67 protein-coding genes (2 of these 67 only partly in view) are annotated in these 56,082 nt (G+C 40.4%); 13 read left to right on the plus strand and 54 right to left on the minus strand.

All coding sequences use genetic code 11. From position 1 onward, the window contains the following. The 3 genes in view from ACULLH_RS10540 to ACULLH_RS10550 are tightly spaced (at most 1 nt apart) and all read right to left on the minus strand, a layout consistent with a single transcriptional unit that may run on beyond the window. Positions 1–334, minus strand: the start of a protein-coding gene (locus tag ACULLH_RS10540) for an AGE family epimerase/isomerase (protein ID WP_454088709.1). Its footprint begins 821 nt before the window's first position; the window shows 334 of its 1,155 coding nt (coding positions 1–334); the start codon lies at positions 332–334; its stop codon lies beyond the left edge, outside the window. Next, entirely contained in the window at positions 331–1,305 is a 975-nt protein-coding gene (locus tag ACULLH_RS10545) for a DUF4434 domain-containing protein (protein ID WP_454088710.1), read from the minus strand. The genes ACULLH_RS10540 and ACULLH_RS10545 overlap by 4 nt, the downstream gene beginning before the upstream one ends. Position 1,306: 1 nt before the next feature. Then, on the minus strand, positions 1,307–3,136 hold the full coding sequence (locus tag ACULLH_RS10550) for a sodium:solute symporter family protein (RefSeq protein WP_454088711.1): 1,830 nt from the start codon (positions 3,134–3,136) through the stop codon (positions 1,307–1,309). A gap of 331 nt (positions 3,137–3,467) precedes the next feature. Here ACULLH_RS10550 and ACULLH_RS10555 point away from each other — a divergent pair, with 331 nt between their 5' ends. Continuing rightward, positions 3,468–4,499, plus strand: a complete 1,032-nt coding sequence (locus tag ACULLH_RS10555) for a substrate-binding domain-containing protein (RefSeq protein WP_454088712.1) — start codon at positions 3,468–3,470, stop codon at positions 4,497–4,499. Positions 4,500–4,510: 11 nt separating this feature from the next. Here ACULLH_RS10555 and ACULLH_RS10560 read toward each other — a convergent pair whose 3' ends face one another. After that, on the minus strand, positions 4,511–5,425 hold the full coding sequence (locus ACULLH_RS10560; protein ID WP_454088713.1) for a dimethylarginine dimethylaminohydrolase family protein: 915 nt from the start codon (positions 5,423–5,425) through the stop codon (positions 4,511–4,513). Between the two features lie 281 nt (positions 5,426–5,706). Here ACULLH_RS10560 and ACULLH_RS10565 point away from each other — a divergent pair, with 281 nt between their 5' ends. Continuing rightward, on the plus strand, positions 5,707–6,174 hold the full coding sequence (locus ACULLH_RS10565; protein WP_454088714.1) for a hypothetical protein: 468 nt from the start codon (positions 5,707–5,709) through the stop codon (positions 6,172–6,174). Positions 6,175–6,230: 56 nt separating this feature from the next. Here ACULLH_RS10565 and ACULLH_RS10570 read toward each other — a convergent pair whose 3' ends face one another. From ACULLH_RS10570 to ACULLH_RS10750, 37 genes are all read right to left on the minus strand, one after another. Beyond that, positions 6,231–7,514 carry a citrate synthase gene (locus ACULLH_RS10570; protein ID WP_454088715.1) on the minus strand — a complete coding sequence of 428 codons (1,284 nt, stop codon included), beginning with the start codon at positions 7,512–7,514 and terminating at the stop codon, positions 6,231–6,233. 130 nt (positions 7,515–7,644) lie between these two features. Further along, a complete protein-coding gene (locus ACULLH_RS10575; protein ID WP_454088716.1) occupies positions 7,645–9,183 on the minus strand; it encodes a glycogen synthase in 1,539 nt (512 codons plus the stop codon). A 123-nt stretch (positions 9,184–9,306) separates the two neighbouring features. Beyond that, complete coding sequence (eno, locus tag ACULLH_RS10580; protein WP_454088717.1) at positions 9,307–10,599, minus strand: phosphopyruvate hydratase; 1,293 nt, start codon at positions 10,597–10,599, stop codon at positions 9,307–9,309. A gap of 115 nt (positions 10,600–10,714) precedes the next feature. Then, a complete protein-coding gene (gene carA / locus ACULLH_RS10585) occupies positions 10,715–11,827 on the minus strand; it encodes a glutamine-hydrolyzing carbamoyl-phosphate synthase small subunit (protein ID WP_454088718.1) in 1,113 nt (370 codons plus the stop codon). Between the two features lie 95 nt (positions 11,828–11,922). Then, on the minus strand, positions 11,923–12,426 hold the full coding sequence (rplQ, locus tag ACULLH_RS10590; RefSeq protein WP_454088719.1) for a 50S ribosomal protein L17: 504 nt from the start codon (positions 12,424–12,426) through the stop codon (positions 11,923–11,925). Between the two features lie 73 nt (positions 12,427–12,499). Beyond that, complete coding sequence (locus ACULLH_RS10595) at positions 12,500–13,492, minus strand: DNA-directed RNA polymerase subunit alpha (protein WP_097047045.1); 993 nt, start codon at positions 13,490–13,492, stop codon at positions 12,500–12,502. Positions 13,493–13,511: 19 nt separating this feature from the next. Continuing rightward, positions 13,512–14,117: a 30S ribosomal protein S4 gene (rpsD, locus tag ACULLH_RS10600; protein WP_454088720.1), complete on the minus strand. Its 606-nt coding sequence runs from the start codon at positions 14,115–14,117 to the stop codon at positions 13,512–13,514. A 102-nt stretch (positions 14,118–14,219) separates the two neighbouring features. Then, on the minus strand, positions 14,220–14,612 hold the full coding sequence (gene rpsK, locus ACULLH_RS10605) for a 30S ribosomal protein S11 (RefSeq protein WP_454088721.1): 393 nt from the start codon (positions 14,610–14,612) through the stop codon (positions 14,220–14,222). A 96-nt stretch (positions 14,613–14,708) separates the two neighbouring features. Further along, positions 14,709–15,083, minus strand: a complete 375-nt coding sequence (gene rpsM, locus ACULLH_RS10610) for a 30S ribosomal protein S13 (protein ID WP_454088722.1) — start codon at positions 15,081–15,083, stop codon at positions 14,709–14,711. Positions 15,084–15,085: 2 nt separating this feature from the next. Then, on the minus strand, positions 15,086–15,202 hold the full coding sequence (ykgO, locus tag ACULLH_RS10615) for a type B 50S ribosomal protein L36 (RefSeq protein WP_013621733.1): 117 nt from the start codon (positions 15,200–15,202) through the stop codon (positions 15,086–15,088). A gap of 5 nt (positions 15,203–15,207) precedes the next feature. Further along, positions 15,208–15,423: a translation initiation factor IF-1 gene (infA, locus tag ACULLH_RS10620; RefSeq protein WP_014031991.1), complete on the minus strand. Its 216-nt coding sequence runs from the start codon at positions 15,421–15,423 to the stop codon at positions 15,208–15,210. Between the two features lie 3 nt (positions 15,424–15,426). Then, the gene (gene secY / locus ACULLH_RS10625) at positions 15,427–16,770 is read right to left on the minus strand and encodes a preprotein translocase subunit SecY (RefSeq protein ID WP_454088723.1); all 1,344 of its coding nucleotides are present in this window, start codon (positions 16,768–16,770) and stop codon (positions 15,427–15,429) included. A 13-nt stretch (positions 16,771–16,783) separates the two neighbouring features. Further along, positions 16,784–17,236, minus strand: coding sequence for a 50S ribosomal protein L15 (gene rplO, locus ACULLH_RS10630; protein WP_454088724.1), 453 nt, complete (start codon positions 17,234–17,236; stop codon positions 16,784–16,786). A 13-nt stretch (positions 17,237–17,249) separates the two neighbouring features. After that, positions 17,250–17,429, minus strand: coding sequence for a 50S ribosomal protein L30 (gene rpmD / locus ACULLH_RS10635; protein WP_055397075.1), 180 nt, complete (start codon positions 17,427–17,429; stop codon positions 17,250–17,252). 12 nt (positions 17,430–17,441) lie between these two features. Beyond that, positions 17,442–17,966, minus strand: a complete 525-nt coding sequence (gene rpsE / locus ACULLH_RS10640; RefSeq protein ID WP_454088725.1) for a 30S ribosomal protein S5 — start codon at positions 17,964–17,966, stop codon at positions 17,442–17,444. 7 nt (positions 17,967–17,973) lie between these two features. Then, on the minus strand, positions 17,974–18,327 hold the full coding sequence (gene rplR, locus ACULLH_RS10645) for a 50S ribosomal protein L18 (protein ID WP_454088726.1): 354 nt from the start codon (positions 18,325–18,327) through the stop codon (positions 17,974–17,976). Positions 18,328–18,338: 11 nt separating this feature from the next. After that, the gene (rplF, locus tag ACULLH_RS10650) at positions 18,339–18,881 is read right to left on the minus strand and encodes a 50S ribosomal protein L6 (RefSeq protein ID WP_454088727.1); all 543 of its coding nucleotides are present in this window, start codon (positions 18,879–18,881) and stop codon (positions 18,339–18,341) included. A gap of 18 nt (positions 18,882–18,899) precedes the next feature. Next, positions 18,900–19,298 carry a 30S ribosomal protein S8 gene (gene rpsH / locus ACULLH_RS10655; RefSeq protein WP_420320189.1) on the minus strand — a complete coding sequence of 133 codons (399 nt, stop codon included), beginning with the start codon at positions 19,296–19,298 and terminating at the stop codon, positions 18,900–18,902. A gap of 17 nt (positions 19,299–19,315) precedes the next feature. Then, positions 19,316–19,585, minus strand: coding sequence for a 30S ribosomal protein S14 (rpsN, locus tag ACULLH_RS10660; RefSeq protein WP_116218582.1), 270 nt, complete (start codon positions 19,583–19,585; stop codon positions 19,316–19,318). A gap of 1 nt (position 19,586) precedes the next feature. Further along, complete coding sequence (rplE, locus tag ACULLH_RS10665) at positions 19,587–20,138, minus strand: 50S ribosomal protein L5 (RefSeq protein ID WP_454088728.1); 552 nt, start codon at positions 20,136–20,138, stop codon at positions 19,587–19,589. Between the two features lie 2 nt (positions 20,139–20,140). Then, a complete protein-coding gene (gene rplX, locus ACULLH_RS10670) occupies positions 20,141–20,452 on the minus strand; it encodes a 50S ribosomal protein L24 (protein ID WP_454088729.1) in 312 nt (103 codons plus the stop codon). Between the two features lie 16 nt (positions 20,453–20,468). Continuing rightward, positions 20,469–20,837, minus strand: coding sequence for a 50S ribosomal protein L14 (gene rplN, locus ACULLH_RS10675; protein ID WP_298791435.1), 369 nt, complete (start codon positions 20,835–20,837; stop codon positions 20,469–20,471). Between the two features lie 2 nt (positions 20,838–20,839). Continuing rightward, positions 20,840–21,100 carry a 30S ribosomal protein S17 gene (gene rpsQ / locus ACULLH_RS10680; RefSeq protein WP_136465042.1) on the minus strand — a complete coding sequence of 87 codons (261 nt, stop codon included), beginning with the start codon at positions 21,098–21,100 and terminating at the stop codon, positions 20,840–20,842. Positions 21,101–21,113: 13 nt separating this feature from the next. Then, positions 21,114–21,305, minus strand: coding sequence for a 50S ribosomal protein L29 (gene rpmC / locus ACULLH_RS10685; protein WP_454088730.1), 192 nt, complete (start codon positions 21,303–21,305; stop codon positions 21,114–21,116). Between the two features lie 18 nt (positions 21,306–21,323). Next, entirely contained in the window at positions 21,324–21,743 is a 420-nt protein-coding gene (gene rplP / locus ACULLH_RS10690; protein WP_055397052.1) for a 50S ribosomal protein L16, read from the minus strand. 20 nt (positions 21,744–21,763) lie between these two features. Next, positions 21,764–22,480 (minus strand): 30S ribosomal protein S3, encoded by a 717-nt coding sequence (rpsC, locus tag ACULLH_RS10695; protein ID WP_454088731.1) that lies wholly within the window; start codon positions 22,478–22,480, stop codon positions 21,764–21,766. Positions 22,481–22,489: 9 nt separating this feature from the next. Beyond that, positions 22,490–22,897, minus strand: a complete 408-nt coding sequence (rplV, locus tag ACULLH_RS10700) for a 50S ribosomal protein L22 (RefSeq protein ID WP_073181014.1) — start codon at positions 22,895–22,897, stop codon at positions 22,490–22,492. 7 nt (positions 22,898–22,904) lie between these two features. After that, positions 22,905–23,183 (minus strand): 30S ribosomal protein S19, encoded by a 279-nt coding sequence (gene rpsS / locus ACULLH_RS10705; protein WP_106145055.1) that lies wholly within the window; start codon positions 23,181–23,183, stop codon positions 22,905–22,907. 11 nt (positions 23,184–23,194) lie between these two features. Continuing rightward, entirely contained in the window at positions 23,195–24,019 is an 825-nt protein-coding gene (rplB, locus tag ACULLH_RS10710) for a 50S ribosomal protein L2 (RefSeq protein WP_452127881.1), read from the minus strand. Positions 24,020–24,028: 9 nt separating this feature from the next. Continuing rightward, positions 24,029–24,319 (minus strand): 50S ribosomal protein L23, encoded by a 291-nt coding sequence (gene rplW / locus ACULLH_RS10715; protein ID WP_420320194.1) that lies wholly within the window; start codon positions 24,317–24,319, stop codon positions 24,029–24,031. 7 nt (positions 24,320–24,326) lie between these two features. Further along, positions 24,327–24,956: a 50S ribosomal protein L4 gene (rplD, locus tag ACULLH_RS10720; protein ID WP_454088732.1), complete on the minus strand. Its 630-nt coding sequence runs from the start codon at positions 24,954–24,956 to the stop codon at positions 24,327–24,329. Continuing rightward, positions 24,956–25,573 carry a 50S ribosomal protein L3 gene (gene rplC, locus ACULLH_RS10725; RefSeq protein WP_454088733.1) on the minus strand — a complete coding sequence of 206 codons (618 nt, stop codon included), beginning with the start codon at positions 25,571–25,573 and terminating at the stop codon, positions 24,956–24,958. The genes rplD and rplC overlap by 1 nt, the downstream gene beginning before the upstream one ends. A gap of 160 nt (positions 25,574–25,733) precedes the next feature. Next, positions 25,734–26,039 carry a 30S ribosomal protein S10 gene (gene rpsJ / locus ACULLH_RS10730; RefSeq protein ID WP_007094989.1) on the minus strand — a complete coding sequence of 102 codons (306 nt, stop codon included), beginning with the start codon at positions 26,037–26,039 and terminating at the stop codon, positions 25,734–25,736. Between the two features lie 13 nt (positions 26,040–26,052). Then, positions 26,053–28,182 carry an elongation factor G gene (gene fusA, locus ACULLH_RS10735; RefSeq protein WP_454088734.1) on the minus strand — a complete coding sequence of 710 codons (2,130 nt, stop codon included), beginning with the start codon at positions 28,180–28,182 and terminating at the stop codon, positions 26,053–26,055. Positions 28,183–28,190: 8 nt separating this feature from the next. Further along, positions 28,191–28,667, minus strand: a complete 477-nt coding sequence (rpsG, locus tag ACULLH_RS10740) for a 30S ribosomal protein S7 (RefSeq protein WP_454088735.1) — start codon at positions 28,665–28,667, stop codon at positions 28,191–28,193. Positions 28,668–28,688: 21 nt separating this feature from the next. Continuing rightward, positions 28,689–29,063, minus strand: a complete 375-nt coding sequence (gene rpsL / locus ACULLH_RS10745) for a 30S ribosomal protein S12 (RefSeq protein ID WP_031445118.1) — start codon at positions 29,061–29,063, stop codon at positions 28,689–28,691. A gap of 289 nt (positions 29,064–29,352) precedes the next feature. Next, positions 29,353–30,111 carry a hypothetical protein gene (locus tag ACULLH_RS10750; RefSeq protein ID WP_454088736.1) on the minus strand — a complete coding sequence of 253 codons (759 nt, stop codon included), beginning with the start codon at positions 30,109–30,111 and terminating at the stop codon, positions 29,353–29,355. A gap of 422 nt (positions 30,112–30,533) precedes the next feature. On the opposite strand from ACULLH_RS10750, the gene ACULLH_RS10755 reads away from it, so the two are divergent. The 5 genes from ACULLH_RS10755 (at position 30,534) to rlmB (ending at position 40,711) form a co-directional block, all read left to right on the plus strand. After that, positions 30,534–33,779, plus strand: coding sequence for a SusC/RagA family TonB-linked outer membrane protein (locus ACULLH_RS10755; protein ID WP_454088737.1), 3,246 nt, complete (start codon positions 30,534–30,536; stop codon positions 33,777–33,779). Between the two features lie 19 nt (positions 33,780–33,798). Then, a complete protein-coding gene (locus tag ACULLH_RS10760) occupies positions 33,799–35,502 on the plus strand; it encodes a SusD/RagB family nutrient-binding outer membrane lipoprotein (RefSeq protein WP_454088738.1) in 1,704 nt (567 codons plus the stop codon). Positions 35,503–35,524: 22 nt separating this feature from the next. Next, complete coding sequence (locus ACULLH_RS10765) at positions 35,525–36,475, plus strand: hypothetical protein (protein ID WP_454088739.1); 951 nt, start codon at positions 35,525–35,527, stop codon at positions 36,473–36,475. 115 nt (positions 36,476–36,590) lie between these two features. Continuing rightward, complete coding sequence (locus ACULLH_RS10770) at positions 36,591–39,941, plus strand: VCBS repeat-containing protein (RefSeq protein ID WP_454088740.1); 3,351 nt, start codon at positions 36,591–36,593, stop codon at positions 39,939–39,941. A gap of 38 nt (positions 39,942–39,979) precedes the next feature. Then, positions 39,980–40,711, plus strand: a complete 732-nt coding sequence (gene rlmB / locus ACULLH_RS10775) for a 23S rRNA (guanosine(2251)-2'-O)-methyltransferase RlmB (protein ID WP_454088741.1) — start codon at positions 39,980–39,982, stop codon at positions 40,709–40,711. Between the two features lie 2 nt (positions 40,712–40,713). On the opposite strand, the gene ACULLH_RS10780 is transcribed toward rlmB, so the two are convergent. Next, positions 40,714–41,439, minus strand: coding sequence for a rhomboid family intramembrane serine protease (locus tag ACULLH_RS10780; protein ID WP_454088742.1), 726 nt, complete (start codon positions 41,437–41,439; stop codon positions 40,714–40,716). A 119-nt stretch (positions 41,440–41,558) separates the two neighbouring features. On the opposite strand from ACULLH_RS10780, the gene ACULLH_RS10785 reads away from it, so the two are divergent. Then, the gene (locus tag ACULLH_RS10785; RefSeq protein WP_454088743.1) at positions 41,559–42,836 is read left to right on the plus strand and encodes a replication-associated recombination protein A; all 1,278 of its coding nucleotides are present in this window, start codon (positions 41,559–41,561) and stop codon (positions 42,834–42,836) included. Here ACULLH_RS10785 and ACULLH_RS10790 read toward each other — a convergent pair. The 6 genes from ACULLH_RS10790 to radC are packed head-to-tail and all read right to left on the minus strand — an operon-like array spanning position 42,833 to position 48,424. After that, the gene (locus tag ACULLH_RS10790; protein WP_454088744.1) at positions 42,833–43,672 is read right to left on the minus strand and encodes a hypothetical protein; all 840 of its coding nucleotides are present in this window, start codon (positions 43,670–43,672) and stop codon (positions 42,833–42,835) included. The genes ACULLH_RS10785 and ACULLH_RS10790 overlap by 4 nt on opposite strands. 13 nt (positions 43,673–43,685) lie before the next feature. Further along, the gene (locus tag ACULLH_RS10795; protein ID WP_454088745.1) at positions 43,686–45,098 is read right to left on the minus strand and encodes a DUF5723 family protein; all 1,413 of its coding nucleotides are present in this window, start codon (positions 45,096–45,098) and stop codon (positions 43,686–43,688) included. 38 nt (positions 45,099–45,136) lie between these two features. Further along, the gene (locus ACULLH_RS10800) at positions 45,137–45,688 is read right to left on the minus strand and encodes a hypothetical protein (protein ID WP_454088746.1); all 552 of its coding nucleotides are present in this window, start codon (positions 45,686–45,688) and stop codon (positions 45,137–45,139) included. 57 nt (positions 45,689–45,745) lie between these two features. Continuing rightward, positions 45,746–46,432 (minus strand): YjjG family noncanonical pyrimidine nucleotidase, encoded by a 687-nt coding sequence (locus ACULLH_RS10805; protein WP_454088747.1) that lies wholly within the window; start codon positions 46,430–46,432, stop codon positions 45,746–45,748. Next, the gene (locus ACULLH_RS10810) at positions 46,425–47,720 is read right to left on the minus strand and encodes a polysaccharide deacetylase family protein (RefSeq protein WP_454088748.1); all 1,296 of its coding nucleotides are present in this window, start codon (positions 47,718–47,720) and stop codon (positions 46,425–46,427) included. The genes ACULLH_RS10805 and ACULLH_RS10810 overlap by 8 nt, the downstream gene beginning before the upstream one ends. 5 nt (positions 47,721–47,725) lie before the next feature. Next, entirely contained in the window at positions 47,726–48,424 is a 699-nt protein-coding gene (gene radC / locus ACULLH_RS10815; protein ID WP_454088749.1) for a RadC family protein, read from the minus strand. 51 nt (positions 48,425–48,475) lie between these two features. On the opposite strand from radC, the gene ACULLH_RS10820 reads away from it, so the two are divergent. Further along, positions 48,476–48,925, plus strand: coding sequence for a DUF1569 domain-containing protein (locus tag ACULLH_RS10820; RefSeq protein WP_454088750.1), 450 nt, complete (start codon positions 48,476–48,478; stop codon positions 48,923–48,925). 12 nt (positions 48,926–48,937) lie between these two features. Here ACULLH_RS10820 and ACULLH_RS10825 read toward each other — a convergent pair whose 3' ends face one another. Together ACULLH_RS10825 and ACULLH_RS10830 are read right to left on the minus strand one after the other, a co-directional pair. Further along, entirely contained in the window at positions 48,938–49,123 is a 186-nt protein-coding gene (locus ACULLH_RS10825; protein ID WP_454088751.1) for a hypothetical protein, read from the minus strand. A 65-nt stretch (positions 49,124–49,188) separates the two neighbouring features. After that, a complete protein-coding gene (locus ACULLH_RS10830; protein ID WP_454088752.1) occupies positions 49,189–50,544 on the minus strand; it encodes a UDP-N-acetylmuramate--L-alanine ligase in 1,356 nt (451 codons plus the stop codon). 96 nt (positions 50,545–50,640) lie between these two features. On the opposite strand from ACULLH_RS10830, the gene ACULLH_RS10835 reads away from it, so the two are divergent. From ACULLH_RS10835 to ACULLH_RS10850, 4 genes are all read left to right on the plus strand, one after another. Then, positions 50,641–51,114, plus strand: a complete 474-nt coding sequence (locus ACULLH_RS10835) for a cupin domain-containing protein (protein WP_454088753.1) — start codon at positions 50,641–50,643, stop codon at positions 51,112–51,114. Positions 51,115–51,136: 22 nt separating this feature from the next. After that, positions 51,137–51,448, plus strand: coding sequence for a cupin domain-containing protein (locus tag ACULLH_RS10840; protein ID WP_454088754.1), 312 nt, complete (start codon positions 51,137–51,139; stop codon positions 51,446–51,448). A gap of 1 nt (position 51,449) precedes the next feature. Continuing rightward, positions 51,450–52,235, plus strand: coding sequence for an SDR family oxidoreductase (locus ACULLH_RS10845; protein ID WP_454088755.1), 786 nt, complete (start codon positions 51,450–51,452; stop codon positions 52,233–52,235). Between the two features lie 93 nt (positions 52,236–52,328). Further along, on the plus strand, positions 52,329–52,703 hold the full coding sequence (locus ACULLH_RS10850) for a DoxX family membrane protein (RefSeq protein WP_454088756.1): 375 nt from the start codon (positions 52,329–52,331) through the stop codon (positions 52,701–52,703). Positions 52,704–52,767: 64 nt separating this feature from the next. Here the strand turns inward: ACULLH_RS10850 and ACULLH_RS10855 are convergent, their stop codons facing one another. The 4 genes from ACULLH_RS10855 to ACULLH_RS10870 all read right to left on the minus strand — a co-directional run. Beyond that, the gene (locus ACULLH_RS10855; protein WP_454088757.1) at positions 52,768–53,490 is read right to left on the minus strand and encodes a LytR/AlgR family response regulator transcription factor; all 723 of its coding nucleotides are present in this window, start codon (positions 53,488–53,490) and stop codon (positions 52,768–52,770) included. Then, on the minus strand, positions 53,487–54,332 hold the full coding sequence (locus ACULLH_RS10860; protein ID WP_454088758.1) for a sensor histidine kinase: 846 nt from the start codon (positions 54,330–54,332) through the stop codon (positions 53,487–53,489). The genes ACULLH_RS10855 and ACULLH_RS10860 overlap by 4 nt, the downstream gene beginning before the upstream one ends. A 266-nt stretch (positions 54,333–54,598) precedes the next feature. Beyond that, a complete protein-coding gene (locus tag ACULLH_RS10865) occupies positions 54,599–54,808 on the minus strand; it encodes a hypothetical protein (protein ID WP_454088759.1) in 210 nt (69 codons plus the stop codon). Between the two features lie 243 nt (positions 54,809–55,051). Beyond that, positions 55,052–56,082, minus strand: partial view of a S9 family peptidase gene (locus ACULLH_RS10870; protein ID WP_454088760.1) — the 3' portion only. Its footprint extends 1,027 nt past the window's final position; the window shows 1,031 of its 2,058 coding nt (coding positions 1,028–2,058); the start codon falls outside the window, past its right edge — the gene reads right to left on this strand; its stop codon occupies positions 55,052–55,054.

Here is a 56,082-nt window from a genome sequence, read left to right on the forward strand (position 1 = left end):
ATATATTATAGGGTTGAACCAATGGGTTTCCTTTTTGATCTAGGGAGAAGTACCAATTTCCCTCCGTATCCCTACCATATTTTTCGAGAAAGTCTATCCCATTTTTGGCCATTGCCTTCCAATTGGGTCTAGGGTCAAGAACATTGTACAATTTTGAGAATGTCCAAATCTGTCTTGCCTGCAACCACACAAACTTGTCCGTATCGTACGCTTTCCCTTCGGTGGTTAGGCAGGAAAAGTACCCGCCGTGTACCTCATCCCTAGAAAATTGTTCCCAAAAAGGAATAACCTCCTCCAAAAGCTCTGACCGGTACAAACTGGCATACTTTTTCAAAACCGACGGTGTTTTATGGGTTCCGGATTCTCTATGTTGAAATATTCCATATATCGATTGTACAAATGCCCTGCTTGCAAGTAGGCAGATTGTGGGCTCATAAAGTGTGAAAACTCGAACGTAATGGCTTTTTGGCACCCGGCTCTTTGAGCAGCCTGCATTTTCAACAATAACTTTTCAAATTTGATAGGCATAAATTTTATAGGCATATCGCGGTCAAAGGATTCGACATTGGTCCATGATTGCATTCCATAGGTATCCGCCAGTTTTTTATTGATGACCAAATATTCCTCCAACTCATCATAGTCTACATGTCCATCTTGAAAGGCCACTATATCGACAGCACCTTGAATCCCTCTAAAAATTTCATTCCATTCTTGAAAATGCTCTTCCAGCGAAATAGCATTGTCCCGGGTTACTAAACTACCCAAGCCCATTACGGCCTTCTTCCCATCGATCCAAGGAGAAATCAAAACCGGAAGATCGTTGCTTACCACCTTGCAGTGTTTGCCCAATTTGGCAATTGCGGTGATGGCTCCCTTGGTCTTTCTACTGAGCTCCAGACTCAAATACCAGCCTTTGAAGCTTTTATGGTGTCCATATTTCTCGAAAACTTCTTCAATAACTCGGAGATTTACGGCTATCTCGTGGGTCATATCCCCTGTTTTCCAATATTCCCCACTATCGTATGTTCCAAAATAGAAATCCATTCCATACTCCTCAGATAACTCCAAAAATTGTTGGACCAAATCCACAGGCGGCCTAAAACAACCCTTTTCTTGCATCAGATATTCCGAGGGGTAGGTAAGAAACTTTTCATAACCACAACGAATTAAAACCACCGTATTGATTCCCATCTTTTTCATGTGCTGGAAATCTTGGCTCCATTCCTTTCTGCCCCAATTTTGATGGGGAATGTCATGGCTTATTTCATCCAAAAAAGTTGCGCTGATCAAGAGACTCTTTTCCATACTACTCAACATTTTTTAAGTTATCCCACCAGAATTTCTTTAGCAAGTAACTTGTCAAAATCAATATGGCCGACCATATGACCATTTCAGTGTTCTCGCGAAGCATAAAGTAAATTGGAATGACCACCTGAGCCATTTGCCAAACAATACCCACGATCACATTAAAGGTATCCCGCTTAAAATCCATATTCGGAACAAATGAAGGGTCTTCCTTCATGACTTCCTTTTTTATGGGTCCCCATATGCCCCACGGCTTTGTTTGTTTGTAGAACTGTTTCACCTTTTCCCGATTCGGCAGGGGCTCCACATAGGTTCCGATAATGCATCCCAAGAAAGAAAACAGGAAAATAATGGGGAACACAAAAATGTCGACGTACTCTGGGAAGAAGAAAAGCTTGACCGTGGAGGCAATCAAGCCAAAGAGCATGCCCCAGAAATACCCGTTCCCACTAAAACGCCACCAAATCCATTTGAGCACGTTGGCGGCCACATACCCTCCATAAAGAGCAGAACTTAGCCATAAGATCAGTTCGTTTAAAGAGCTTGCATTCAATCCGAAAACGATTCCGACCATCACCATTCCCAAGGAGGCAAGTATACTCAACCGCACCAACTTCTTATCCGATGCTCCAGGATTAATGTATTTTTTGTAGATATCGTTTACAAGGTAAGCCGGTGCGGCATTTACAAAAGCTGCGAAGGTTCCCATAAACGCTGCTAAGAATCCCGCCAACATCAATCCCTTTAACCCTACTGGGAGGAACTTATTTATGGCCATGGGCAAAACCTGTTCAAAATCGATATTTTCTCCCATAGCCAACAGTTCGGGGCCTAAATACACCAAGGAAAGTACCGTAAAACCTACAATCATGAAATAGCGGGGGATATAAAGGACGCAAATGGTCAAAAAACTCATTTTGGCAGCTTCCCCTGCATTTCTTGTTGCTAAAATTCGTTGCATGTCGTATGAAGGTACCGGACCTGCAATAGAAGCAAAAATTCCTTTGAGCACCATTAACACGAACAACAGACCAAAGAGATCAAATCCATCATTGGCTATTTTGGTATTTACCTGCGGAAAGGCCGCATTGCTCCAATCCAAGTTTAGATTCCAACCGAACATCACATCTTTCCAACCTGAGGGAACAACCTCATCTATTTGACCGGCATCAACCATGGTATAGGCAATTACTCCTACCCCAATACATGCAATGGTCATTATCACGAACTGCATGACCTCAGTGGCCACAACACTGTGCATTCCTCCTTTAACGGTATACAGTGATGTAAGTCCGCAAACCAATAACGCATAGCTTTTCGCCGAAGACACATGATAGCCTAAAAAGTCAAAGGCCAGATCCCACGGTAAAATGGAGGTACAGTATTTTCCTATCCCTTCAAAAAAGTACGCGATAAAACCAAGAACACTGATGACCGCAAATATGACGATAATGATGTGGGAAAGTTTGGCTCCCTTTCCATCCCCAAAGCGGAAAGTAATCCATTCGGCTCCGGTCATAACATTGGATCTGCGCATCCAAATCGCTAGGTAAACAAAAACAAATACTTGATTCCATACCGGCCAGAGCCAAGGCAACCAGGCGCTTTTAAGACCATAGACAAAAAGAATACCAACCGTCCACATGGTCCCTGAAATATCGAACATACCAGAGGCGTTGCTCAACCCCAAATAATACCATGGAAGTTGGTTTCCGCCCAAAAAATATGATTCAAGATTTTTGGAAGCTCTTTTGGACAAATAGAATCCGAGCACAAGAACCCCGATCACATAGGCGAGGACAATTGCGATATCAATAGTTGAAATTTCCATGCTACCCGATATAGGTACGATTTATTGTGAGTATCTCTATTGGTTTATGATGCATCCTGTAGAAAAACCAATTAGAGCAAATCTACATTATTGTGATGAATTTCAATTTGTTCACGAGCACATTTATTGATTATTCAACAAAAATCATATTTTAATGAATTATTATTAATGTTTGATGAGGATTTTATCTTTTATTTATTGCTATTCCACCCCAACTTCACTACTTTGGTCCTTGATTAGGCTAATGGTGGATTTTGTTCCAAATATTTAATCAATCCCTTTACGCTCTTATATAGTCAGCGGTTTGCATTACGCTTAGAACTTAGATCCTATGAATCCCAAAAAGTACACACTTGAAGATATAGCCAAACTCGCCCAGGTCTCTAGGGGAACTGTGGATCGTGTGGTCAATAATAGAGGTAAGGTTTCAGCCAAGGCCAAAACAAAAGTGGAACATGTACTCAAGGAGATAGATTATAAGCCAAATCTGATTGCTCGATCATTAAAAAGACATAAGGATCTTACTATAGCGGTAATCATACCCGAACATAATGAACAAGATATTTATTGGGACCAATGCGCCCAGGGCATTGAGGAAGCTGGCAAAAGATTGACCCAATTTGGGATCATGCTTCATTATTTTCGCTATCAGAAAAGCAAAGAGAGCATTACAAACATGCTATCCGAAGCAATACAGTTAAATCCCAGTGCAATTTTGATTGCGCCTATATACTTTGAGGAATTAAAGTCATTGTTCTCAAAAGCTGAGATGCAGAACATTCCGATTGGACTAATCAATACTCCCATTGAGGAGATCAACTATATGACATTTGTCGGACAAGACTACAAAATGAGCGGACGACTCGCCGCACAACTTATGGATAATCTTATTGGAAATACTTCCAAGTCAAAAATCCTAGTTGCACATCTTGGCGTTGATAACGATCAAGCCGTACACTTACAAGACAAAGAACGTGGTTTCAAGTCCTATTTCAATGAGCGAATGCCTGATGTGCAAATTGAGACGGTTTCGTTCGCTTCGGATAACTTCTCCGAAAATTTAGATGCTCTTTTCTCAGAAATCGAGGGAATTTATGTGACCACTTCAAAGGCTCATTTACTATCGGACTATCTGAACAAAAATCCAAAAATTAAAGTGATCGGCTATGATTTGGTACCCAAGAACATTTCACAATTAAAAAAGGGAAACATCAACATCCTTCTCAACCAAAATCCTAAAATGCAGGGTGATGCCTGTATCAATTCGCTTTCCGAGTATTTGCTATATAACCATGTTGTCACCAAGAAGAAACTGTTCCCTATCGATATTGTATTGACAGAGAATCTGGAGAGCTATGTTTGATTCAATGTTGCTTAGCTCCTTATCATGGGCATTGTACTACAACGCAACAACCCTTCTTGCTTTGCAATCTCGGCATATGGAATCTCTTCAACGGTAAATCCCTGTTCCCGAAGCCAATTGTTTAATCGCGTGAACCCCCTTTCTGAAACTACTACCTCAGGGGAAATGGAAAATACATTGCTGAACATCTGGTACATTTCATCTTTATCAATCTCAAAGATGTTTTCCCTTCCAAAATAGTCCACTAGCCATTGGTACTCCTCCTCAACCAAAAAACCATTTTTATGCAGAATCGCCTTGTTCTTCCCAACAGGTTGAAAACAACAATCCAAATGCAATGCATTGTCCTTGGCATTTGTATTGGACTTTCGCAGCTCAAAAGCTTTTACAGTTTTGTGCGGAAATTGTTCTCTTAGAAACTCAACAGCCTCCTCGTTCGTGCGAGCGGTGATATAATCAGGATAGTCAGGTCCTGTATAGGTACCCACAAAAATGTAATCGTTCCAAGGCATTACATCACCACCTTCAATATGGACTTCTTCTGGAGGTCTAATTATCTTGTTCGGGTCGATTTTATCCAAAACATGTTGAATGGCCTCAAACTCCCGCTCCCTATCCGGCAGAATATTGGAATGAAACAATTTATCCTCAATCACAAAGGCGATGTCCCTTGAAAATATCTGATTACAATCTTGCAAAACCGAAGGTCTAAAAACCTCTACGCCATGCTTTTCGAATACCTTGGCGAATGCATCCATCTCTTTGATCATATCCTCTTCTTTTGGATAGGTTCCAGCTAAAATATGTTCCAAGGATTTGGGATCGTAAGCCTCTTCCGGCTTTGGTGTTGGACCACAACTTTCTGCGGTTCCCAATATCACCGCTTTGAGCGGGTTTGTTTCATTTTCAATATGCAATTGCATCATATAACCGTCATTTATAAATCCGTAAGGGATCCAAAAACAGGAAAACCTTAAAAATTCTGTGGCAAAACTAGTGCTTTGTTATTGATTTTCCATTGGCAGAAACAGAAAAAAATACAAAGCTTCCTAAGTTTTTCCCCAGAAGTCTTATACTTAATTCTTATTGATGTAATTAATTGATTTTTAACTAGTTAAAATTCAATAAGTTCTAAAAAAACTGCCTTAAAACCGTGCGAATTTAGTCCATATTCCTTACATTTAAACAAGGAAAAAGCTTTTTTGGGATGAAGAAAATTGTCCTTCCATTCTGTTTCATTGCACTGATCAGTATCGGTCTGTTGTCCATGAACAAATTTCCTCCTAAAATTGACTTTTCGGAGACATTAAGCTCGGAAAAAAGTAAGACCCCAGAACATCAGATAAAGTATTCGGACTGTATTAACATCGACGATGTTTCAAATTTGGATTTTGGGAATATCGATATGCAAACGTTGCAAAATGATGTCCTTTTTGAAGATATCAATCAGTGCTTGGAAAAATATGAACTTTCGTTGGACTCAACCATTAAGAACCTAAATACCATTGACGCCCATGAATTTTTGCACAACGAATTCTTGAGATGCAAAAAACTAATGGATACGGACTCCTTATCGGCAATCAAAAAGTACTACAACAAGGGAATCATGAACATATGCTATGACCGAGACAAGAAGCTCAACTCAGGTTCTTTTGGAAGGGTTGCCAAGAGGTGACGAAAAAGGGCAATCATCTCTGATTGCCCTTTTTTAAATTATCTATTATTTCTAAACTATCTTTTATCCACACCCACAAATGGTCTATGGTTTTCGCCTACATAAATTTGACGAGGTCTTCCTATGGGTTCGCCGCGTAATCTCATCTCTCTCCATTGGGCAATCCAACCGGGCAGCCTACCCAAGGCAAACATTACGGTAAACATCTCTGTAGGGATCCCCAGTGCGCGATATATGATTCCTGAATAGAAATCAACATTAGGGTATAATTTTCTTTTTACGAAGTATTCGTCTTCCAACGCTTCTTTTTCCAATCCTTTGGCTATGTCCAAAATGGGGTCTTCAATTCCTAAACTGCCCAATACTTCGTCAGCAGATTTTTTAATAATCCTCGCTCTAGGGTCGAAATTCTTGTATACTCTATGCCCAAAGCCCATTAATCTAAATGGGTCATTTTTGTCTTTGGCCTTGGCCATATATTTTTTGGTATCCCCTCCATCTGCCTGAATAGCCTCCAACATCTCCAAAACCGCTTGATTGGCTCCACCATGCAGAGGTCCCCATAATGCGGAAATACCAGCTGAAAGAGAAGCAAAAAGCCCTGCATGCGAAGATCCCACAATACGTACCGTGGAAGTCGAGCAATTTTGCTCATGATCTGCGTGCAAAATCAATAACTTGTCCAAAGCATCAATGGCAATGGTATCTTTTTTATATTCTTGATTTGGCTTTTTGAACATCATTTTATGGATGTTCTCTACATAGCCGAGGTTATCATCACCATAATCTAATGGAAGCCCTTTTTTCTTTCTTTGCGCCCAAGCAACCAACACTGGAAACTTGGCCAGGATGCGAACGATGGAGTGGTACATGGCCGCTTCCGAAGAAACATCAACCGAAGTAGGGTTAAAAGCTACTAAAGCACTAGTAAGTGAAGACAAAACACCCATTGGATGGGCAGATTTCGGAAAGCCATCCAATATCTTTTTCATTTCCTCATCTACGTGTGATTCTTCCTTAATATCATTATGAAATGCTGTAAGCTGTTCCTTGTTTGGTAGTTCACCAAAAATTAGAAGGTAGGCAACTTCAAGAAAATCAGCTTTTTCTGCCAGATCTTCTATGGAATACCCGCGATAACGTAAAATCCCTTTTTCACCGTCCAAAAAAGTAATGGCACTCTCACACGAGCCAGTATTTTTATACCCTGGATCTATGGTTACCATTCCACTGGCTGCCCTCAGGGCTTTTATATCAATCGCCAATTCATCCTCAGTACCTTTTATAACTGGGAGCTCGTATTTTTCACCTTCATATTCAAGTATTGCTTTGTCAGACATTTTATGGTTTAAAAGATTAGTAAAAATAGAACCGGAAATTTACGAAAAAGCATAGGCATTAACAATTTACCGGCCGCATTTATGGTATTGTTAACTATACTATTTGTAGGTCGAAAATTTTAAGGGCAGTTTACTGCAAATTGTATAAATATTTATAATAATTATCTACTGATTTTTTCCAGGTAAAGCGCTTTTTCTTGGCCGCCGATTGAATTTTTTTCCAAGCAGGTTTATCGTTCTTATAAATATCCAAGGCAAGGTCAAAGACATCGAGCATGTTCTTTATTTTTTCATCATAGGTAGCTCCATCAAAACTGAATCCGGTCTTCATATGGGTCACGGTATCCTTAAGTCCCCCTGTATGATGGACCAAACATGGATTTCCGTTTCGCATGGACAGCATCTGACTGATTCCACAGGGTTCAAAAAGGCTTGGCATGAAATACAAGTCAGACTCCAGATAAATGGAGTCAATCAGATTTTCCGATTGACCGTTGGTAAAAACAAAGTTTTTATGCTCATAACTGAGTTTTCTGAAGAGTTCCTCATACTCCGGCGCCCCAGTTCCCAACAACATGAAAATCCCATCCACCTTTTCCAATTTCTTCAGAATTTGAACAAAGGCTTCAGGCGATCGTTTAAAAAAGTAAAACTTTTGCTCTGTTAATCTTGCCACACTAGAAACAATGAATTTTGGCCTATTATCCACGAATTCCATGATCTTCTCTCCAGTATGGGCCAAAAAGTCGGCCTTATATTTTTTGGATTCCTCTTGCAACCATCTGAAAATAGCCTTTACCGTATTTCGATAGATAAAGCCTTTTTCCTCCTTGTTGATGTTTTTATAATTGCACCCATTGAGGATCCCGAACAATCTCTCTTCATTATCGGCTTTCAACAGGTCTTTTTCCAGGCCTTCGCCACCGATAAATTCCGGTGGAGAGCTCGGTAGCATCACATCCTCTTTGTAGGATGGGGAAACGGTGTGAACCGCGTCGGCAAAACGAATTCCCACAGCCATCAGATTGATACAATCTTGATAACGGTAATCCATCAATGCCTTATAATCGAAAACAACATCAGGGAACCAGTTTTTTAAGGAAGAGTAGTTGTCATCAAATGGCCGAATTCCTTGAATGGCCAAATTGTGGATGCTGTAAACAATTCTAATATCCTTTAGGTTTTGGTATTCCTTGTGATATTCCCTTAAAAACAGCAGTAAACTTGAGTGCCAATCATGTAAATGGATAATATCTATATTTCCAAATGAGCCCTTTTTGATAGCTTCAGCCACAGCCGCGCAAAAAATGAAATACTTTATAGCATCGGTATAAAAAGGTTCTTCAGGATCGTTGTGATAAATATGTGCGATATCACCTGCTTCGATCTCCGGATGGTGCAACACATAATGCACAATATTTGGGAATTCCTTCTTAGGTTTTACCTCGTAAAGCTCTGCGGTGTATTTAAGTCCTCTGAGGTTGAAGCTCAAATTGGTCTTAAAGAGGCCTTCTTGGTGTAAGCGTCCATAAGAAGGTACCACAACATGTACCTTATCACCATGTTCGGAAATTTGACGGGGGACGTCCCTTACTACATCACCCATTCCACCTGCCTTGCAATTGGCCAAAGCATCATTTTCCGCAGCAACGAAAAGAAAATTGTTCATAGGTTAGTTTTGCTTGGTTCTATTTGGTTTACTGAATTAAATTAACCAAAGTTTATTGTAGAAGCAAAAAAAAGCCTTTCACGTTTCGGAAAGGCTTTTTATATACTATCAAATCATTATCAATTAATTTACCTTGAATGCTTTTTCCTGGGGATAATATGCTGTACTACCCAACTCTTCTTCGATTCTTAGTAATTGATTGTATTTAGCCATTCTATCACTTCGAGAAGCTGAACCTGTTTTAATCTGTCCAGTATTCAAGGCTACCGCCAAATCGGCGATGGTATTATCTTCGGTTTCTCCCGACCTATGGGACATTACAGAGGTATATCCGGCATTTTTGGCCATGTTCACTGCAGCAATGGTTTCTGAAAGTGTTCCAATCTGATTCACTTTGATAAGAATTGAATTTGCAATCCCATTTTCAATTCCTCTTGACAATCTTTCCACATTGGTCACAAACAAATCATCACCTACCAATTGTACTTTATCCCCAACTTTATCGGTCAACATTTTCCAACCGTCCCAATCGTTCTCATCCATTCCATCCTCTATTGAGATGATCGGATATTTTTCACATAGGTCCGCCAAATATTGCGCCTGCTCTTCCGAAGTCCTTACTTTTCCTTTATCACCTTCAAACTTGGTGTAGTCATACTTTCCATCAACATAGAACTCCGCAGAAGCACAATCCAATGCAATCATTACATCATCACCCAATGTATATCCGGCTTTCTCCACGGCTTTGGCTATAGTATCCAAAGCATCTTCAGTTCCTCCTTCCAAGGTTGGGGCAAATCCTCCTTCGTCGCCAACCGCTGTGCTCAAACCTCTATCGTGTAATACCTTTTTAAGGTTGTGGAAGATTTCTGTTCCCATTTGCATGGAATGACTAAAATCTTTTGCCTTCACGGGCATCACCATAAATTCTTGAAAAGCAATTGGAGCATCTGAATGCGATCCACCGTTGATGATGTTCATCATAGGCACGGGAAGTGTGTTTGCGCTAACACCTCCAACGTAGCGATATAATGGCATACCCAACTCGTTGGCGGCAGCTTTCGCCACTGCCAGGGAAACACCCAAAATAGCGTTTGCACCAAGTTTTGATTTATTTGGAGTGCCATCCAAGGCAATCATTGTGTCATCAATATGGTTTTGCTCAAAAACCGATGTTCCTACCAATTCCTCAGCAATGGTGGTGTTGACATTGTTTACGGCCTGGCCTACTCCTTTCCCCATAAACGAATCTCCACCATCTCTTAGCTCAACAGCCTCATGCTCTCCAGTAGAAGCGCCAGAAGGGACAGCAGCCCTGCCGAGAACTCCATTTTCGGTAACTACATCTACCTCAACAGTTGGATTACCTCTTGAGTCTAAAATTTGTCTTGCATGAATGTTGATAATAATGCTCATTTGCTATTATTTATGGTTGAAATTTAATTCGGCAAAGATACGAAAGGAGCGCGTTAGAATTTCATGAAAATCAGCATGAAACATTAACAATAACGTAAAAATAACCTACAACGATTTAGTTTCTGCTAGTTTTGATAGCCTCAAAAAACTGGTCGAACAAATAGTCGGCATCATGCGGTCCAGGACTGGCTTCTGGGTGGTACTGTACTGAGAATACTTCCTTTCCTTTCATTTTAATTCCAGCCACCGTATCATCGTTCAAATGCACGTGTGTAATCTCCAAATCTGGATTTGCCTCAGTGTCTTCACGGTTCACGGCAAAACCGTGATTTTGAGAGGTTATCTCACCTTTGCCCGTAACCAAGTTTAGGATTGGATGGTTGATTCCTCTATGTCCGTTGTGCATCTTATAGGTGGATACGCCATTTGCCAGAGCTAATACTTGGTGCCCAAGACAAATTCCGAATAGTGGCTTATCCGAATCTATCATTTGTTTTGTAGCTGCAATTGCGTCTTTCAAGGGTTCTGGATCCCCAGGGCCGTTGGATACAAAATACCCATCAGGATTCCATTTTTTCATTTCCTCAAATGGGGTGTTGTACGGAAACACCTTGATATAGGCACCTCTTTTGGCAAGATTCCTTAGGATGTTCTTTTTTATTCCAATATCCAAGGCCGAAATTTTAATCTCAGCATTTTCCTCCCCAAAATAATACGGTTCCTTGGTAGAAACTTTGGAAGCAAGTTCCAAACCTTCCATGCTTGGTACTTTTTTCAGTTCTTCCTTTAAAGCATCTATTTCATCCACACGTGTGGATATCAAAGCGTTCATGGCGCCGTTATCCCGAATGTAGCTCACCAATGCCCTTGTATCTACATCAGATATGGCAAAAAGGTTGTTTTTATCCAAGAACTCCAGAAGGCCCATATCCGCATTGGGTCTTGAATATTCGTAGCTAAAATTTTTAACAATAAGTCCAGCGATTTTAATGGAATCGGATTCGACCTCATCGACATTGGTGCCATAATTGCCAATATGGGCGTTGGTGGCCACCATTATTTGTCCAAAGTAAGATGGGTCGGTGAAGATTTCTTGATAACCGGTCATCCCAGTATTGAAACATACCTCTCCTACTGCAGTGCCTTCTTTATCACCCACAGCCTTTCCATAAAAAATAGTGCCATCGGCCAAAAGTACTAGTGCCCTTTTCTTTGATTGATACTTCATTGCGCTTTTTTAATTTCGGTTTGACAAAAAAACATAAAAAAAGGATAAGTTTTCACTTATCCTTTTATCAGTAATTCAATAGTAATTAACATCCTTTATTCTTCTGAATCGTCTGTTTTGACTGTTTCAGCTACAGGTGCTGCTGCTGCGGCTTTTTTACCACCTCCTCTTCTACTTCTTCGAGTAGATTTCTTAGCTGGCTTACCTGCGTTGTACAATTCGTTGAAATCGACCAATTCTATCATTGCCATGTCAGCGTTGTCCCCAAGACGATTCCCCAACTTGATGATTCGGGTGTATCCTCCTGGTCTGTCACCTACCTTCTCAGCTACTGTGCTGAAAAGTTCGGTTACAGCGTGCTTATTTCTAAGGCTACTAAAAACAATCCTTCTATTGTGCGTACCTTTTTCGGTAGTCTGGTTGTTTTCAGTTTTTGCTTTGGTAATCAACGGTTCAACGAACTGTTTCAAAGCCTTTGCCTTGGCAACGGTAGTATTGATTCTTTTATGTTCTATTAGGGAACTGGCCATATTGGCCAACATTGCCTTTCTATGGGCAGCTGTTCTTCCTAAGTGGTTAAATTTCTTTCCGTGTCGCATTGTATTTATATTATCATCTTGCTACCAAATCCCTATTTAATAATTCTGTAGAAGGGAGAGCAAAATATGATTACTAATCTTTGTCTAATTTATATTTTGACAAATCCATTCCAAATTGAAGTCCTTTGTTGATTACCAACTCTTCCAATTCCGTCAATGATTTTTTACCAAAGTTTCTGAACTTCATCAAATCGTTTTTGTTGAAGGAAACCAAATCTCCCAAAGTGTCAACTTCGGCAGCTTTAAGACAGTTCAATGCCCTTACGGACAAGTCCATGTCAACCAACTTGGTCTTCAACAACTGACGCATGTGCAATGATTCCTCATCATAGGTCTCAGTTTGCGCAATCTCATCGGCTTCCAATGTAATACGCTCATCAGAGAACAACATAAAGTGATGAATAAGAACCTTTGCAGCTTCGGTCAAAGCATCTTTTGGGTGGATAGAACCATCAGTGATGATTTCAAACACCAATTTTTCATAATCTGTCTTTTGTTCTACCCTAAAGTTCTCGATGCTGTATTTTACGTTCTTTACAGGAGTGTAAACGGAATCAACCGCAATGCTACCTAGAGGGGCATTGGATTTTTTGTTTTCCTCAGCAGGAACATAACCACGACCTTTTTCAATAATAACCTCAAGGTTAATACTTACCTTGGGGTCCATATTACAGATAACCAAATCAGGGTTCAGTACTTGGTACCCTGAGATGAATTTTTGGAAATCGCCAGCGGTCAATTGTTCTTTTCCGCTAACGGATACAGAAACTGTCTCGCTCTCAACATCGTCAATCTGTCTTTTGAAACGAACCTGCTTAAGGTTCAATATCATTTCCGTTACGTCTTCAACAACGCCAGGGATAACAGAAAACTCATGTTCAACTCCATCGATACGAACAGAAGTTATTGCAAAACCTTCCAAAGAGGAAAGTAGCACTCTTCTCAACGCATTCCCAACTGTTAATCCATAACCAGGTTCCAAAGGGCGAAATTCAAATTTCCCTTCGAAATCTGTTGAATCGATCATTATAACTTTATCGGGCTTCTGAAAATTAAGTAATGCCATAATTGGACTAATGTTGATTTTATTTAGAGTATAACTCGACTATTAATTGTTCCTTGATATTCTCAGGAATCTGCATTCTTTCAGGAATGGTAACGTATGTACCTTCTTTCTTTTCTGAATTCCATGTAATCCATTCGTAAACACTGCTGTTATTGGCCAAAGAATCGTTTATGGCCTGAACAGATTTTGATTTTTCCCTAATGGCAACAACGTCACCAGCTTTAAGGGAATAGGACGGAATATTTACAATCTCGCCGTTTACGGTAATGTGTCTGTGGGATACCAACTGACGGGCACCTCTTCTCGATGGGGCAATTCCCATTCTGTACACCACGTTATCCAAACGTGACTCGCACAATTGAAGCAAAACCTCACCGGTAACTCCTTTGCTTCGGTTGGCCTTGTCAAAAAGGTTTCTAAATTGTCTTTCCAAAATACCATAGGTATACTTGGCTTTTTGCTTCTCCATCAACTGGATCGCATATTCCGACTTTTTTCCACGACGTCTGTTGTTTCCGTGCTGTCCTGGAGGGTAACTTTTCTTTTCGAAAGCTTTATCGTCTCCGAAAATCGCTTCGCCAAACTTTCTGGCGATCTTTGATGTTGGTCCTGTGTATCTTGCCATCTTCTTTAGTTTTGAAAGTGCGATTATGAATTAAGGCTTATCCTTCGATAATCTATGTTGCACCTTCGTGAAGACCCTATTTGGGCCCATTATGATTATTAATTAAACTCTTCTTCTTTTTGGTGGTCTACAACCGTTGTGCGGTAGTGGGGTAACATCGATGATCTCAGTAACCTCGATACCTGAGTTGTGGATAGAACGAATCGCAGATTCTCTACCATTTCCAGGTCCTTTTACGTAAACCTTTACTTTTCTAAGGCCAGCTTCGTGCGCTACTTTTGCACAATCCTCGGCAGCAACTTGGGCAGCGTAAGGAGTGTTCTTTTTAGAACCCCTGAAACCTAGTTTACCTGCAGAAGACCAAGAGATCACATCTCCTTTTTTATTGGTCAAAGAAATGATGATGTTGTTGAACGATGCGGTAACATGTGCCTCACCTGTAGATTCTACAACTACCTTGCGCTTTTTGGTTGTTTTAGTACTTGCCTTTGCCATATTCTTATGTTATTGGTTGTTAGTTGTTTGTTGTTGGTGGTTTTCTTTGGTACCACTGACAACTGACCACTAACTACTGCATACTATTTACTAAAATTATTTAGTTGCTTTCTTCTTGTTAGCAACCGTTTTTCTTTTTCCTTTTCTAGTCCTAGAGTTGTTTTTGGTGCGTTGACCTCTTAACGGCAATCCTGATCTGTGACGAATTCCACGGTAACAACCGATATCCATCAAACGCTTGATGTTCAATTGCGTTTCTGAACGAAGTTCACCTTCAATAGTGTACGAGGAAACCGCTTCACGGATTCTTCCTATTTCATCGTCATTCCAATCAGAAACTTTAGTATCCTCACTTACTTGGGCTCTTTCCAAAATCTGTTGGGCCCTACTTTTACCAATTCCGTAAATGTAGGTAAGTGAAATAACTCCACGCTTTTGTTTAGGTATATCTACACCTGCAATTCTTGCCATAATTACCCTTGTCTTTGTTTAAATCTAGGATTCTTTTTGTTGATTACGTATAATCTGCCTTTTCTGCGAACTATCTTGCATTCGGCACTTCTCTTCTTTATTGATGCTCTTACTTTCATCGTAATTAGTATCTATAAGTAATTCTTGCTTTTGTTAAATCATATGGACTCATCTCTAGCTTTACCTTATCGCCCGGAAGCAATTTGATGTAATGCATGCGCATTTTCCCAGAGATGTGTGCCGTAACAACATGACCGTTCTCTAATTCAACTCTAAACATTGCGTTGGACAATGCTTCAATTATAGTTCCGTCTTGTTCTATTGCTGGCTGCTTTGCCATAAATTATGCTACTTTTCTATTTTTACCGGTTTTCATCAAACCATCGTAATGTCTGTTCAACAAATAAGAATTTACTTGTTGTACGGTGTCAATAGCTACGCCCACCATAATCAATAGTGACGTTCCTCCATAAAACAATGCCCAACCTGCCTGTACATCCATCAACTTAACCACTACCGCCGGTAAAACTGCCAATAGCGCCAAGAAAATGGAACCAGGGAATGTGATCAACGACATTATCTTATCCAAGTAATCTCCAGTTTCCTTACCAGGTCTTATTCCTGGAATGAAACCTCCACTTCTTTTCAAATCATCGGCCATTTTGTTCGTAGGAACGGTAATCGCCGTGTAGAAATAAGTGAATATTATGATCAATACTGCGAACAATATGTTGTAAGCCAATCCGAAAATATCGGCAAATTGGACTTCCATCCATTGTCCAACAGCAGTATTATTAAAAGTTCTACCCAACAAACTTGGGGCAAACATGATAGCTTGCGCGAAGATGATAGGCATTACCCCAGAGGCATTCAACTTTAATGGAATGTACTGTCTAGATCCCATTACGTTCTTTTCATATCCTCCAGAAGCCGTTCTTCTTGCATACTGTACCGGAATCTGTCTTACGGCCATTACCAACAACACACTGGCCAAGATTACCAAGAACCAGATGATCACCTCAATCAAAATGAACATGATACCTCCAGTATTGTTTGTGGTCCTAGAGATAAATTCCTGAACAAATGATTGCGGCATTGTAGCGATGATACCGATCATGATCAAAAGTGAAATACCATTTCCGATACCTTTATCAGTAATTTTTTCACCCAACCACATTGCAAATACACATCCTGTAACCAAGATGATTACCGCTGGAACAATGAAATCCAATCCTTTGCCCAATATGAAGGCACTATCCGGAACTCCCAGTGCTCCCAAACCAAATAAGTAAGCCGGTGCCTGAACAATACAAATTGCTATGGTCAACCAACGTGTAATCTGGTTAATGGTCTTTCTACCACTTTCTCCTTCTTTCTGAAGCTTTTGCAAATATGGAATTGCGATTCCCATCAACTGCACCACAATGGACGCAGAGATATAGGGCATAATCCCCAAAGCAAAAACGGATGCGTTAGCGAACGCACCTCCAGTAAAAGCATTTAGTAATCCAAGAATTCCTTCTCCAGTAGCATCACTCAATTGTGCCAATTGGGAAGTATCAATACCAGGAAGAACAACTTGTGCACCAAAACGGTATACCAATAGTAGACCTAAGGTAATGATGATTCGTTGCCTTAGCTCTTCGATCTTCCAAATATTTGATATGGTCTCAATAAATTTCTTCATGCTTTATTTTTCCTTATAAGCTTATTGCTTCACCTCCTGCGGCCTCGATTGCTGCTTTTGCAGAAGCAGTAAATTTATGAACAGATACTTTTAGGGCGGCTTTTAATTCACCATCACCCAAAATCTTTACCAAGTCGTTTTTGTGTGCCAATCTGTTTTCAATAAGCATCTCCAACGTCACTTCCTTCTTAGCTACACCTTTGTCGACCAATTCTTGCAATTTGCTCAAATTGATCCCTTGGTATTCCTTTCTGTTGATGTTTTTGAATCCAAATTTTGGAACCCTACGCTGCAAAGGCATTTGACCACCTTCGAAACCAATCTTTTTAGAGTATCCAGATCTGGACTTGGCACCTTTATGACCTCTTGCGGCAGTTCCACCCTTACCAGAGGCTTGGCCTCTTCCTAAGCGTTTTCCGTCTCTGTTTACAGCGCCTTCTGCTGGTTTAAGATTATGTAAATCCATGTACCGTTATATTTTAAGCTTCCTCAGTGGAAACCAAGTGTTTTACCTTATTTATCATTCCAAGGATATTAGGCGTTGCATCGTGTTCAACAACGTGCCCAATCTTGCGCAAACCAAGTGCTTCCAAAGTCCTTTTTTGGTTTTGGGTCCTTTTGATGGCGCTCTTTACTTGTTTAACCTTAATCTTTGACATAATATCCTTTATTTATCCCTTAAAGACTTTTTCCAAAGAAATTCCTCTTTGCTTCGCCACAGTTCTTGCATCCCTTAGTTGTAAAAGTGCATCGAAAGTTGCCTTTACAACATTGTGAGGGTTGGAAGACCCCTGTGATTTTGACAATACATCATGAACACCAACAGCTTCCAATACCGCTCTAACGGCTCCACCTGCAATAACTCCGGTACCGTGTGAGGCTGGCTGGATGTAAACTCTAGCTCCTCCGTACTTTCCTTTTTGCTCGTGTGGAAGTGTTCCCTTGTTCAAAGGAATACGAACCAAGTTCTTTTTGGCATCCTCGATTGCTTTGGCAATTGCCGTAGCAACTTCTTTGGACTTTCCTAAACCATGTCCCACAACACCATTCTCGTCACCAACAACAACAATTGCTGAAAAACCGAATGCTCTACCACCTTTGGTAACCTTTGTAACCCTTTGGACACCTACCAAACGATCTTTCAACTCCAGTCCACCTGGCTTAACTATTTCTACGTTCTTGTATTTCTGGTACATAGTTTATTTAGAATTTTAGTCCTGCTTCGCGTGCTCCGTCAGCCAATGATTTTACTCTTCCATGATAAAGGCTTCCTCCTCTGTCAAAAGCTACTGTCTCAACACCTATTTTAAGTGCTTTTTCGGCAATTGCCTTCCCAACAAGGTTGGCCACCTCTGTTTTGGTTCCTTTGGCCTCTACATCTTTATCTCTTGAAGATGCAGCTGCTAAAGTAACTCCATTGACATCATCGATCAATTGAGCATATATCTCTTTGTTACTTCTGAAAACAGACAACCTTGGTCTTGCTTCAGTCCCAGAAGAAATTTTTCGTATTCTTCTTCTGATTCGTAATCTTCTTTCAGTCTTAGATAATCCCATCGTATTACTAATTATGCTGATTTACCTGCTTTTCTTCTTAATTGCTCACCAACAAACTTGATTCCTTTTCCTTTGTAAGGCTCAGGCTTACGGAAAGCCCTGATCTTGGCAGCAACTTGTCCTACCAATTGTTTGTCGTATGATGTCAACTTTATGATTGGGTTCTTTCCTTTTTCGGAAATAGTCTCAATCTTAACCTCTGGAGCAATGTTCATCACAATATTGTGTGAGAAACCTAAGGCCAAATCCAATTTTTGTCCTTGGTTACTTGCCCTGTATCCTACCCCTACCAATTCCAATTCCTTGGTCCATCCTTTGGATACACCTGCGGTCATATTGGCAATAAGCGCACGATATAATCCATGCTTGGCTTTATGCTCTTTGGAATCAGAAGGTCTTGAAAGTTGAACGCTTCCATCTTCAACCTTGATTTCAATTCCTGAAAACTCTTGGGTCAATTCACCCAATTTACCTTTTACGGTAACTACATTCTCGTTCACCTCTACAGTGACACCTTCGGGAATTGTAATTGGATTGTTACCTATTCTAGACATTTTCTTTTCTTTTCAACATTAATAAACGTAGCACAATACTTCGCCACCTACGTTTTCTTGTTTGGCCTGCTTGCTTGTCATTACTCCATGGGAAGTGGAGACAATAGCGATACCCAAACCGTTTAGTACTCTTGGCAATTCCTCTGATCCAGCATATTTACGCAAACCTGGCTTACTAACCCTTTGCAATTTTTTAATGACTGGCTCTTTGGTAAACTTGTCATATTTCAAGGCTATTTTGATATTTCCTTGAACGGTATCATCTTCAAACTTGTAGCTCAAAATATATCCTTGATCGAACAATATTTTGGTGATTTGCTTTTTTAGGTTTGAAGCTGGTACGTTAACCACCCTGTGACCTGCCCTGCTGGCATTTCTAACTCTGGTCAGATAATCTGAAATTGGATCTGTTAGCATTTTTCTTCTTTATCGGTTTACCAACTTGCTTTTTTAACTCCTGGAATCAAGCCTTGATTGGCCATCTCCCTGAAAGTAACCCTAGAGATACCGAATGTTCTCATGTATCCTCTTGGTCTTCCAGTCAATTTGCAACGATTGCGCATACGCACCGGAGATGCGTTTTTAGGAAGCTTTTGCAAAGCTTCGTAATCACCGGCTTCTTTTAGAGCCTTTCTTTTCTCAGCATATTTTGCAACCATTTTGGCCCTTTTTCTTTCGCGGGCCTTCATTGATTCCTTAGCCATATTAGTTCTTTTTAAAGGGTACTCCCAGTTCGGTTAACAATGATTTTGCTTCTTTATCTGTTTCAGCAGAAGTAACGAATGTGATATCCATACCGTTAATTCTGTTGATCTTGTCGATATTGATCTCTGGAAAGATGATCTGCTCTGTAACTCCCAGGTTGTAATTTCCTCGTCCGTCAAAACCATTGGCCTTCACTCCTTGGAAATCCCTTACCCTAGGAAGGGCAGAAGTAATCAATCTGTCCAAAAACTCATACATGCGCTCACCTCTAAGCGTTACTTTGGCCCCAATCGGCATTCCTTTTCTCAATTTAAAGGAAGCAACATCCTTTTTAGAGATTGTAGCCACAGCTTTTTGACCAGTGATATTGGTCAGCTCGTCCACGGCATGGTCGATAAGTTTTTTATCGGAAACTGCAGCACCAACACCACGGCTAACCACAATTTTTTCCAATTTAGGAACCTGCATTACGTTTTTGTAACCAAACTCCTCGGATAGTGCTTTAACCACACGCTCCTTATATTCTTGCTTTAATCTTGGAATGTAACTCATAACTAAATTACTTCATTGGATTTTTTGGCGAACCTTACTTTCTTTCCGTCCCTTACTTCGTATCCAACTCTTGTGGCATCGCCAGATTTTGGATCAATCAACGAAAGATTGGAAATATGTATGGGAGCCTCTTTTTTTACAATTCCTCCCTGAGGATTCTTTGCACTAGGCTTTTCATGCTTGGATACAGTGTTCACCCCTTCTACGATGGCTTTGTTCTTATCGTTATCCACCTTGAGGACCTTACCCTCGGATCCTTTATGGTCTCCAGTGATAACTCGAACTGTATCTCCTGTTTTTATTTTCAACTTCATCTCTCTGATATTTCTTTTAAAGCACCTCTGGAGCTAGTGAAACAATCTTCATGAACTGCTTATCCCGAAGTTCCCTGGCTACTGGTCCAAAAACCCTGGTTCCCCTCATTTCCCCTGTTGGGTTCAACAACACACAAGCATTGTCGTCGAAACGGATGTAAGAACCATCTGGTCTTCTTACTTCTTTTTTGGTTCTAACCACAACTGCGGTTGAAACAGAACCTTTTTTAACCGTTCCATTAGGGGCAGCTTCCTTAACGGTAACTACAATCTTATCTCCTAAAGAAGCATATCTTCTCTTTGTTCCTCCAAGCACACGGATGGTCAAAACTTCTTTTGCACCAGTATTGTCCGCAACTTTTAATCGTGATTCTTGCTGTACCATAATTATTTAGCTCTTTCAAGGATTTCAACCAATCTCCAGCACTTTGTCTTACTCAATGGTCGGGTTTCCATTATTTTAACGGTATCACCTTCGTTGCAATCGTTCTTTTCGTCATGGGCAACATACTTCTTGGTCTTCAAAACGAACTTACCGTACATAGGATGCTTTACTCGTTTTACTTCAGCAACAACAATGGACTTTTCCATTTTGCTACTGGTAACAACGCCTATTCTTTCCTTTCTTAAATTTCTTTTATCTTCCATAAGGCAAAACCAATTATTGTAATTCCCTTTTTGTTATTTCTGTTGCAAGTCTTGCTACTGTCCTTCTAGTCTTTTTGATCTGTAAAGGATTTTCCAAAGGAGTAACTGAATGCGCCATTTTTAAATCAGCATGCTGCTTTTTCAAGTCGGCCAACTTCTCCTTTAGCTCTTCAATTGAAAGTTCTTTTATTTCTGACTGTTTCATCTTCTTTCCAATTAAAAATTAAGCGGAATAATCCCTAGCTACAATAAACTTGGTCTTTACCGGCAATTTTTGTGCAGCAAGCCTTAAAGCTTCCTTTGCGATATCCATAGGAACCCCTGCTACCTCGAACATAATCCTTCCGGGCTTAACAACGGCCACCCAATATTCTGGAGCACCCTTACCTTTACCCATACGTACTTCAAGAGGTTTCTTAGTTATAGGCTTGTCCGGGAAAATTTTAATCCACAACTGACCTTGCCTTTTCATGTACCTTGTCGCAGCAATACGCGCAGCCTCTATTTGACGGGAAGTAATGAAATGGGAGTCCAAAGATTTGATACCGAACATTCCATTGGAAAGTTGGTGACCTCTCTGGGAGTTTCCTTTCATACGTCCCTTCTGGGCTTTACGAAATTTTGTTCTTTTTGGCTGTAACATCTTACCTTTTCTTTATCTTATTACTTTCTGCGGCGTTGTGGTTTTTTACCATCACGTTTGTCGCCTTTTCCTTGACTCTTGGACAATCCTACCAACGGAGAAAGTTCTCTTTTTCCGTAAACTTCACCCTTCATGATCCAAACCTTGATACCCAATCTTCCGTAAGTGGTGTGTGCTTCTTGCAAAGCGTAATCCACATCGGCACGGAAAGTTGATAATGGAATTCTTCCTTCCTTATAAGATTCTGAACGCGCCATTTCCGCTCCGTTCAAACGTCCTGAAATCTGAATTTTGATACCTTCCGCATTCATACGTATTGCGGCTGCAATGGCCATTTTGATGGCACGACGGTATGAAATTCTGCTTTCGATCTGTCTTGCAACACTCGCAGCAACCAAATTGGCATCCAATTCAGGTCTTTTGATCTCGTGAATGTTGATCTGAACTTCTTTGTTGGTAATTTTCTTAAGCTCTTCCTTAAGTTTATCAACCTCTTGTCCTCCTTTACCAATGATGATACCAGGTCTAGCCGTGGTAATGGTAATCGTGATCAATTTCAAGGTTCTTTCGATGATGACCCTAGACACGCTGGCTTTTGCCAAACGCGCATGGACATACTTTCTTATCTTATCGTCCTCAGCAAGTTTATCGCCGTAATCATTTCCTCCGTACCAGTTGGATTCCCATCCTCTGATAATTCCTAAGCGATTTCCTATCGGATTGGTCTTTTGTCCCATATCTTATCTCTAGCTTTGAACGTTGTTGTTAGATTCCAAAATCATGGTAACATGGTTGGAACGTTTTCTAATTCTGTGTGCTCTACCTTGTGGCGCGGGACGAAGTCTCTTCAACATTGTACCACCATCCACACGGATCTCCTTGATATAAAGGTCAGCATCCTCAATGCTTGCATCTTCATTCTTGGCTTCCCAGTTGGCAATCGCAGAAAGCAATAATTTCTCTAGCTTTCTAGAAGCTTCCTTTGGGTTGAACCTTAAAATAGCCAGTGCCATTTCAATCTGCTTTCCTCGAACCAAATCAGCGACCAAACGCATTTTTCTTGGAGAGGTTGGGCAGTTGTTCAACTTAGCGATAGCAAGCTGCTTTTTCTCTTCTTTTAACCTTTCGGCCATTTGTCTTTTACGAACTCCCATAGCTTACTTACTTTTTACCTTTGTTTTTAGCTCCTGCGTGACCTCTAAAAGATCGTGTAGGTGAAAATTCCCCAAGCTTGTGACCTACCATGTTTTCAGTAACATATACAGGAACAAATTGTCTCCCGTTGTGCACTGCGATGGTTTGTCCCACGAAATCCGGAGTTATCATAGAGGCTCTAGACCATGTTTTGATAACCGTTTTCTTACCTGACTCTATATTGTTCTGGACTTTCTTCTCCAGACTATGATGAACGTAAGGTCCTTTTTTTAATGAACGTGCCATTTACTTTTCTTTTATTTCTTTCTACGTTCTATGATATATCTATTGGTATCTTTTGTCTTTGAACGGGTTCTGAATCCTTTAGCAGGAATACCGTTCTTAGATCTTGGGTGACCTCCAGAAGCCCTTCCTTCACCTCCACCCATTGGGTGATCAACAGGGTTCATAGCTACTGGTCTAGTTCTTGGTCTTCTACCCAACCATCTGCTTCGACCTGCTTTACCAGATACCAACAATTGGTGGTCGGAGTTGGAAACTGCACCAACAGTAGCCAAACAATTGGCCAATATCATTCTCGTTTCACCTGAAGGCAATTTGATGGTTACAAACTTCCCATCTTTTGCCATCAACTGGGCAAATGTACCAGCACTACGCGCCATAACAGCACCTTGACCAGGTCTCAATTCGATACAAGAAATAATGGTACCCAATGGAATCTCACTCAATGGAAGAGCATTTCCAATTTCTGGGGCTGATTTGGCACCTGAAGAAATCTTCTGACCTACTTGCAGACCGTTTTGGGCAACCACATATCTTTTTTCTCCATCCTTGTACTCTACCAAGGCGATAAATGCAGTTCTGTTGGGATCGTATTGAATGGAAACCACTTTGGCATCCATACCTTGCTTATCCCTTTTGAAATCGATGATTCGATATCTTCTTTTATGACCTCCACCTCTATGGCGAATGGTCATTTTTCCTTGACTGTTCCTACCACCTGACTTTTTTAACGGAGCAAGCAAGCTTTTTTCCGGCTTATCAGTAGTAATCGCGTCAAATCCGTTTACTACTCTAAAACGCTGTCCAGGGGTTATCGGTTTTAATTTTCTAACTGACATTTCTTGTCTTTATAGATTACTGTAAAAATCAATAATATCGCCTTCCGCCACATCAACAATTGCCTTTTTCAAAGCGTTTGTTTTTCCGTGTTGGATTCCTGTTTTTGTATAACGACTCTTACGGTTTGGACCATAGTTCATGGTTCTCACCTTTTCTACTGAAACACCATAAGTAGCCTCAACTGCTTCCTTGATCTGAAGCTTATTGGCTGTTGGGTCAACGTAGAAACCATAACGATTGAAAAGCTCGCTATCCGCGGTCATTTTTTCCGTAATGATTGGTTTTATCAACACACTCATGATATTCTTATTTCTTAAGGTTCGATTCTATTCCTTCCAAAGCACTCTCAGTCAACACAATATTGTTTGCATTAACTATTTTATAAGTGCTTAATTCTGAGTTAGTTACAACTTCAGAACGCTCCAAATTGCGCGACGACAAATATACATTATTATTCGAGCCACCCAATACGATAAGAGACTTTTTGTTTTCTATGCTCAAAGAGGTCAAAAACGCTTTGAAATCCTTTGTCTTTGGCGCTTCAAAATTGAAATCCTCAACAACGATGATCGCTTTCTCTTTTGACTTCAATGTCAAGGCTGATTTTCTAGCCAAACGCTTGACATTTTTGTTCAATTTTTGTTGGTAATCCTTTGGTCTTGGACCGAAGATTCTACCACCACCTCTAAAAATAGGGGACTTAATGCTACCTGCTCTTGCAGTACCGGTTCCCTTTTGCTTTTTGATCTTACGGGTACTTCCAGCAATCTCAGCTCTTTCTTTAGCTTTATGGGTACCTTGTCTTTGGTGAGCCAAATATTGTTTTACATCCAAATAAATGGCATGCTCATTAGGCTCTATTCCGAAAACATCCTTAGAAAGGTCAACCTTTCTACCTGTTTCTTTTCCCTTGATATCTAAAACTGCAACCTTCATTACTTCTCAATTGTTACGTAAGCATTTTTGTGACCAGGAACAGCGCCTTTTACTACGATAAGGTTTTTCTCTGGAACCACTTTCAATACTCTTAAGTTTTGAACTGTAACTCTATCGCCGCCCATTCTACCGGCCATTTTCATTCCTTTGAAAACTCGGGCAGGATAAGATGCCGCACCAATGGAACCAGGAGCTCTTAATCTGTTGTGCTGACCGTGTGTCGCCTGTCCAACTCCACCAAAACCATGTCGCTTAACAACTCCTTGGAATCCTTTTCCTTTTGATGTACCAATTACATCAACAAATTCACCTTCAACAAAAAGATCAACACCAACGGTGTCTCCCAATTTGTATTCCCCTTCAAAATCACGGAATTCAACGACTTTCTTCTTTGGAGAAGCACCTGCTTTTTTCACATGGCCCAATTCAGCCTTGTTTGCACGCTTTTCTGCCTTGTCATCGAAACCTAGTTGAAGGGCATTGTACCCGTCCACCTCTTCGGTTCTGACTTGGGTAACCACGCATGGTCCAGCTTCAAGAACGGTACATGGAATGTTCTTTCCATTCTCGTCGAAGATGCTGGTCATGCCGATTTTTTTACCTATTAACCCAGACATATTTATTATTTATTAATTATTCACTTTTTAAGCGCCAATTTCTTGGCAAAAAAATTGGGTCAAAGAAAAGATTCTGTGACCCAGATATTTTTTCTTTTCCCGTTTTTCCTTCGCACGCAGCTCCGGACATGTCCACCTTTCTCTCAAAAGGCGTGCAAATTTACACTTTTATTTCGACTTCAACACCACTTGGAAGCTCTAATTTCATTAAAGCATCAATTGTTTTTGAAGAAGAGCTGTAAATATCCAATAATCTCTTATAAGAACTTAATTGGAATTGCTCTCTCGATTTCTTGTTCACGTGCGGTGAACGCAAAACTGTAAATATCTTTTTGTGCGTTGGTAACGGAATTGGTCCGGTAACCACAGCACCTGTTGTCTTAACTGTTTTCACAATTTTCTCAGCAGATTTATCCACTAAATTGTGATCATAAGATTTAAGCTTTATTCTAATTTTTTGACTCATCTTGCTGAAAAATTTAAGCGGTTACTCCTTTTACAGATTTAATTACTTCCTCTGCAATGTTAGAAGGAGTTTCTGCATAATGTGAAAATTCCATTGTTGAAGTTGCCCTACCTGATGACAAGGTTCTCAAAGCGGTTACATAACCAAACATTTCTGAAAGTGGCACTTCCGCTTTTACAACTTTAGAACCTGCTCTATCATCCATGTTGTTTACCTGACCTCTTCTTCGGTTCAAGTCACCAACGATATCACCCATATTTTCCTCCGGCGTAAGCACTTCCAACTTCATAATTGGCTCCATCAACACTGCCCTTGCAGCTCTCGCTGCTTCCTTGTAACCCAATTTAGCGGCAAGTTCGAAAGAAAGTGAATCAGAATCCACAGGGTGGAAAGAACCATCTTTTAGGGTAATCTTCATACTATCCATCTCAAATCCGGCCAAAGGACCATTTTTCATAGCCTCTTTGAATCCTTTTTCTACTGATGGAATATATTCCTTAGGAATGTTACCTCCTTTAATCTCGTTAACAAATTCAAGACCCGCTCCAGCTTCTTCACCCGCTGGCTCCATTACAAACACGATGTCCGCAAACTTACCACGACCACCCGTTTGTTTTTTGTATACCTCTCTATGATTGGCTACAGCGGTTAAAGCTTCTTTATACTCAACTTGAGGTTGACCTTGATTCACCTCAACTTTAAACTCACGACGTAAACGGTCAACAATGATATCCAAGTGAAGCTCACCCATACCAGAGATAATGGTCTGGCCTGAAGCTTCATCAGTTTTAACCTGGAACGTTGGATCTTCTTCAGCCAATTTAGCCAAAGACATTCCCAATTTATCAACATCCGCCTTGGTTTTAGGCTCAACCGCTATACCGATTACCGGATCAGGGAAATCCATACTTTCAAGAACGATTGGATGTTTTTCGGCAGACATGGTATCACCAGTCTTGATATCCTTAAATCCAACAGCTGCACCTATATCTCCAGCTTCAATATATTCAATCGCATTTTGCTTGTTAGAGTGCATTTGGTAGATACGAGAAATACGCTCTTTTTTGCCTGAACGATTGTTCAAGATATAAGAACCTGCATCTAAACGACCTGAATACGCTCTAAAGAATGCCAAACGACCAACAAACGGGTCAGTAGCGATCTTAAATGCCAAAGCCGAGAATGGTTCTTTTGGATCCGGCTTTCTAGTAATTTCGTTACCAGTATTTGGATCAGTACCTACAATATCATCTTTATCCAAAGGTGAAGGCAAGTAACGACAAACAGCGTCCAACAAGAACTGAACCCCTTTGTTTTTGAACGATGAACCACAAACCATAGGGATGATGGCCCTGTCCATAACAGCAGCTCTCAATGCAGCGTGCACCTCTTCTTCGGTAATGGAATCTTCATCCTCGAAGAATTTCTCCATCAATTCCTCATCATATTCAGCCACAGCCTCAATCAAGGCAGCTCTATATTCTTTTACTTCGTCTTGCATTTCAGCAGGAATATCAACCACATCGAAAGTAGAACCAAAGTTCTCATCGTGCCATACGATTGCCCTGTTCTTTGCAAGGTCAACAATTCCTTTAAAGTCTGCTTCCTCACCAATTGGCAAAACGATTGGCACCGCATTGGACCCCAACATTTCGCGAACCTGCTTACACACGTTCAAGAAGTTGGACCCTTGGCGATCCATTTTGTTTACGAAACCAATTCGAGGCACTTTATAGTTATCGGCCAATCTCCAGTTTGTTTCCGATTGTGGCTCAACACCATCAACCGCACTGAACAAGAAAACCAACCCATCCAAAACACGCAAAGAACGGTTCACCTCTACGGTAAAATCAACGTGTCCGGGAGTATCGATAATATTAAAGTGGTATCCTTTAGCATCACTGGTCGGCTGTCCATTTTCGGTAGGGAACTGCCATGTACATGTTGTAGCAGCGGAGGTAATGGTAATACCACGCTCCTGCTCTTGCTCCATCCAGTCCATGGTAGCTGCACCATCGTGCACCTCCCCAATTTTATGACTTACACCAGTATAAAAAAGAATACGCTCTGTTGTAGTAGTTTTTCCAGCATCAATGTGAGCTGCAATACCTATATTCCTTGTATATTTTAAATCTCTTGCCATTTTACCAACTAGAATCTAAAGTGTGAGAATGCTTTATTGGCCTCGGCCATTTTGTGCGTATCAACTCTTTTCTTAACAGCGGCACCTTCTTCTTTTGCAGCAGCTAAAATTTCAGCGGCCAGTTTTTGTGCCATAGATTTTTCATTACGCTTTCTTGCGTAGCTGATCAACCACTTCATTGCAGTTGAAATCTTTCTGTCAGGACGAATCTGCATAGGGATCTGGAATGTAGCCCCACCCACTCTTCTACTTCTTACTTCAACGTGCGGCATAACATTGGAAAGTGCATCCTTCCAAAGTTCCAAAGCAGTTTTTTCTTCGTCAGTGTTTTTCTCCTCCACAACATCAATTGCATCATAGAAGATTTTGAAAGCAACTGACTTTTTACCGTCCCACATCATCATGTTTACGAAACGTGTCACCAACTGATCGTTAAATTTTGGATCTGGTAACAATGGCCTTTTCTTTGCCTGTCTTTTTCTCATTACTTCTTCTTAAAAGTTTAATTACTTCTTAGGACGTTTTGCACCGTACTTAGATCGACGTTGTGTTCTTCCGGCTACTCCGGCAGTATCCAAAGCACCACGAACAATGTGGTATCTAACCCCTGGCAAATCCTTTACTCTTCCACCTCTTACCAATACTATCGAGTGCTCTTGGAGATTGTGACCTTCACCGGGGATATATGCGTTCACTTCCTTGCCATTGGTAAGCCTAACCCTTGCAACTTTACGCATTGCAGAGTTTGGTTTCTTTGGCGTAGTTGTGTAAACACGCGTACAAACCCCTCTTCTTTGAGGACACGAATCCAAAGCAGCCGATTTACTCTTCTTGGTAATTGTGACTCTTCCTTTTCGTACTAATTGTGAAATTGTTGGCATTAAAAATTTCTATTAAATAAAAATAACCCTCTTTTTGAGGGCTGCAAATGTAGTGATATTTCGGAATAATTCAAACGGCCTATCCTTTTTTTACAAGAATATTCCATTGTGCATGATTAGCAGAAGATAAAATTTAAGGCACAAATCACCTTAAGTTCAATAAAATATGAGAACCACTATTTTGACACGTGATTAATTAATGATGAAAATCGATATTTCACCTTGCAATATTTCCAATTATATATTAAGGTATAACAGAAGAAAAGAAATTACTTAAAAGACGTTAGGGTCAACTTATTGAATTCATATAATTCACCAACTGGACCAAGTCCTCTTTTTCGCCAAGATTTATTTTGTTCTCTTTCATGAATTTCTTCAGTTTTCCCATTTGTTCCTCCGGAACAAAATCCTTCAAAGCTTTTTTAGAATTTTTCAGCTTAACGGGGTTTTTATCCCCTACTGCAATATAAAAGGCGTTGGCATCCAAAAAACGTGGAGGTATATCTGCTTGATTAGGATTCTCTGCTTTTCTACCCTCCCTCAACATCTTTTGCCTTTTTTGGTACAGACTGTACTTTGCATCTGACACCAATTCCAAAAAGTAACCATCGGTGAGATTATTTTCAAAATCCACATAATCCCTTAACACATATTTGCTATTTCCAATTTCGAACCAAAGCATGAAGCTTTTGGTAATAACCTGGGGATCGTGCATTTCCGTTTTCTTGGCCTCTATCTCATCAGCAAAGGCATTATATCGCATAGGGTACTTTCCGTAGTACTGTGTACCCAAATGTACTTTGCCGATAACGAAATCCTCTTCATAGTACATAGACCCATGGATGTCTGAAAACTTAAGCTTTGACCCATCAGCATTCCTGAACTTATTGGTTAGTTCATTCATATGGGCCGATAAAGTAGTATTGTTCCACACAGGCCCTGTTGCACTCAGTGTACTCGAATAACCTTGTTGAGAAAAACCGCGTTCAACACAGAGAAGCGTAAAAAAAGAAAACAAAAAAGCTTGAAGTTTGATCGTATTTATCATTGTTTTTATTTCCAATCTACAATTATTGAAACTGTACAAAGTACTTCTAAATCGGGATAAATAAAATCTGTTTCAAAGAGCTCGGATCACACCTTATATATAATAAGGTATAGACTTGATGCCAAATCCATCCAAACCCATCCATTTTCCACATTAGTTATAAGTGTCCTTTTAAAAGTCTGTATCGTTATAAAAACCACAACACCGAACAAAGTTCAACCAAATTCTAACAACTTTGATGGGTTAGAATTTCCATTCCTTACATTGTTGTCAATGCAACCATAGAAACATCTATAAATTTAGCTAATCGATATTGAGACCAGTGTAATTGCAAAGATCATCTTAAAATTTTAGTAAAATTAGTTTGGATTATTAACATGAAATTATGATTTTAGCGCCTAGCTAATTCAAATAATTTTAAAATGAGAACAAAACTTAATGGATTGTTAACGCTGTTATTGGCGTTTGTTGTGCAAATTTCCCTTGCGCAAGACAAGACGATTTCGGGTACAGTTACGGATTCCTCCGGACTTCCGCTGCCTGGAGTCAACATTGTCGTTGAAGGTACTTCCACAGGTACTCAAACAGATTTTGATGGAAATTATACGATTTCTGTCAACACCGGACAAACTCTATTGTTTACCTACATAGGTCAAAGAGATGTCCGAAGAACTGTTGGCGCTGGAAATACCATTAATGTACAGATGGAAGAAGATGCGCAGGCGCTGGAGGAAGTAGTTGTAACAGCGCTAGGTATTAAAAGGGAGAAGCAAGCTCTAGGTTATGCGGTTTCTGAGGTTGGAGAGGATCAATTAGAATCCCGCCCAGAAGGTGATGTTGCCAGGGTTCTTCAAGGTAAGGCTTCCGGTATCCAAATTACCAATCAAAGTGGTCTTTCCGGTTCAGGTACCAACATTATCATTAGAGGTCTAAGTACTTTTAGTGGTAGCAACCAGGCCCTTTTCATCGTTGACGGTGTTCCCTTTAGTACGGATACCAACTCACAGGGTAGAAACGGGGATCGTCAAGATTTCATCAACGGTAACAACGGATCCAGTAGGTTCTTGGATATCGACCCAAACAGTATTGAGAGTGTAAACGTTTTGAAAGGTCTTGCCGCCGCAACGCTATATGGTTCCTTAGGACGTAATGGAGTTGTGTTGATTACCACTAAAGGTGGTGGTTCAGGAGGTGGGCCAAAGAAAACCGAGATAACTGTAAACTCATCTTATTTCATAAACGAAATCGCTTCGTTGCCTGATTATCAAAATGAATATGGTAATGGGTTTGACCAAGCTTTCGGATGGTTCTTCAGTAACTGGGGACCAAGCTTTAGAAGAGACGGAGCAGCAGGATGGGGTAACCAAGCGGCTATCGATGATAACGGTACGCTAGCTCACCCATACTCCACATCTACAGCTGCTATCCAAGCCGCTTTTCCAGAGTTTCAAGGTGCTCGTTATGATTGGAGACCTTACGATAGTGTTAAAAACTTCTTTAAGCAAGGGAGTGTAGAATCACTTAACGTTAATGTTAGAGGCGGTTCCGATGATGGAAACATTTCATACAACATCAATTACGGCCACCTCAAAGACAAGGGATTTACACCAAATAACTCTGTAAACAGAAATACTTTAGGTATTGGTGGTAACGCCAAATTGAGCAATAAGTTCACGGTTAACGGAACTTTGAACTTCGCAAGAACAAAATTTATTTCACCACCTGTTGCATTGAGCCAGGGTAACGGTGCTACAGGTACTGGTTCATCTGTATTTGGAGACCTTTGGTTTACTCCACGTAGTATTGATGTTCTTGGGTTGCCTTTTCAGGATCCAATTACTGGAGGAAGTGTTTATTATCGTCAGAACAACTCCATTCAGCACCCGCTTTGGACAATCAACAACGCAGAGTCCAATCAGGAAACCAACAGGGTTTTTGGACAAGCGTCTATTGCATATGATTTCACCGACAACTTAAGTCTAGTTTATAGAGCTGGTCTTGACGTGTACAGTGAAAACAATGTCAACTTTCAAAACAGAGGTGGGGTCAACAGTAACAGTAATGATGTTCGTTTGGCCAGTGGTTTCTATGAAACTTGGAACAACACCAACACTATATGGGATCACAACCTTGTATTGAATGGACAATATGACATTACGGAAAAAATTGGAACTACATTCCAAGTTGGAGGAACTACAAGAAGAGAGTTCTTTGACCAAAACGGTGTGGCCAGTGACAACCAAATTACTTTTGGAGTACTTCGTCATTTCAACTTCTTGAACCAAGTTCCAATTCAAACTTTGGTCGAAAGAAACATCGTCGGACTTTATGCTCAAGCGGAATTTGATTATGACAACTTCGTATACCTTACACTAGCAGGAAGGAATGACTGGGTATCTAACTTCTCTAGAGACAACAGATCACAGTTCTATCCTAGTGCAAGTGTCTCGATTATTCCAACCGCTGCCATCGATGGATTAAAATCTGAAAATGTATTGAACTATTTGAAGATTAGAGGTGGTATAGGGGTTTCTGCAAACTTTGAGTCATCTGCTTATCCAATTGCGAACACCTTGGTTTTGAATTCAAGGGATAACCAAGATGGCGCAGGAACACTTGTAGTAGGAAATACAACAGGTACACGTTTGGGTAACCCAGATTTGAAACCTGAAACCTTGGAGGAAATAGAATTAGGTATAGAATCAAGATGGTGGAACAACCGAATAACTTTGGATGCTTCCGTTTATACCAGAAAAACAAACGACTTGATTCTTAACAGACCTCTACCTCCATCACGTGGTTTTACATTCACTGATACCAACATTGGTGAAATCCAATCTGATGGTATTGAGGCGGATTTAGGCATCAACTGGATCAGAGCTAAAGATGAAGGCGGTTTTGATTGGTCAACCAATATTAACTTCACCGCATATGAAACGACAGTGGAAGACCTAGGTCTTGAAACCGATTTAGTTGTTTATTCAGGTTTCACTAACTTGGGTAATGCCGCTATCGAAGGAGAACCATTAGGAGTTATCTACGGAAGTAGAATCTTGCGAGATGCCAGTGGTAACTTTGTGGTTGGTGCAGACGGTAACTATGTACAAGACCCTGAAGATGGTGTAATCGGAGATCCTAACCCAGATTGGATAGCCAACGTAAGGAACAGCATATCTTATAAGAACTTTACTTTAGGGTTCCAGTGGAATTATACCCAAGGAGGCGATGTTTCTTCTGCTACAATTTCTACATTGCTAGGAAGGGGTCTTATTACCGAAACTATTGACAGGGAAGATACATACATTCTTCCAGGTGTAGATCAGAGTGGTAATCCTAACAACCTTCAGATTAACAACTCTACATACTTCTTTAGCAACTTGCTATTTGGTCCAAGTGAGCTTCAGATCTATGATGCCACTACTATCCGTTTACAAGAAGCTTCGCTGTCTTATGGATTACCTTCCAAGTTCTTGGATAAAACCCCATTCGGAAGTTTAACTTTTACCGTTTCTGGGCAAAACCTTTGGTACAGGGCCGTTAATACACCGAAAGGAGCGAATTTCGATCCGAATACTGCTGGTTTAGGGGTAAACAACGGTCAAGGTTTCGACTTTATCAACGGACCTAGTTCAAGAAGATATGGTCTTAGTGTAAAAGCAACATTCTAAGATGAAAAAAATTGATATAATGAAAAACATAAGCAAATATTTGATTTTATCCTTAGCCTCTGTGGCAGTTCTATCGTCTTGTGAGACATTGGAACTGGATATCACTGAAAATCCAAATGCTCTTACCCCTACACAAGCGAATCCAGATTTCTTTTTGAATTCGATTCAAGAAGATTTTGTGAGACACCTTGAGGGTACATCGGCAACTGAAGATAACTTCACACAGAACGGAGCCAATGATGGTTTCAACGAATTTGGAATGGAATTGACACGAACGGCCAATTTCAACGTTCGTAATTATCAGAGTGCCTTTCAAGGTACCGTCTTTGATGATGAATGGATCAACGCCTATAGAGGTATTTTAGCCGATATTCGAGCTATGCAACCTTTGGCTGAAGAAGCTGGTTTAACGCGTCACATCGGTATAGCCCAGTTTGTGGAAGCGTATGTTTTCACATCCCTTGTGGACTTTTTCGGAGACATTCCTTATACCGAAGCAATTCAAGAAGGTAACAACAGCCCAGCTTTGGATTCGGGTGCCAGCATCTATGACGCTGCATTGAATTTATTAGATCAGGCAATTGTAAATTTCACGAACACAACTTCTGCAGATCCACCCAACGACTTTTTCTATAACAATGATTATGACAAATGGGTCTTGGCTGCAAATACGTTGAAAATGAAACTTTATCTACAACGTAGATTGGTAGATGCTAACGCAGCTGCTAGTTTCAACGCAATTGTAAACAGTGGTAACTATATTCAGGACACTGCTGATGATTTCCAGTATTCTTGGCCGGCTACAAGTGCTACGAATCCTGACAACAGACATCCAAGATATGGTATCAACTATGCTGCTGCTGGAGCTGGTGAATACATGTCAAACTGGATGATGTGGGTAATGGATAATGCTGGTGACCCTAGACTTAGATATTACGTATATAGACAAACTGATGCAGTACCTGGTGCTGAAATCCCACCAAACGAGGAATTATTGAACTGCTCTTTGGAGACTCCTCCTCAGCACTATGTAGATGCTGGATTTGGAGACACTTTCTGCTATTTGGAAAATGGTTTCTGGGGTAGAGCGCACGGAGAAGCTGATGGTATTCCACCAGATGGTCTTTTAAGAGCTACCTGGGGGGTTTATCCCGCAGCTGGTCGTTTCGATGACGATACGTTCACAGCAATTGCCCAGGGCGCTACTTCCGCTGGAGGAAATGGTGCTGGAATCTCACCAATACTTACTGCATTTATGGTTGACTTCTGGAGAGCAGAATTTGCCATGGAGGCTGGAGATGCCGCCGCAGCTGAAACTTTTATCTCAGATGGTTTGACCAAGCAGATTGCTAAAGTTCAACCTTTCGCAGCGCTTGATGTAAATGCTGATCTTTCTTTTGAGCCTTCCGCTGGTGATATAACTAGTTTTATCAACTCTGTTACTTCTGCTTTTAACTCTGCAGATACCAATGGTAAATGGGATATTTTGGGAGAGCAATACTTGATTTCCACATTTGGTAACGGTATTGAACCGTACAACTTCTACCGAAGAACCAATTTCCCAACAACTTTACAGCCTAACTTGGAGCCTGACCCAGGAACATTCATTAATTCAATGTTCTATCCTCAAAATGAGGTAAATGGAAATGCCAATCTTTCGCAGAAGGCTACAAATGCTGATACCGTTTTTTGGGATACCAATGGAACACCTCCAGCTAATTAATAATGAAAAGAAAATTTAGATCATGAAAAGAATCAAATATTATATAATTGCATTACTCGCAGTCATGACTACATCTTGTAGCGAGGATGACCAAACGGTTGATTTAGTTCAATCTACGGTTACCAGAGGAGCGGTACTTAGAACTCTTTCCCAAACCGGAACAGCTTGGGATGTACTTAATCCAGATGAGGCATATTCTCTAGAAATTGAAGAACAAGATCATGAGGATGGTGCATTACTTCAAGAAGTAAGAGTGTTTGTTGACTTGGTTGATAATACTGATGACGCGACCACAGTTACAACAGAAACTATGCTTACTACCATCGCAGGATCGTCTTTTACTTCTGGTCCTAATGGTTTGCCAAGAGGTTCGTTCGGTACCACGCTAGGAGAGATAGCTTCCACATTAGGAATCTCTCTTGGAGATTACAATTGTGGCGACCAATTTAATGTACGCCTAGAACTGGTACTTACCGATGGTAGATCTTTTACGGATGTGGATGCTACTGGAAACGTATCTGGGGGGTCATTTTTCTCCTCACCATATAGCTACAGAATTTCTTTGGTAGCACCTCTTCCAAGCGACGATTTGTATACCGGACAATACCAGCTTACCACATTGGCTAACGGTATTTTTGGTGTAGCAGATTACGTTGATGGTGTTTACGCTATAGAATCTGTAAACAACACTACGAAAGTGCTGAAGGATGTTCCTACATTCGCTGCTTTTGGACCTTTTGGCCCAGTCGATGTAGAGTTTGAGTTCGTTTGTGGTGAGATTATCATGAAACCTGCCCAAGGTGTTGGTGCCGGATGTAACGGTACTATTGCTAGTGGACCTGCCAATACAAATACCACGTATGACTTGGCAAATCCTGATGACAGTGTTTTCATAATCAACTTTACGTCAGATGAAGCTGATGACTGTGGAACAGGTACTGCCCAGGCATCAATTCAATTGACCAAGATTTAATTTTAATTAATTTTTATAATAGAAAACCACCCTTTTTGGGTGGTTTTTTTGTTATTTTCTACCCTCTTAATTCGACTCATTTTAGAAGAGTATATTTGTGTTCACACCCATTAATATGATGCGCAAAAGAAGTTTTATTGTTTTCTTGGTATTCGTTGCTACCCTGTTTGCATGTGGTGATGACAAAGGTAATATTGCTACAAAGAAGGAAACCAATTCAAACAATACAATTGAATCCCCGCTTTTCCAAAAAATTTCATCAGCCGAAAGTGGCATATCCTTTGAAAATACCATTCAACACGATGTTGCGACAATGCATAATCTTTTTGATTATGATTATTTCTATAATGGGGCTGGAGTAGGTGTTGAGGACTTGAACAATGATGGTCTTTTAGATGTAGTTTTTTGTGGTAATCAGGTTCCCAATCGAATATACCTTAACCAAGGCGACATGAAATTCAAGGATATCACTGAAACTGCTGGTATTAACAACGGCAAGCAATGGTCCAATGGGGTCACTTTCATGGATATCAATAATGATGGATGGATGGACATTTACATTTCCCAAGGAGGTCCAAATTCTCGAGAAAACCGCAAAAATCTTCTGTTCATTAATCAAAAGGATGATTCCTTTACAGAAAAGGCAGAGGAATACGGGTTAGCAGACATGGGCATTAGCACCCAATCCGCCTTTTTTGATTATGATAAAGATGGTGATCTCGACTGCATTGTAATGAATGAAAATGAACTTTACGGGCTTGACCCCATCAGTTTGAGCAGATACGTCGGTTCAAATCAAGAAAACATTTATTTCAATTCTTCGCATCTGTATCGGAACGATAATGGAAAATTTACAGATGTCACCAAACAAGCGGGATTGGAAAAACCGATTTTTGGTCTGGGCCTAATGGTTTCAGATTTAAATGAAGATGGATGGATGGATGTTTACATGGCAAGCGACTATTACCTTCCCGATGTCATGTACATCAACAATACAAATGGAACTTTTTCAGATCAAATAAAGGAAACCACCAATCAAATCTCATTTTATGGAATGGGAATTGATGTTGCCGATTTGGACAACGATACACTACAAGACATTTTTGTGTTGGACATGGCGGCAAACGATCATGTCCGGTCTAAGACCCTAATGGCCTCAATGAGCACCGGAAGGTTCGATTATTTGGTCAACAAAGCGGATTTTCAATATCAATACATGTACAATTCGCTTCAAAAGAACATTGGAGGTTTAAAATTCAACAACATCTCCCAAATGTCCGGTGTGGCCAATACCGATTGGAGCTGGTCCGTTTTAATGAACGATTTTGATTTGGATGGCCACAAAGAAATCCATGTGACCAATGGATATCGAAGATATGCCCTAGACAATGATTTGCAACGACAGGTTTTTGAAGCGAGGCAAAAGTATGGTGCGAATGTACCCTTGGAAGTAAAGCAGCAGCTCTATGAAGCTATGCCATCAGAAAAATTGCCAAACATTATGTACAAGCAAAAATCGAAGCTAAACTACACCGACGTGTCTTCTGATTGGGGTTTAGCTGATTTTTCGTTTAGTAATGGAGCCGTTTCTGCAGATTTGGACAATGATGGCGATCTCGACCTTGTAATCAACAATATGGACGAAAGTGCCTTTGTCTATCAAAACCTTTCCAGGGAAGAAGAAAAAGGTAATTTCCTAAAGGTGGTGGCCAATGGGGAGTCCTCTGAAGAATTTAGCAAGGTTAAAATCGATATAGGAGCTACTTCACAACTAATAGAAATCAAAAGGGTAAGGGGTTATAGATCTGCGCAAGAAAACAACGCCCTCTTTGGAATTGGGAACAGCACAACCATCGATACCGTGACCATCTACTGGAAGAATGGGAAGATGCAGCAAAAATTTAATATCCCTGCAAACACCACACTTACATTTTCAAAAAGTGAGGCAAAAAAAACATATAAGTCTGACAACACTGTTAGCACTTACTTCAAAAAAGTAGACAATTCCGCCATTGGACTGGATTTCGTGCACCAGGAGAATGCCTTTGATGATTTCGAAGAAGAAATCCTATTGCCCTACAAACAATCCAATTTAGGTCCTTTTATAGCAAAGGGAGACATTGATAATGACGGTCTAATGGATTTTCATATTGGTGGGGCATCAGGTCAGCCAGGTCAGATTTACAAGCAAGCTAGGTCCGGATTTACGAAAGTAAACTCCCCCGCTCTTGTCAACGATGCCCAATATGAAGACATGGAATCCTTATTTTTCGATTTTGATGGTGATAAGGACTTGGATTTATTCGTCGTCAGTGGGGGCAATGAGTTTGCCGAGCATTCTTCATACCATATGGACAGGATCTATCTGAATGATGGAACCGGGCATTTTACCCGACTGGAGAGTGACGTTCTTGGCAAGTACCCTAAAAATGGTAAAACCGTGAGTTTTATTGATTACGACAAAGATGGGGACAATGATATTTTGGTTGGAAATCGTGTTATACCTCGAATGTATCCCAATCACCAACCATCGGTACTTTACGAAAATGTCAACGGTGAACTTATAGAGGCAACCCAAAAGGTTTCTCCCGATTTATCTGATTTTGGAATAGTCAACGATATTCAGGTCACAGACATAAACAATGATGGATGGGAAGATTTTATTGTTGTGGGTGAATGGACAGGTATTGGTGTTTTTATCAATGAAAATGGTACTTTCAAGAATATCAGTGCTGAAAATCCAGTGCTAAAGGAAAAGGGTTGGTGGTTTTCCATCAGTGAAACCGATGTGAACAATGATGGTCTAAAGGATTATATAGTTGGAAATGCAGGGCTTAATATTAAGTTCAAGGCCTCTACGGAAAAACCATTTAAAATCTATGCCACTGATTTTGATGATAACGGAACCAACGATATTGTATTGAGCAAAAAGTACAATGGGACCTATGTTCCCGTAAGAGGAAGGGAATGCTCATCGCAACAGATGCCGTTCATAAAGGACAAATTTGAAACGTATACCGAATTTGCCAACGCCAGCTTAACGGACATTTATGGAGAGAAATTAAATACTTCCTATGAAAATAGCATTACCCAATTCGAATCCATTCTTTTGATCAATAAGGGAAATCTCAATTTTGAAAAACAAACACTTCCTGTCAATGTCCAATCCTATCCATTATTTGATTGTTCCTTTATTGATTTGAATAAAGATGGGTTTGAAGATGTGGTTACCGTTGGAAACATTTACGGGACAGAGGTAGAGACTCCACGATTGGACGCGCTTTCAGGTGTAATTTTGCTCTCGAATGGAAAGGACGGGTATCAAAGCGTCCCTCAGCAAGAATCGGGGTTAATTTTGGATGGAAACGTGAAAAGCATTCAACTTATCGAGGGACCAAATAACCAGAAATATCTAATTAATACCGCTAACAATGGTCCGCTGATGGTCCATAAAATTTCTTCTTAAAAAGAAGTGGCTTACCTTGCAGGCAGAAAAAATACATCATGAATAACCAAATCTATGGGATCAGGGCTATATTGCAAGCAATAGAAGCCGAGCAGCCCATAAACAAGATATTCCTTCAGAAAGGACTTAGTGGAGAGCTTTATAAGGAGTTGGAGGCCGCTATCCGGAAAAATGGACTCAGCAGCTCCTATGTTCCAATGGAAAAATTGAATAGACTTACCAAGAACAATCATCAGGGTGCTGTGGCCAATATTTCACCGGTTCAATTCCATAATCTTGAGGAACTGGTAGAACGCGTATTGGAAAAAGAAAGTACCCCGCTCTTTTTGTTGTTAGATCAGGTTTCAGATGTTCGGAATTTTGGTGCAATCATCAGAACAGCTGAATGCTGTGGTGTCGATGGCATTATAGTTCCCAAAAATGGTGCTGCACCCATAACGGATGACACGGTTAAGACCTCGGCTGGTGCCGCGTTCAATGTCCCTATCTCTAAGGTAGACCATTTAAAGGATGCCATATTCTATCTACAATCATCCGGTATCGAAATTGTTGCTGCTACCGAAAAAACGGAAAACGAGATCTATTCGGTGGATTTCTCCAAACCCTGCGCCGTTGTGATGGGAGCTGAAGATAAGGGAATTTCCGCCTCAATCCTAAATCTTGTTGACCACAAAGCAAAGCTTCCACTTCTGGGCGAAATAGGTTCGCTAAATGTTTCCGTGGCCTGTGGCGTGTTCTTATATGAGGTGGTAAGGCAGCGAGCTCAATAGTCTCAGGACTCCGTATCTTTCTTGTAGTGATAAGAAATCTTAATCTTGTTATCGACATCTTCTGGCGGAGTTTCTATAAAATTGCCGTTTTCATCAAAGTGTTTTAAAAAGGGGTCGTCATCCTCATTGTAATCTTCCCGCTCCCAGTGGTACTTCTTTTCCTTTGGCACCTTGACCTTTAAAAGAATCGCCAATAGCAAACCAGTAATAAATCCTGAAAGGTGCCCTTCCCATGAAACGCCGTCCTTTATTGGGAAAATGTACCAAATCATACTTCCATAGATAAAGACCACAACCAGCGATAATGCTATCAATCTAAAATGTTTGGCGAACACTCCCTTGAAAAAAATAAAACTCGCCAAAACATAAATAACCCCACTGGCCCCGATATGATACGAAGGCCTGCCTATCAACCAGGTCGAAAACCCGGAAATCAAGATTCCCCAGACCAATGTTTTTAAGGCTACGGATCGGTAAAAATAAAACAGGAAAGCTGTCAAGACAGCCAAGGGAATGGTGTTATTGTACAGATGTTCTACCGAACCATGGATAAACGGACTTAAAAGCACCCCTCTCAATCCTAAAAGTTTTCTTGGATAGACCCCAAATTCATTAAAATTGGTCCCAAGCTGAATTTCAAACCAAAAAACCGTCCATATGGACAGCATGGCCAAAAGCGGCGCCATCAATACACCATTGGAAAACTTAAAATCATTTGAATCAGCCATGCTATTTTGTAATCAATTATCCGGCCATATCATGAAATTACACATTTTGTCATGTTTTACTCAAAATACATCAAAACAGATCTTAACAGCTACTACAAAATTGTCTTATTTTTATCGCTATGAATGAACCTTTGGCGGAGCGTATACGTCCCAAAACCCTTGAAGACTATATAAGTCAGCACCATTTAGTGGGTCAAAATGGCTCGTTGACACATCAAATCAAAAATGGGATAATCCCCTCGTTGATATTATGGGGGCCACCAGGGACCGGAAAAACAACTTTGGCCAATATTATTGCCCATGAAAGTCAAAGACCATTTTATACACTTAGTGCTATCAGTAGTGGTGTCAAAGATGTGCGGGAAGTAATCGACAAGGCAAAACAGGCAGGAGGGCTTTTTACCTCCAAAAATCCAATCCTTTTCATTGATGAAATTCATCGATTTAGTAAGTCCCAGCAAGATTCTTTATTGGGAGCAGTGGAAAAAGGATGGGTAACACTTATAGGAGCTACTACAGAAAACCCAAGTTTTGAGGTAATTCCTGCGCTTTTATCCCGTTGTCAGGTTTATATCTTAAACCCTTTTGAAAAAGAAGATCTAGAGTCACTTTTGAATAGGGCCATGACTTCGGATACCCTGTTGAAATCCAAAAAGATAAATTTAAAAGAAACCGAGGCTTTGCTACGCCTTTCCGGGGGAGACGGCCGTAAACTCTTAAACATTTTTGAGCTGATTGTAAATTCTGAAGTTGGTGAAACTGTTACCATCACCAATGACCTGGTCCTTCAAAAAGTGCAAAAGAACACCGTGCTTTATGATAAAACAGGTGAACAGCATTATGATATCATATCAGCTTTTATCAAATCTATCCGGGGAAGTGATCCCAATGCAGCCGTTTATTGGTTGGCGCGTATGATAGAGGGAGGTGAAGATGTCAAGTTTATTGCCCGAAGGATGGTAATATTGGCATCTGAGGATATTGGAAATGCTAATCCTACCGCATTGGTACTCGCCAATTCCGCCTTTCAAGCCGTAAATACCATTGGCTATCCAGAAGCAAGAATCATTCTTAGTCAGTGCGCCACATATTTGGCCAGTTCGGCAAAAAGCAATGCAAGTTATATGGCCATAAAATATGCACAGCAAAAGGTGAAGGAAACCGGTGACCTTTCCGTTCCGTTGGCCATTAGAAATGCCCCGACGAAGTTGATGAAAGATCTAGGTTATGGAAAAGGATATGATTACGCGCATGACCACGAGAATAATTTCGTTGATCTCGAGTTTCTTCCCGAAGAAATTTCAGGTACTACCTTTTACAAGCCCGGAAAGAATCCCCGGGAAAATGCTATGAGGGATTTTCTAAAAAATCGCTGGAAGGATAAATATCAATTTTAGAATTTGATATTAAGTTCCTTGCCTTTACCACCTTCGGCATATTCAAGGACCCATTTCCCATCTTTTTTGAAAACTATTCCATTTTTCCCATTGTGATTGACCATAAAAATGTCGTCAGAAGAGGTTTTCATTAACTTCATTACCACTTTGGGCGTGCTATCCACCAGTTGATATCCATTTTCTATGGGCTGCGCATACAAAAGGCCTTCTTGTAAAGACTCGTTGGTAGTCGCAGTCTTAACATAAGAAGATTCCACAGGCTCCACAGCTTTATAGGTCTGATTTTCCGGTGTAGCTTCTTGAACTATAACCTTTTCCACAGGTTTTTCTTCCAGTTTTTTCACATCATTTTTAAAACTGACTGTAATAGGTTTCTCCGCTGTGGTTTTCTTTTCTTCTTCTTTGGAAGGGGTGTATACGTAATCCATTCCTTGGAACGAAATAAAACTCTCGTTGATCGCTTCCCTATAGGCCTCTTTGTATTTTTTTATCTTGCTCCTTCCTTCAATAGACCTAAAAACTTCGTTCATTTGGCAATCCCGTAAAACAATTTCAGTTTTAGTGGCAAAAAGCGAGGAATTGTCTTCAAAATCCACCAGCAATCCCAAACATCTATTATTAGCCAAATCTTGAGGTAATTCATCATCATAAACAGCATTGAAGCCATTTTTAGTAAAAAGATACTTGATCACGGTGCTTGTTTGATGTCGATTGGGAATTTTATAGACGTCAAAATGTTTAGGCACAATAATGTATTTATACTTGTTTAATTGTGCACTCATGGACATGCTTATACCTGCTGCAAATACAGTTAAAAATATTAATCTCAGTTTCATATTGTGTGACTAATCAATTATCGTTCCAAGATATAATATTAAATCCGAACTGTAAAGAAGCATAATGACTGTCCGCAATATTTCGATAACCTAAAAGGTTGTCTCCTAAAATGTAGAAATTGATGGGACCCATTTGCATGTTGAGCCCTAAACCGATATTTGTAAAGGAATATTTGTCTGCTGTATAGGTGGTCTTAAAAGCAAATCCACTACCCAACCTTTTTTGGAAAAATCCGGTAACAGCTGCTTGCACTCCCCGAGGACGTTTCATAAGAAATAACTGCCCTCCTACACTATTTCTGTAAAATGCATCATTCTGCCCACCTTGGGGGTTTATTCCACAGCCGCACTCCTCATCGAAAATGCCTCCTTCACCAAAATTATAGCGAATGGAGCCGTACACTTTTACCGGCCTGAACGATAAGTAACTCTTGTCATTTTCCTCGTAAGGAACCGCCTCTTCCAACTCATCAACCAGGTCCTCCCAAAGGTTATTGTTCAAATTGGGGACGTCTTCTGGTAAAAAGACCGTGATACCTTCATTGCTTGCAGTACCCCTTACCGTATAATTGTTGACATCCTTAGAATTGTGTATGAAGCCAACATCCAAAATACTTCCAGTAATTGTGGTTTGGGGATTTAATTGATACGTGAAACCAGCATCAAAACCCAAGCCTAAATTACCACCGAACAGCGCTCTTTTCATGAATAACTTTGTCAAATCCCTTTGGGTTGTCCCGGTATCTTCCTCCACGATATCCACAAAGCCCTCAACCCCAGAAGTTTGAAGTTGCATATCGGCTGTAATGCTCGTGGTATATATATTGTCCTGCCCTAAAGTCGTTCTGAACGATCCAGAGTTTTGAATGGATTGAAATTGAAAAATACTGGAATAGATTTTGGCCCTTGCTCCCACTGTCAGCGTGTTACCAATCCTTCTGTTAACCCCAAAATGGACCACATTGACCATCTCGCCCCTAAGACTAAGGTCAGCAAGATCAAAACTTCTTCCAATGTTAGCTCCTCCGTTACCCTCGAAAGCCAAGGCCGCGAGGTCTTTGGGCCAATAGACAATGACATCGGTTTCACCGTACATACCAAAACTATAGTAATCATCTGGCCTGTTCTTTCCCCTAAAGCCTACATTAAATATATCGATCTGACTGGTAGTACTGAAATCGTCTCTTTTGCTCATGCCCAGAACCAACTGGTCCCTTACTTTGGTTGTAAAATCAACACCGTCATCGGCAAAAAGATCATTAACTGTTACTCCACTTGTACCTGCCTGAAAGGACAATCCCGATAGAACAGGAACTCCAACGTGCCATTTTTCCAAAGTTTTTACACCTGGATTTACCAATAATGACTGCGGAATCTCATAAAAATCGTACAACAATTGTTTGTTCTGACCCTGCAGTGCAATCACTCCAAACAAAGCTGACGCTAGTAAATAACGGCTCAACTTCATTGTAAACGAAACATAAATTCTCCTGCTGAACGTAATATCAACTTTGGGTCTGGCAGCGTTGAAACGCTTGTCGAATCACCCAAGTTGGTAGCGTTTATTCTTAAAGCCGAAGTGGTTGTTAATATTTCCAAGCTTTTTCCCCCTGGTCCGTAAAAAACGTCTACGGTCAACAAAGGCGCGGGCGCTGGTTGTATCACGAACAATTGGACATCCAGCACGTTTCCCGTTTCATCCAAAAACTCAATTGCAATGTTTAGTTCCTTGCTCGTCGTATTCTCAACTTCATAGGAAAGCGTTCCTTCCAACAGGCGTTCGGCCACAAACTCCTCATTGAAAGCCTCAAACTCCACTACTTGGGAATAAAAATTGGTGATGACCCCTACATCGTTGATATGTTGCTCTTCTGCCTCCAAATAAAAAATACTTGAGGCTACGGTAGGAGTAACATTCAAGTCATCAAACTGGTTAAAATCCTGTTTTTCAGAGCATGATAGATTCAACAAAAAAGTGATGGCCGCCAACAGAGGTGGAAAAAATAGTCTTCTCATAGGTTAAAAAGCATTTTCTAGTACAACAATTGAGGCCGGCTATACCCTATTATAACTTTATAAAATGCTTTTTATTTCAATTAGACTATCAATCATTTTGCATAAATCGTGCTGCGGTTCTCTATGGGCGTTGAAGTGAAGGGTATGCAAACCCACTGACTGGGCCCCCATAATATCCGCTTCAAGGCTATCTCCTATCATTAATGCTTTTCTGGGAGAAACCCTGGCTTTATCCAGTGCCAGCTCAAAAATATACGGATGGGGTTTCTTAACCCCAGCAGTTTCTGAATTTATTATCTGGTCAAAATAATGATGAATGTTAGAACCCTTTAATTTTTTTTCCTGGATTTCCTGAAATCCATTGGTAATAATGTGCAGCCTGTACTTTGGGGACAAGTATTGCAAAACATCCTCTGTATGGGGAAACAAGTTGGTGAAAGCGGACAAATTTTCAATATAGGCCTCTGCCAATATATTGATCATTTCATCTGATATGGAAATATTTATCTCGTCGAAAGTCTTTTTCAATCTTTGATACCGCAGTTCCGATTTGCTTATTCTTTCTTCGCGATACAGTTTCCAGTAGTCAAGGTTTATAGGGATATAAGTGCCCAAAAAGTCATCCAACGATACCTCTACACAGTTTTCTTGGAATATTTTCTGAAATGTCAAGGCCGAGTTCTTCTCAAAATCCCATAATGTGTGATCCAGATCAAAAAAAATGTCCGTAACCTCTTTAAACATAGTAACGTTTTAGAAAGGATTGATAAAGGTGGAACCAATCTATTTTATGATCACTCCCCAACAACTCACTGGAAAAAATTGCAATTAAGTCACCATTGACCTGTTTGACCTGCCTGTACAACTGATCCATTATTTCAAAAACCTGATCTTTTCTTTCATAATTCAGTAGGGCATAGTCATGAACAGCAAATGGGTGCACCTTTAGTGGTTGCCTTACTTCCATATTAATGTCATAAAAATAAAATGGACTACAGGTTCCGGCCCTAAAACCAATTTCATGCGTATATCCCATGGAAAAATCATCGGTAAACTCTGTTTCAATAAGGTTTCTGTATGTACTTGGGACATTTACACGGTTATATCTTAACCTGGAATAGGTTACGGGCCTGTTTATTAAATCGGCCAAGGTTTTTTTTTCTTCTTTAAGCACCTTTTTGTCCGTGGATGAAAGAAATGAGGTACTCAAGGAAACGGCACTATAATCGGCTACTGATTTTATCAAGTACCTAAACTTATTGTTGTTTGCTGAAATGTTCTTGTCGTGGGCAGAATATTTGGCCAATTGGAAAAAGAACATCGTTTTTATTGGAAATCTTTTGTGGATATCGATCAACTCATAAAAATTGTCATAGGGATCTTTTTTGAATCCCAAAAGTACAGTAAAACGTTTTGCCATTGACCTAAATCTGAATTTTCCCAGATCCAGTAGAAAACCACCCAAACTTCTTGAAAATCCCCTAAGGGCATAACGATGCGAAGTAGTCACATTTATTATTGGAGTAAAAGCATATTTTCCTTTTTTCGTTTGGATGTCGGGAAAACGCTCCTTTAAGGCCAGAAGTAACTTTTGGGCCCAGATATCGACCACGGGCTGCTGTAAGAAGCCATGTTGATGGGCTATACTTTCTTTGGCAGGAAATCGCCCCACGCTATCTTTTACATGGGGTAGATATTCTTCATAACGGCTCAACAGAAAAAAACTCGCCGAAAATATGTCGTAGGGTATGGCACTACGGTCGCCTGAGGAGAAAAAACATGGAACCCCGTCCCAATCTGATACCTTTATCTCCAAATCATTGATTCCTTGCTCGAAAAGCAGGTCGTTGCTACGAATAAAAAACTCGTTTTGAAGGGGTTGTTTGGAATACGTAATCTTGGGTCCGGAATGCTTTATAAAATCCTCAACTTTGGAAGTAAATGTTATCTCTATACCCAAAATTCGTTCAAATAACTGTTTGGCCGTATAGGTCAATCTATTTGTGATTTTATGGGTATAGATCAATAACATAGCTGCTAAAGTAATCCTTTATCAGCGAAGCTTAAATAGTCATACTGGGTCAATATCAAATGATCCAACACTTTAATGTCAAGAGCCTCGCCCGCTTTTTGTAGTTTTTTCGTGATTTGCTTATCCGCCGCACTTGGCCTTAAGCTCCCAGACGGGTGGTTGTGGGCCAAAATAATGCCTACGGTTCCCAATTCCAAAGCCTGTTTCATTACCAATCTCACATCGACCAAAGTTCCCGTAATGCCACCCTTGCTCAATTGAGATTTATGAATCACCTTGTTCGAATTATTCAGATAAACGATCCAAAATTCTTCATGTTCCAATTCACCCATTAACGGATACAGCAACTCAAAAACATCTTTGCTGTTGGATATCTTATTGGATTTTTCCGCATCCCCTCCTCTTCTTCTGCGCCCTACTTCCAAGGCGGCGGCAATAGACACCGCTTTTGCCTCACCGATTCCCTTAAATTGCTTTAGTTGGTTGACCGAGAGTTTGCCCAGCTCATTTAGGTTATGGTTTACCGATGCCAAAATGCGTTTGGAAAGTTCTACGGCGCTCTCCCTTTTGTTTCCAGAGCCGATCAAAATGGCTATCAATTCGGCATCAGAAAGTACCGTTCGCCCCTTGTGCACCAGCTTTTCCCTAGGTTTATCATCATCTGCCCAATTTTTAATTGAAAAGGATGTGATTTTGTCTTGCATTGTTTAAATATAGAAGATTATTTTATGTAAATTATCGATGAAATCCATCTAATGAAATCACTTTTTGACACCGAATCGCATTCGGAAATCTTAAATCGCATCAACAATCTGAATGGGTCCTCAAAGGGGTTATGGGGTAAAATGGAGGTTGGCCAAATGCTTTTTCATTGTCAATTTCCATTGAATTTGGCTCTGGGAAGATATGAAATGAAGAAACCAAACCCAATTATGAAACTAATTTTTAAAAGTTTTAAGAAGGGATTGTACGACGATACGGTATGGAAGCCCAATTTACCCACCGCAAAACCGTTCAAGGTCGTTGATAACAAGGATTTTGAACATGAAAAGGCCAAACTCGTTGTTGCGGTGAACGATTTTCATCAAGAAAAAAACAAGGATGAATGGGACCCACATCCAGCTTTTGGGCATTTTACCCATGAACAATGGGGGAAAATGCAATACAAACATTTAGACCATCATTTAAGGCAGTTCGGAGTTTGATATATCGAACAATCAATGGCCTTTATCATCATCTTGAATTTCTTGATGCTCAATTTTGGCCCTAGTGTCATTGATCATCCGGTCCTCTTCCAAGATAACATTGGAAATCCCCAACATGAACGCCGCCAACAATATGGATACAATACGCTGAACTCTTTTCGGCAACATCTCGATTAAAAAATGGAATGGCGATTTCACCAAAACTATTGGACAACTACCGTTCCATACCTTAGCATGCTGACAAATTGCCGCTTTTGGTCATTTTAGCTGAAAATGGTATTGAAACGATCGAAATCCAACCCGCCGTAATTTCCAGAACTCATCAGCAACAAAGTGGAATGGTCAAAATTCTGGCTAAAAAGGAATTCTTGAAAAGCTTGTGGATCTGTAAAAATCTGGACATCTTCCCTTTTTAGGGCATCCGCTATCTGTTTTTCGGTCACCTCCTCCAATTGTTTGATTTTTACCGCATCCGGAGAATAAAACACCACGGCCTCATCGGCAGCATCCAGAGCACCATCGTATTCCTTAAGAAACTCTGCATTTAAACTGCTGTACGTATGAAGTTCTAGGCACGCCAGTAATTTTCGGTTCGGATATTGCTCTTTGACCGCCCTTGTAGTTGCTTTAACCTTGCTTGGAGAATGGGCAAAATCTTTAAAAGCTACTTTATTTTCTCCTTCAGCTACCTTTTCCAATCGTTTGGAAGCTCCTTTGAAAGAAGCAATGGCTTCGTAAAAATCATCCTCATCAACACCCATATTCTGACAGATCCATTTGGCGCCAGCCAGATTGTTCAGGTTGTGCTTTCCGAATATCTCAATGGGCATTTCCCCCTCTGGCGTATCCAATAAGGTCACACCATTCTCAACACGGTATTCTGGAGTGGTATAAGGAAATTTTCGAATCGAATTTTCCGAGGTTTCAACAACTTTTTTAACCTCGGCATCTTCCTCATTATAAGTTATGGAACCTCCTCGAACTATGCCGTCCACAAAAATCTGAAATTGCTCAACGTAGTTTTCAAAGGTTGGGAACACGTTGATATGATCCCAGGCAATCCCACTTAACAGGGCAATATTGGGCTGATACAAATGAAATTTGGGCCTTCTGTCAACGGGTGATGAAAGGTATTCGTCCCCTTCGAGTACGATGAAATCATTTTCTTCGGTAAGGTGCACCATCCGTTCAAAACCCTCCAACTGCGCTCCAACCATATAATCCACAGCGATATCATGATAATTCAGCACGTGGAGTATCATGGAGGTTATGGTGGTCTTACCATGACTGCCTCCTATGACTACCCTGGTCTTGTATTTGGACTGTTCGTATAAAAATTCGGGATAGGAATAAATTTTCAACCCTATTTCCTGTGCCTTCAGCAACTCAGGATTGTCCGATTTTGCGTGCATTCCTAAAATAACGGCATCCAGGTCATCATGAATCTTTTCGGGAAACCACCCAAATTCTGCGGGAAGTAGGCCTTTTGCGGCCAACCTACTCTTTGAAGGTTCGAAGATTACATCATCACTCCCCGTGATTTCGTATCCCTTGTGTTCCATGGCCAAGGCCAGGTTGTGCATGGCGCTTCCACCGATGGCAATAAAATGGATTTTCATACTACAAATTATCCATCAAAAATAGACATTGGCCCAGCCATTACAAACTTAGATGTGATCTTATTAATTGTTACCTTGGTTTTAAAATTGACAACCATGAGACATCTAATATTCTGTTTAATTATTTGTTTTCCCGCTATTACATTGGCACAAAAGTCAGACTACCCTATTAAATCATTCTTGGATGATGGGATCAAAGCTCCAAATACACATCATATAGGAGAAGCATGGCTTAACTTTTTGCTTAAGGAAGAAGATAATCTCGACTACAATATTACCCAAGCAACGTTTAGTCCCAACTCAACATTGGATTGGCATAAGCATGGCACTCCCCAAGTATTGATTGTGTTGGAAGGGAAAGGATATTATCAAGAGAAAGGAAAAGATCCAATAATAATTAGGAAAGGAGATGTTATCCGATGCCAAAAAGAAACGGAGCACTGGCATACTTCCTCCAAGGATAGCAAGATATCGTATCTCGCAATTTATGGAAACTCCCCAACAATTTGGACGCAGAAAGTCACAAGGGAATATTACAATAGTGTATCGGAAAAATTAGATCAAGATTAGAATCAAAATAGTTACAGTTATTATGAATTTAAGAGATATTCCAAGTAAAGAAATTATGCCCGGTTACCATGGTAAAATGGTCCACAGTGAAACAATGACCTGGGCTTTTTGGGATGTGGAAGAAGGTGCGGAAGTACCAGCACACCATCACGTTCACGAACAGATCATGCATGTTTTGGAAGGTACTTTTCAATTCACCGTTGGTGGAAAAACCGATATCCATAATCCCGGTGATGTAGTAATCATTCCCTCGAACGTTCCACATAGTGGAAAAGCTTTGACCGCTTGTAAATTAATGGATGTTTTTAACCCGGTGCGGGAAGAATATAGATAGTATGAAAATATCGCACTCAGGAAAAAACGCACTGGTTGGCGGAAGCAGTAAGGGTATTGGCGAGGCCATCGCCAGACAACTTGCCGAAAGTGGCGCCAATGTGACCCTTATGGCAAGAAATGAAGCTCGACTAAAGGAAATTGTTACGGATTTACCCACGGAACAAGGGCAAAAGCACCAATATATACTTGTTGATTTTTCGGATTTTAACGCTTTCAAGGCAAAAATGACCACTTTTTTTGCAGAGAACTCCATAGATATCCTTGTGAACAACACCCAGGGACCAGAGGCTGGGGGTGCTTTGGAGAAAAAGGTAGAAGATTATCAAAATGCCTTTGACCTGTTGTTTAAATCCGTTGTACTGACCACAGAACTGGCATTGGGGCATATGCTTAAAAAACAATGGGGCAGGATCATAAACGTAGCCTCAATTTCGGTCAAAGAGCCCTTAAATTATTTGGCGCTATCCAATTCCATACGAGCGGCAATGGTAACTTGGGCCAAAAGCCTTGCATTTGATGTGGGCAAAGATGGCATTACGGTCAACAATGTACTTACTGGCTATTTTGACACCAACAGAATTGCCCAACTCAATGCCAAAAAAGCGGAAAAGTTGGGAATTTCGACCAGTGAAGTGCGTTCGGCCATGGAAGCGCAAGTCCCCGTTAAACGCATAGGAGATCCTGCCGAGTATGGTTATTTGGTCGCTTTTTTGGCTTCAAAACAGGCCGGATATATCACAGGGACCAATATTCCGATAGATGGTGGTTTGTTGAAATCATTGTGATTTATTTCCAAAATCGAAATAATTATAGGATCAAATTATTGAATTCATAAATTTTCGTTAATTTTATTGCTTAACCACTAAAAATTCAACTTTATGAATTCAAAAGTTTTTATGGTAGCGCGGATTCTTTTAGGATTGTTCGTCCTTACCTTTGGTTTGAACAAGTTTTTACATTTCATTCCTTTTGGGGAGATGTCAGAGAGCGCAATGGCATACTTCGGCGCCGTATCATCGACCCATACAATAACTTTGGTAGCAGTTATTGAGATTTTGACAGGTCTTGCCCTAATTTTGAACAAATTTGGCGCTTTGATGACCCTTATTCTAATGAGCGTTTCGGTAAACGCGGTAATGTTCCACGCTGCTTTAGCTCCTGAAGGTATAATGGGAGCTTTAATTCTTATTGTTTTGAACATTGTTGTTCTTATCGGATACAAAGACCGATATAAAGAAATTTTACGAGCCTAAATATTGTAAAAAAGCCCCTCTTTAAAAGAGGGGCTTTTTTATTGCTACAACATTCGTTTTTTGATTATAAACTCATTTTATCCTTGAATATGTAGGATTGTCTTCTAGACACTTCAATTTCTTCCCCGTTCTTCATTTGGAGCTTTAGTTTCCCATTAAACCATGGCACTACATTGTTGATATAATTGGTATTCACTATTTGTTGTCTGTTTGCCCTGAAAAAAGATTGATTGGGCAGTTTTTCCTCTATCTGATTGAGCGATTTGTAAAGCAGTGGCTTTTTGTCCTGAAAAAACACCCTGGTATAGTTCCCAACAATCTCAAAATGGGAAATCTCCCCTATTTTGACCAACCAGCATGATTCTCCATCTTTTATAAAAATTTGACTGGTCTCGGACAATTTTGACGATTTTTCCTCTTCTTCATTTTCTGCCAACCTTGCCCTTACCTTATCCAAGGCCATTCCAAAACGTTTTTCGTTTATGGGCTTCAACAAATAATCCAGGGCGTTGTACTCGAAGGATTTAATGGCATACTCATCAAAAGCCGTCGTGAAAACCGTAATAGGTACCTCATCCAACATTTCAAGTAACTCAAACCCATCTTTTTCGGGCATGTTGATATCCAAAAAAAGCAGATCTGGGGCTTGTTGCCGAATGAGTTCAAACCCCATATCTACATTCTCAGCTTCGCCAACGAGCTCAATCTCATCATATTTTTTGATGAGTTCTTTTAGCTCATTGCGGGCCAATCTGGAATCTTCAACAATAACCGTCTTGATTTTCATTCCAATGGTATTTTAATATCTGCCACTACCTCCCCATCAGTTTCATGTAAATTGAAGGAAGCATTATCTGCATAAAGCAGTTTTAATCTTTGTCTAATATTTTTTAACCCCAACTGCGTCGTATTTTTTTGAAGTTTAAGTTTTCCCGTATTTCTAACCTGAATTTTCATCAAACCGCCCTCCTCTTTCGTTACCAACACAATTCTACCTCCTTTTTTCAGATTGGAAATTCCGTGCTTGGCAGCGTTTTCGATCAATAGCTGTATGATCATTGGGGGAATTTGTTGTGACAACATGTTTTCATCAACCTCTTTGACGAACTCCAACCGGTTTTCAAACTGAATCTTGGACAGGTCGATATAATTGTCCACAATCTCCAACTCCTCCTCCAACGGAATGGAGTTTACATTGTTCTTGGTAAGTGAGTACCTTAAAATCTCGGAAAGCTTTGTGAGCATTTCCCGTGATTTTTCCACATCCTCCAGCATCAACCCTCTGATATTGTTCAAACTGTTGAACATAAAGTGTGGATTTATCTGCCCCTTCAGGGTATTGAGTTGCGCCTGTTTGAGGGTTGTATTTAATTCAAGTCGTTCAATACGGTCCCTGTTTAATTTCAACAGTAATTTGATGACCAAGTAGGTAACTGTCCATGCTCCTATTAAGAATAGCGAGTTAAGGATATGGATAAAAACGCCATCATAGATTTTGAACATCTGAATTTCCTCTTCCGTAAGTCCTGGCCCATGCTTGGCGTACAAGTATCCGAATAGAAAATTCATACCACCAAAAATGATACAGGTGACCAAAAAGGACACTAGAATCTTGATGAAATCCTTCATCCCAAATGATTCAAACCCAACATTACGTTTAAGATACCACCGCAGTAGAGAAGTAGAAAAAACACCAATGAAGATGCCAAAAATAACGGAGTAAACTATAAGCTCGGGGCTCATCTTCCGCATCACAAAAATGGAAAGGCAATTAATGAATCCCCATCCCAAAAGTTGGAGTATCCAAAAGGTATAATTGCTTTTTTTGCTATTTAGTTCCATTGGCTATGTATCATCAACAATCCAAATATAAGGTTTTGCCCAGCGAGGAAGCTCTAGGATTTTGAATTGATTTTTTGCCTTTTTATTCCCCAGCAGCAGCTCTTTTCCGTATTTAGGAAAGCTACCCATGTCAGTGTAGATCCTGTGTAGAAGAATGGAAAGTAATCGATGTCCCATCCGCTCCATTTTGCAATAATTCCGAAGGCTGCCAAAAGGATTCCCATAACAAGGATGAACCGCTGTGATTTATTTAGTTTTTTCATTTTTAACTTTATTTGAAAGGTTGTCTTATGTATCTGCTAAACCAGAATATCGATAAGCAGCGTAATTACTAATTTGGCTATTGTTATCATCGTAACCGTCTTTTGATGTTTATACCCCAAAAATACATTCCCAATGTACCCAGGGAAAGGAGATTATGACCAATGGTATATTTGACATTGTGAACGGTAACCACAAAAAAAGGAGCCTAAAAAGGCTCCTTCCAATAATCTCGTTTTGAAAGATCAGTCTTTCAAAGGGGTCGGTATTTCTTGCTTGCCCAAATGCTTGGCATAAAAGCCCATCATTGCATTGTACAGCTCCAATCTATTTTCTTCTTTTCCGAATCCGTGTCCCTCATCATATTTCACCATATAGGGCACATCATAGCCTTTGCCCCGAAGTGCGCTCACAATCTGGTCCGATTCATCGATATTAACCCTTGGGTCATTTGCACCCTGAACCACGAACAATGGTTTTTTGATCTTGTCAATTTGGTATACAGGTGATACTTCTTCCATGATCAATTTCTCCTCAGGATTGTCCTCATCATACCATATTTCCTTGATGATTTTTAAATAAGGCTTCCAATATGGTGGAATGGTCTTCATAAATGTGAAAAGATTGGAAACGCCCACATAGTCCACCCCGCATGCGTAAAGGTCAGGTGTCTTGGTCAAACCTCTTAGAACGGCATAACCTCCATGGCTTCCTCCATAGATGGCGGCTTTATCTGCATCTACCCAGCCTTGATCAATTACATATTTTAGACCGTCCTCAACATCGTCCATAGCTTTTCGCCCGATTTGTTTAAATCCAGACTCCAAAAATTCTCTTCCATATCCCCCTGAGATTCGGAAATTAACTTGCAGGGTAGCATAACCCCTACTTGCAAACAATTGCGCTTCTGGGTTAAAGCCCCAAGAATCACGTATGCCCTGCGGTCCACCATGTGGATTCACAATTACAGGTACTTTTTCTCCTGCCAGAGCGGCCTTGGGAAGTGTAATATAGCCATGTAAAGTGATCCCATCACGACTTTTAAAGGTGATTGGCCTCATTTCGGACATATCCTCCTCTTTTAATTGCGGCATGGTATTGTATAACTCTTTGAGTTCATTTTTGGCGACATCATATGCGTAATATACCCCGTAAAGGCGATCACTATCCACATAAACCATGAAGAGGTTTTCATCCTCGGTAGTATCCAATACGCGATATTGTTTTCCAGGAAGTTCCTCTTTTACTTTAGCAGCCAATTGTTTGTAAGGCTCGC

This window comes from Flagellimonas sp. 2504JD4-2, from assembly GCF_053642935.1.

What these genes read in the sequence shown, in the direction of transcription:
- ACULLH_RS10770 (WP_454088740.1), top strand. Translation starts at nt 36,591, where the DNA reads ATGATGCGCAAAAGAAGTTTTATTGTTTTCTTGGTATTCGTTGCTACC.
- ACULLH_RS10755 (WP_454088737.1), top strand. Translation starts at nt 30,534, where the DNA reads ATGAGAACAAAACTTAATGGATTGTTAACGCTGTTATTGGCGTTTGTT.
- ACULLH_RS10595 (WP_097047045.1), bottom strand. Translation starts at nt 13,492, where the DNA reads ATGGCATTACTTAATTTTCAGAAGCCCGATAAAGTTATAATGATCGAT.
- ACULLH_RS10545 (WP_454088710.1), bottom strand. Translation starts at nt 1,305, where the DNA reads ATGGAAAAGAGTCTCTTGATCAGCGCAACTTTTTTGGATGAAATAAGC.
- ACULLH_RS10785 (WP_454088743.1), top strand. Translation starts at nt 41,559, where the DNA reads ATGAATGAACCTTTGGCGGAGCGTATACGTCCCAAAACCCTTGAAGAC.
- carA (WP_454088718.1), bottom strand. Translation starts at nt 11,827, where the DNA reads ATGAAGTATCAATCAAAGAAAAGGGCACTAGTACTTTTGGCCGATGGC.
- rpsS (WP_106145055.1), bottom strand. Translation starts at nt 23,183, where the DNA reads ATGGCACGTTCATTAAAAAAAGGACCTTACGTTCATCATAGTCTGGAG.
- rplV (WP_073181014.1), bottom strand. Translation starts at nt 22,897, where the DNA reads ATGGGAGTTCGTAAAAGACAAATGGCCGAAAGGTTAAAAGAAGAGAAA.
- eno (WP_454088717.1), bottom strand. Translation starts at nt 10,599, where the DNA reads ATGAGCATTATTATCAACATTCATGCAAGACAAATTTTAGACTCAAGA.
- rpsN (WP_116218582.1), bottom strand. Translation starts at nt 19,585, where the DNA reads ATGGCTAAGGAATCAATGAAGGCCCGCGAAAGAAAAAGGGCCAAAATG.
- ACULLH_RS10780 (WP_454088742.1), bottom strand. Translation starts at nt 41,439, where the DNA reads ATGGCTGATTCAAATGATTTTAAGTTTTCCAATGGTGTATTGATGGCG.
- rplD (WP_454088732.1), bottom strand. Translation starts at nt 24,956, where the DNA reads ATGAAGGTTGCAGTTTTAGATATCAAGGGAAAAGAAACAGGTAGAAAG.
- rplC (WP_454088733.1), bottom strand. Translation starts at nt 25,573, where the DNA reads ATGTCTGGGTTAATAGGTAAAAAAATCGGCATGACCAGCATCTTCGAC.
- rplP (WP_055397052.1), bottom strand. Translation starts at nt 21,743, where the DNA reads ATGTTACAGCCAAAAAGAACAAAATTTCGTAAAGCCCAGAAGGGACGT.
- rpsH (WP_420320189.1), bottom strand. Translation starts at nt 19,298, where the DNA reads ATGCTAACAGATCCAATTTCAGATTATCTGACCAGAGTTAGAAATGCC.
- ACULLH_RS10790 (WP_454088744.1), bottom strand. Translation starts at nt 43,672, where the DNA reads ATGAAACTGAGATTAATATTTTTAACTGTATTTGCAGCAGGTATAAGC.
- ACULLH_RS10855 (WP_454088757.1), bottom strand. Translation starts at nt 53,490, where the DNA reads ATGAAAATCAAGACGGTTATTGTTGAAGATTCCAGATTGGCCCGCAAT.
- rplN (WP_298791435.1), bottom strand. Translation starts at nt 20,837, where the DNA reads ATGGTACAGCAAGAATCACGATTAAAAGTTGCGGACAATACTGGTGCA.
- rpsG (WP_454088735.1), bottom strand. Translation starts at nt 28,667, where the DNA reads ATGAGAAAAAGACAGGCAAAGAAAAGGCCATTGTTACCAGATCCAAAA.
- fusA (WP_454088734.1), bottom strand. Translation starts at nt 28,182, where the DNA reads ATGGCAAGAGATTTAAAATATACAAGGAATATAGGTATTGCAGCTCAC.
- ACULLH_RS10810 (WP_454088748.1), bottom strand. Translation starts at nt 47,720, where the DNA reads ATGTTATTGATCTATACCCATAAAATCACAAATAGATTGACCTATACG.
- ACULLH_RS10830 (WP_454088752.1), bottom strand. Translation starts at nt 50,544, where the DNA reads ATGAAAATCCATTTTATTGCCATCGGTGGAAGCGCCATGCACAACCTG.
- ACULLH_RS10860 (WP_454088758.1), bottom strand. Translation starts at nt 54,332, where the DNA reads ATGAAGGATTTCATCAAGATTCTAGTGTCCTTTTTGGTCACCTGTATC.
- ACULLH_RS10565 (WP_454088714.1), top strand. Translation starts at nt 5,707, where the DNA reads ATGAAGAAAATTGTCCTTCCATTCTGTTTCATTGCACTGATCAGTATC.
- infA (WP_014031991.1), bottom strand. Translation starts at nt 15,423, where the DNA reads ATGGCAAAGCAGCCAGCAATAGAACAAGACGGAACTATAATTGAAGCA.
- rplE (WP_454088728.1), bottom strand. Translation starts at nt 20,138, where the DNA reads ATGAGTTACATTCCAAGATTAAAGCAAGAATATAAGGAGCGTGTGGTT.
- ACULLH_RS10845 (WP_454088755.1), top strand. Translation starts at nt 51,450, where the DNA reads ATGAAAATATCGCACTCAGGAAAAAACGCACTGGTTGGCGGAAGCAGT.
- rplX (WP_454088729.1), bottom strand. Translation starts at nt 20,452, where the DNA reads ATGAAGTTGAAAATAAAAACAGGAGATACAGTTCGAGTTATCACTGGA.
- rpsL (WP_031445118.1), bottom strand. Translation starts at nt 29,063, where the DNA reads ATGCCAACAATTTCACAATTAGTACGAAAAGGAAGAGTCACAATTACC.
- ACULLH_RS10820 (WP_454088750.1), top strand. Translation starts at nt 48,476, where the DNA reads ATGAAATCACTTTTTGACACCGAATCGCATTCGGAAATCTTAAATCGC.
- rpsK (WP_454088721.1), bottom strand. Translation starts at nt 14,612, where the DNA reads ATGGCAAAGGCAAGTACTAAAACAACCAAAAAGCGCAAGGTAGTTGTA.
- rplW (WP_420320194.1), bottom strand. Translation starts at nt 24,319, where the DNA reads ATGAGTGTGTTGATAAAACCAATCATTACGGAAAAAATGACCGCGGAT.
- ACULLH_RS10555 (WP_454088712.1), top strand. Translation starts at nt 3,468, where the DNA reads ATGAATCCCAAAAAGTACACACTTGAAGATATAGCCAAACTCGCCCAG.
- ACULLH_RS10560 (WP_454088713.1), bottom strand. Translation starts at nt 5,425, where the DNA reads ATGATGCAATTGCATATTGAAAATGAAACAAACCCGCTCAAAGCGGTG.
- radC (WP_454088749.1), bottom strand. Translation starts at nt 48,424, where the DNA reads ATGCAAGACAAAATCACATCCTTTTCAATTAAAAATTGGGCAGATGAT.
- rlmB (WP_454088741.1), top strand. Translation starts at nt 39,980, where the DNA reads ATGAATAACCAAATCTATGGGATCAGGGCTATATTGCAAGCAATAGAA.
- rpsQ (WP_136465042.1), bottom strand. Translation starts at nt 21,100, where the DNA reads ATGGAAGATAAAAGAAATTTAAGAAAGGAAAGAATAGGCGTTGTTACC.
- rplB (WP_452127881.1), bottom strand. Translation starts at nt 24,019, where the DNA reads ATGTCAGTTAGAAAATTAAAACCGATAACCCCTGGACAGCGTTTTAGA.
- ACULLH_RS10750 (WP_454088736.1), bottom strand. Translation starts at nt 30,111, where the DNA reads ATGATAAATACGATCAAACTTCAAGCTTTTTTGTTTTCTTTTTTTACG.
- ACULLH_RS10850 (WP_454088756.1), top strand. Translation starts at nt 52,329, where the DNA reads ATGAATTCAAAAGTTTTTATGGTAGCGCGGATTCTTTTAGGATTGTTC.
- rplR (WP_454088726.1), bottom strand. Translation starts at nt 18,327, where the DNA reads ATGGGATTATCTAAGACTGAAAGAAGATTACGAATCAGAAGAAGAATA.
- ACULLH_RS10760 (WP_454088738.1), top strand. Translation starts at nt 33,799, where the DNA reads ATGAAAAACATAAGCAAATATTTGATTTTATCCTTAGCCTCTGTGGCA.
- rpsE (WP_454088725.1), bottom strand. Translation starts at nt 17,966, where the DNA reads ATGTACCAGAAATACAAGAACGTAGAAATAGTTAAGCCAGGTGGACTG.
- ACULLH_RS10805 (WP_454088747.1), bottom strand. Translation starts at nt 46,432, where the DNA reads ATGTTTAAAGAGGTTACGGACATTTTTTTTGATCTGGATCACACATTA.
- secY (WP_454088723.1), bottom strand. Translation starts at nt 16,770, where the DNA reads ATGAAGAAATTTATTGAGACCATATCAAATATTTGGAAGATCGAAGAG.
- ACULLH_RS10840 (WP_454088754.1), top strand. Translation starts at nt 51,137, where the DNA reads ATGAATTTAAGAGATATTCCAAGTAAAGAAATTATGCCCGGTTACCAT.
- ykgO (WP_013621733.1), bottom strand. Translation starts at nt 15,202, where the DNA reads ATGAAAGTAAGAGCATCAATAAAGAAGAGAAGTGCCGAATGCAAGATA.
- rpmD (WP_055397075.1), bottom strand. Translation starts at nt 17,429, where the DNA reads ATGTCAAAGATTAAGGTTAAACAAGTAAAGAGCGCCATCAAAAGGACC.
- rpsJ (WP_007094989.1), bottom strand. Translation starts at nt 26,039, where the DNA reads ATGAGTCAAAAAATTAGAATAAAGCTTAAATCTTATGATCACAATTTA.
- ACULLH_RS10800 (WP_454088746.1), bottom strand. Translation starts at nt 45,688, where the DNA reads ATGAGAAGACTATTTTTTCCACCTCTGTTGGCGGCCATCACTTTTTTG.
- ACULLH_RS10835 (WP_454088753.1), top strand. Translation starts at nt 50,641, where the DNA reads ATGAGACATCTAATATTCTGTTTAATTATTTGTTTTCCCGCTATTACA.
- rpsM (WP_454088722.1), bottom strand. Translation starts at nt 15,083, where the DNA reads ATGGCAAGAATTGCAGGTGTAGATATACCTAAACAAAAGCGTGGAGTT.
- rpsD (WP_454088720.1), bottom strand. Translation starts at nt 14,117, where the DNA reads ATGGCAAGATACACAGGACCAACATCAAAGATCGCCAGAAAGTTTGGC.
- ACULLH_RS10765 (WP_454088739.1), top strand. Translation starts at nt 35,525, where the DNA reads ATGAAAAGAATCAAATATTATATAATTGCATTACTCGCAGTCATGACT.
- rplQ (WP_454088719.1), bottom strand. Translation starts at nt 12,426, where the DNA reads ATGCGACACGGAAAGAAATTTAACCACTTAGGAAGAACAGCTGCCCAT.
- rpsC (WP_454088731.1), bottom strand. Translation starts at nt 22,480, where the DNA reads ATGGGACAAAAGACCAATCCGATAGGAAATCGCTTAGGAATTATCAGA.
- rplO (WP_454088724.1), bottom strand. Translation starts at nt 17,236, where the DNA reads ATGGATTTACATAATCTTAAACCAGCAGAAGGCGCTGTAAACAGAGAC.
- ACULLH_RS10865 (WP_454088759.1), bottom strand. Translation starts at nt 54,808, where the DNA reads ATGAAAAAACTAAATAAATCACAGCGGTTCATCCTTGTTATGGGAATC.
- ACULLH_RS10570 (WP_454088715.1), bottom strand. Translation starts at nt 7,514, where the DNA reads ATGTCTGACAAAGCAATACTTGAATATGAAGGTGAAAAATACGAGCTC.
- rplF (WP_454088727.1), bottom strand. Translation starts at nt 18,881, where the DNA reads ATGTCTAGAATAGGTAACAATCCAATTACAATTCCCGAAGGTGTCACT.
- ACULLH_RS10575 (WP_454088716.1), bottom strand. Translation starts at nt 9,183, where the DNA reads ATGAACAATTTTCTTTTCGTTGCTGCGGAAAATGATGCTTTGGCCAAT.
- rpmC (WP_454088730.1), bottom strand. Translation starts at nt 21,305, where the DNA reads ATGAAACAGTCAGAAATAAAAGAACTTTCAATTGAAGAGCTAAAGGAG.
- ACULLH_RS10550 (WP_454088711.1), bottom strand. Translation starts at nt 3,136, where the DNA reads ATGGAAATTTCAACTATTGATATCGCAATTGTCCTCGCCTATGTGATC.